Here is a 43,502-nt window from a genome sequence, read left to right on the forward strand (position 1 = left end):
TCCGGACGCGTCACCAGCACTATCGCTCGACACCAACCGTATTCCGTTGGTAACGAGCCCTACCCCTGGTAACCACCAACCAACGCTGGTAACGAGCCGCCTCCCCTGGTGACGGCGGCATCCCGATCGGCGCCTCCGACCCCGAGGCACCGGTAGGCTAACGACCATGGCGAGGCAGCGTTTCCCCAGATTCGTCTACGGAACCGGCTCCGAACCCGATCCGCGGTTCACCATGGCCAACGAACGCACCTTCCTGTCCTGGATCCGCACCTCGCTGGCGTTGCTCGCCGGCGGCGTCGCACTCGAGGTGCTCGGTCTCGGCCTGAACGACGCCCTACGCATGGCCGCTTCCCTGATTCTGATGCTCACCGCCGTCGCCGCGGCACCGTTGGCCTACTACGGCTGGGCACGCAACGAACGTGCGCTTCGCAACAACACCGCCCTGCCATCGTCCCCTCTCGGGATACCGATCACCGTAAGCGTGTCCGTCAGCGCCGTGCTCGTCGCCCTGGCGTTCCTGATGCGATGAGCGGCGCTCCGTTCGACCCGGGGCTGCAACCAGAGCGCACGAGGCTCGCGTGGCAACGCACCGCACTCTCGATCTCCATCGGCGCCCTGGCCTTCTCCCGGATCGAAGCCGACGCCCTCGGCCCATGGAGTTGGGTTTGCGCCGTGGTCGGGGCGGTAGCCGGAATCGTGATCGGGTACTGGTCCCGGGCCCGCTACAACTACACACACCGCACGCTGAAGGCCGGTTCGGCGAAACTCGCGGACGGGCTGCTCCCGCTCGTGGTAGCGCTCGTGGTGTTCGGTGCTGGGATCGTCGCCGTCATGGCCGCACTTGCTGGCAACGCCGCCACCTGAACAGCAGCGAACCACCGCAACGCGAAGGAGCGACCCACCCTCACGGGTGGGCCGCTCCTCACAACACGACCTGTCTTACTCTGTGCCGGCCGCCTGCTCAAGGACCGCGTCGTCGACCTTTGCCACCCCGGTGAACCGGAAGGGCAACTCCGAGCCCGGCTCAGCGACGTCGACCTGGACGATCTGCCCGGCAGACAATTCCCCGAACAGGATCTTCTCGGCCAGGATGTCCTCGACGTCGCGCTGAAGGGCGCGGCGCAGAGGCCGGGCTCCCAACACCGGATCGAACCCACGCTTGGCGATGAGCGTCTTGGCTGCGGGCGTGAGCTCGATGCCCATGTCCTTGTCCTTCAGCCGCTGTTCGATCTGCGCGACCATGAGGTCGACGATCTTCTCGATGTCCTCAGGCGTGAGCTGATGGAACACGACGACCTCGTCCACGCGGTTCAGGAACTCGGGACGGAAGTGCTGCTTCAGCTCGTCCGAGACCTTCGCCTTCATCTTCTCGTAGCTCGACTCCGAATCCCCGGCCTTGGCAAAGCCCAGGTTCACGGACTTCGAAATGTCACGGGTACCGAGGTTTGTGGTCATCACGATGACCGTGTTCTTGAAGTCGACGACCCGCCCTTGGGCGTCGGTCAGGCGACCTTCGTCCAGGATCTGGAGCAGCGAGTTGAAGATGTCAGGGTGCGCCTTCTCGATCTCATCAAACAGGACCACCGAGAACGGCTTGCGGCGCACCTTTTCGGTGAGCTGGCCACCCTCCTCATAACCGACGTATCCCGGAGGCGATCCGAACATCCGGGACGCGGTGTGCTTCTCGGAGTATTCGCTCATGTCGAGCGTGATCAAGGCGCTCTCGTCACCGAACAGGAACTCGGTGAGCGCCTTGGTCAGCTCGGTCTTCCCGACCCCCGATGGGCCCGCAAAGATGAACGACCCACTTGGCCGCTTCGGATCCTTCAGTCCTGCACGGGTACGGCGGATCGAGCGGGACAACGCCTTGACGGCATCTGCCTGCCCGATGTAGCGCTTGCCGAGTTCCTGCTCCATGCGGAGCAACCGCTGCGACTCTTCCTCGGTGAGTTTGAACACCGGAATGCCCGTTGAACCGGAGAGCACAACCGCGATCTCCTCTTCACCCACCACGGCCGGAATATCGGAGTCGCCCTGCTTCCAGGCCTCTTCCCTCTCGGCCCGCTGCGCGCGAAGCTTCTGCTCCTCGTCACGCAGCCGCGCCGCTCGCTCGAAGTCCTGGGCATCGATCGCCGCGTCCTTCTCCAGCTTGTTCGCGGCGATCGCCTCGTCGAACTCGCGTAGATCGGGCGGAGCGGTCATCCGTTGGATCCTGAGCCGCGCGCCCGCTTCGTCGATCAGGTCGATAGCCTTGTCGGGCAGGAAACGATCCTGGATGTAGCGGTCGGCCATGGTCGCCGCAGCCACCAGCGCCTCGTCGGTGATGGTGATGCGGTGGTGAGCCTCGTAGCGGTCTCGGAGCCCCTTCAGGATGTCGACGGTGAGCGCGACGGACGGCTCGGCCACCTGAATCGGCTGGAAGCGTCGCTCAAGGGCGGCGTCCTTCTCGATGTGCTTGCGGTACTCGTCGAGCGTCGTCGCGCCGATGGTCTGAAGCTCACCGCGCGCCAGCATTGGCTTGAGGATGCTGGCGGCGTCGATGGCGCCTTCGGCGGCACCCGCACCCACCAGGGTATGGATCTCGTCGATGAACAACATGATGTCGCCGCGCGTCTTGATCTCCTTGAGGACCTTCTTCAGGCGCTCCTCGAAGTCGCCACGGTAACGCGAGCCGGCCACGAGCGCCCCGAGATCCAGTGTGTAGATCTGCTTGTCGCGCAGGGTCTCCGGCACATCACCACGGACGATGGCCTGCGAGAGGCCCTCGACGACTGCGGTCTTTCCCACACCAGGCTCCCCGATCAGCACGGGGTTGTTCTTGGTGCGGCGGCTGAGCACGGTCATCACGCGCTCAATCTCCTTGGTGCGACCGATGACGGGATCCAGCTGGTTGTCGCGCGCCGCCTGCGTCAGGTTGCGCCCGAACTGGTCGAGGATCTGCGAACTCCCCTTCTCGGGGCCTGCTTCGGGTGCGCCGGACATGGTGGCCTCGCGGCCCTGGTAGCCAGTGATCAGTTGAAGCACGGTGCTGCGAACCCGGCCGAGGTCGGCGCCGAGCTTGATCAGCACCTGAGCCGCCACACCTTCGCCCTCGCGAATGAGACCGAGCAGGATGTGCTCGGTACCGATGTAGTTGTGGTTCATCTGCAGCGCCTCGCGCAACGAAAGTTCGAGGACCTTCTTCGCCCGGGGCGTGAACGGGATGTGTCCCGTCGGAACCTGCTGCCCCTGGCCGATGATCTCCTCGACCTGTTGACGCACGGCCTCCAACTCGATACCGAGTGACTCCAGTGCCTTGGCTGCGACGCCCTCACCCTCGTGGATGAGGCCAAGCAGGATGTGCTCGGTGCCGATGAAGTTGTGGTTGAGCAGCTTCGCCTCGTCCTGAGCCAGGACGATCACGCGCCGCGCGCGGTCGGTGAACCGTTCGAACATAAAAGCTTCCCTCCTGCTGCCTGACGTGTGGACGCGTCCGGCAGATGCATCTCCAAGCTTACTAACGCTCGACGGAGATCCAACGATCCGGGGTTCACCCCCCGCGAACGTGAGTCGTCTCAGTGAGCGGCTTCGTAGGCTGCCAGCACGTCTGCCGGGATGCGGCCCCGGTCGGAAACCTCGTACCCGTTGTCCCTTGCCCAGATGCGGATCTCTGCGGTCCCGCTCCGTCGCCCCTTGGGCGCCGAACCGCGACCCCTCTGCGGCTTTACCTTCTCGCCGTTCTCAATATAGGGCCTGAGCACCTCCTCCAGCCTGGCCGCGTTGTCGTCACTCAGATCGATTGTGTACGCCGTGCCGGAGAGCGCGAACTCAACGGTCTGGGTGGCATCGGACCCGTCTAGGTCATCCTTCAGAAATACTCTGATCTCACGTGCCATGATTTCCTCCTCTTGTCTCATATATGGTTACTCAATGAACCCTACAAGCCAGGTTGGTTCAGACACAAGGGAAGAACACATATGCACAACTTCCGACGGTTTTCGATAGGCGAACTTCCAAGCAGCGGGAGCCAATCGATCTCGTTGGGCCATCGCCATCCGACGAGTACCGGAATCGTCACAGTCGATGTCGCATTCGACGACGACGGCGTGATACGGAACGCCGATGTCACGAACGGCTACGGGCATCGTGGGGCGGAGAAGCTGTTCGAGGTGCGCGACTACAGGTCGATGATCATGCTCGCCGATCGCCACGACTGGCAAGCGGCCGCGAGCGGAGAATTGAGCCTTACCCTTACCGCAGAAAGCGCCATGCGCCTCACCCCCACCCCCCGGGCCTCGATGCTTCGCACGATCCTTGCCGAACTGGCCCGAGTACACAGTCATCTCGCGTTCCTGAGCTATCTCGCAGACGGTGAGGTCACACCGCGACTATGGCACGTGGTCGACGACATCCGGAATCGGGTGCTGGCATGGGCAGGCAACCGCGTCCATCCGATGCTGAACCGCATCGGAGGGCTGGCCAGCGATGTGCCGGACGGCTGGCTGGGGTCCCTCGAAGACCCCCTTGACGATGCTGCGAGGGTGTCGGCGGACCTGCGGGCCTGCCTGGCGCGTGAGACCCGCTTCCGCGGGCTGGCGGTCCTCGATCGGGAGAGGTGCCTCGGGTACGGGCTCTCCGGACCGGTAGGCAGGGCTGCCGGCCTGGACCTGGACCGCAGGGCCACCGGATACCTGGCCTACGCAGAGCTCTTCCGCCCCGCCGAGGTGCGCTTGGCAGGCGATGCACAGGCACGCTTCGAGGTTCTGATCGACGAGGTGGGCACATCCATCGACATGATCCGGATGGCCTGCTCACTGGTCCCCGCTGGCGAGGTCTCAACGCGCCTCTCGCGTCGACTCAAGGTCCCCGAGGGGGAGCACACCGTCGACATCGAGGCGCCCTGGGGGATCGCCTCATGCCTGATGGTCTCCCGCGGAGGGTCGACCCCTTGGAGGGTCGCGCTACGCACGCCTTCCCTGTCCAACCTCTCGGCCCTCGGGGTCGCGCTCACGGGCACAACGGAAGAACGCATCCCCGATGTGGTAGCCAGCCTCGGCTACACCATCGGGGATGCGGACAAGTAGATGCGTGTGGGGCCTCAGGCCTGCAGCCTGAGATCCGCGACCTCGTCAAGGTTCAGCTTCGAGAGGTTGACAAGGGTGGGATGCTCATCGTCACCCCAGATATCGTCGATGCTCGGCGAGACGGCAGTGCGTGGGAGCGGCACGATGTTCGCGGTGTCTTCGGACTCAAGCGCGCCGATCCGGGCCTCCAATGCCTCGACGCGCGCCTGCCGCTCGGCGACTTCAGCGCGCAGCCAAGCGGCGTTGCCGCGCATCGAACTCAGCTCGGACTTGGCTGAGGCCAGCTGACCCCGCAGCTTGGCGATCACGGCCTGCAGGTTCTCGGCCCGGGCGTTGAAACGGCTGATCATGGCGACCGACTCGTCATGGAATCGTTCCGCCTGCTCCGAGCGCAGGTCAATCTCGTGCTTGAGCTCACCGGCGTGCCGGACGCGCTCAGCGCCCAACTCCCGCCAGGCGACATACACTGCGGCGAAGGCCATGACGATGGCCACGACCACCCCCGCGCGTACCAGCCACACTCCCCCGATCATCGACGCCAGGGACACCACGGTGCCGACCGCAAGGATTGTGAGAGCGAGAGTGCGTTCCGAAGACTTTTGAGCAGCGCGACGACCAGGCATGCGGTCAGTATAGGCCGTGCCAGACCGTCAAACCCGAAGCGACCCGGCGTGTCGCCCGCCCGGGCAATGTCGCGGTAGTAGTCAGACAGGCTCGGCCGAGGCCGGATGGTCTTCGTCGTCCTTGTCCTTGATCACGCACGCCCGTTCGAGCAGGATCCCCGCCCCCGAAAGCAGAAGCGCCGCCACGATGGTGACGCCGCCCTGTACGACCCTCTGGGACGGCAGCGGCGCGTCGAAGAGCTGAAGGTACCGCATCACATAGACGGTGTGAGCGCCTGCCAGCACCGCACCCGTCATCACCATCGCCTTGCCCACCCCCAGGGCGGCGAACGATTCCTGCGGGGACGCCCGATGCTGTTCGCGTCGACGCGGAAGTACCCGACCGTAGATGGCGACCAGCACGGCCAGCACCACCAGCGTGATGGGCACCGACCATGGGACGACAGGTGGATAGCTGCCCACCGCCTCAACCACCAGGAGCATCAGCCAGCACACCACCGCACCAGCCAGGACAGAGATGACCGCCTGCCGTGCCGTCGTCAGGCCGAGCTTTCGACCCCCGCTCAAAACCCTGTGCTTGCGTCGATCACGATGTCGTCCCTTCGGAGGACACCCGAGACGTCGACATCATCGATCAACTCGGCGATCGGGCCGTGCCCGGCAATCTCACCGTTGGGGTCGATATCCAACCAGGGCACGAGGACGAAGGCGCGCTCGTGGGCGCGCGGATGTGGCAGTTCGATATCGTCTTCGGAGATGCGCTTCCCGACCATGATTACATCGATATCGAGCGTGCGTGGACCGTGGCGCAGTTCGCGGGTCCGGCCGAAGTTCTCCTCGATGGCCGCGGCCCGGTCGAGAATGGTGAGCGGTTCCAAGGTGCTCTCCGCCACAACAACCAGGTTGAGGAAGTCATCCTGCTCAAGCACACCGACCGGCTTCGTCTGATACACGGGGGAGACATCCACAATCATGAGGTCGGGCGTCTCTGCCAGGTATTCGACCGCCTCCTGCAGGATGGCTGCGGAATCGCCCATGTTTGATCCGAGACTCAACACCACTTTGGAGATTGGGCGCAGGTTCCCCAAGGTGTCGACATCGATATCGAATGGACCATTAGACATGTCTACTCCTGCTGATCGTTACGGAAACGTCTGAGAAATCCTGGGTGAGGGGCGCCTGAGGTTTGTGCACCGTGACGCTCACGTGCTCGACCCTCCCGTGCGCCATGCAACGAGCCGCGATGTCGCCTGCGACCGTCTCGATCAGATCGCGCGGCTCACCGGTGATGACAGCCTCAACCTCGCGGGCGATATCGGCATAGCTGACCGTCCGGCTCAGATCATCACTGGCGGTGTCGAGTTCCAAAGACAGCTCGACATCGACCACAAAGGGTTGACCATTACGGCGCTCATGCTCGAAGACGCCGTGGTGGCCGGTCGCGCGGAGACCGGTGAGGTTGATGCGGTCGATGGGTACTCTCCTTGTCGAGGGGCTCGCTCCGACTCTAGCGCACACCGCGGACCGACCCGCCGGGCGGGGTGGCGCCCGAGAGCAGTTTCAGGGCGACGGCGATCGCGTCGGCCTGGCCCTCCACGTCGTGCGTCCTGACCCCCCACACTCCATGCAGCGCGGACCAGAACGACAATGCCGCCGTGGCGCCGTCCCTTCCGTGCGGTTCGCGCCCGCCCAACAGATGCCCGAGGAACGCCTTTCGTGAAGCACCCACCAGCACCCGATGGCCGAGTTCCTGGAACCGGTCGAGGTTACGCAGCACCTGCCAGTTGTGCGCGGCCGTCTTGGAGAAGCCGATTCCCGGATCGAGGATGATCCGGAACGGGTCGACCCCTGCGGCGACCGCTGCGTCCCTCTGGGAGATCAGTTCTGAGACCACCTCTTCGACGACGTCTTCATACGCCGCGAGTGCCTGCATGTCGGCCGCGTGCCCTCGCCAGTGCATCAGTACATAGTCGACATCGCTTCCGGCCACCACCGAGAACATCTCCGGGTCCGCCAGCCCGCCGGACACGTCGTTGATGATCCTGGCTCCCGCACCTACCGCGGCCCCCGCCACCGCGGCCCGCGTGGTGTCGACCGAGACCGTCACCCCTTCGCCGCTCAGCGCCGCCACAACCGGAATCACCCGCCTGGCCTCTTCCTCCGCCGTGACGCGGGTAGCTCCCGGCCGGGTCGACTCGCCGCCGACGTCGATGATCGTCGCCCCTTGTGCGAGCATCTCCCTGGCGTGTGCCAAGGCCCGCGAGCCGCTGAGGAAGCGCCCCCCGTCGGAGAAGGAGTCGGGGGTCACGTTGAGGATGCCCATCACCTGGGTCACGCGTCACCTCCCGAGGATGAGGCTCATGGCCTCCGCCCGCGTCGCCGGGTCACGCAGCAACCCGCGAACCGCCGAGGTGACAGTTCGGCTGCCCGGCTTACGCACGCCCCGCATGGTCATGCACGTGTGCTCGGCCTCGATCACGACGATCACCCCGCGAGCCTGCAGCTGGCCGACGACGGCTTCGGCGATCTGGGTGGTCAGCCGCTCCTGGACCTGGAGCCGACGTCCATACATCTCGACGAGCCGGGCCAGCTTGGAAAGCCCTGTCACCCGGCCGACGGCCGACGGGATGTAGCCGACATGGGCCACCCCGGTGAACGGGAGCATGTGATGCTCACACATGCTGACCAGTTCGATGTCCTTGACCAGAACCAGTTCCTCATGGTCGATGTCGAAGGTGGTGCCGAGGATCTCCTCCACATCGGCGTCGTAGCCGGCACCGAGTTCGAGCCACGCCTTGGCCACCCGCGAAGGTGTGTCACGCAGGCCCTCGCGGTCCGGATCCTCACCGATGGCGGCGAGCAGTTCACGCACGGCCGCGCTCGCACGCGCCAGATCGACAGCCATCAGCGGTTCTGCGGCGTCGACGGCGGATTCCACGGCTGCGGCGGGGCCCACGGCGAGCGGTCCGGCTCGACCGGCCCGGCCTCGACCGACCCCGAAGCGTCATGTGCTGGGAGCGCCTGCGGTGTCTGATCGGCCGACTGCGGGATCTGAACCGGCGGCAGGTCGGACGGAATCCTGAGATCGGAACCGGTCCAGGCCGGGCGCTTCTCCCTGCGACGGAGCGCCTTGAACACCTCAGCAACCTCCTGCTTGTTGAGGGTCTCCCGCTTGAAAAGCTGCCGCACGAGTTCGTCGAGCACGTCCCGGTTCTCCATCAGGACGTCGAAGGCCTCCTGATGGGCCGTGTGGATCAGGTCCGCGACCTCCTCATCGATGACGGCGGCCATCGACTCCGAGTACTCCTGGGTCGAGTCGGTGCCCCGCATGCCCATGAACGGCTCGGAGTCGCCCCCGCCGAGCTTCACTGCACCGACGCGCTCACTCATGCCGTACTGCGTCACCATCGCCCTTGCCACCTTGGTCGCCTTCTCGATGTCGTTGGCAGCGCCGGTCGTCGGGTCGTGGAACACCATCTCCTCGGCTGCACGCCCACCCATCATGTAGGCCATCTGGTCGAGCAGTTCGCCGCGGGTCTGCGAATACTTGTCCGCGTCCGGCATCACCATCGTGTACCCCAGGGCTCGGCCACGCGGCAGAATGGTGACCTTCTGCACCGGATCGTTGCCCGGCATCGCGGCGGCCACCAGCGCGTGGCCACCTTCGTGGTACGCGGTGATCAGGCGCTCATGGTCGTTCATCAGTCGGGTGCGCTTCTGCGGCCCGGCGATGACGCGGTCGATCGCCTCGTCTAGTTGCGGCTGGCGGATCATCTCCTCATTCATGCGGGCCGCCAGCAACGCCGCCTCGTTCAGGACGTTGGCCAGGTCGGCTCCCGAGAAGCCAGGCGTGCGTCGGGCGATCGCCACCAGGTCGACATCGCTGGAGAGCGGCTTGCCCTTGGCGTGCACCTTGAGGATGTGCGCGCGACCCTCGGCGTCCGGCGCCTCCACACCGATCTGCCTGTCGAAGCGGCCAGGGCGCAGCAAGGCAGGGTCGAGCACGTCGAGACGGTTGGTGGCCGCGATCAGGATCACCCCGCCGCGCACGTCGAAACCGTCCATCTCGACAAGCAGTTGGTTCAAGGTCTGTTCACGCTCGTCGTGACCGCCGCCCATGCCCGCACCTCGATGCCTACCGACGGCGTCGATCTCGTCGATGAAGATGATGGCCGGAGCGTTCTCCTTCGCCTGCTGGAACAGGTCCCGGACGCGGGAGGCGCCGACACCGACGAACATCTCCACAAAGTCCGATCCGGAGATCGAGAAGAACGGCACCCCGGCCTCGCCTGCTACTGCACGTGCCAGCAGGGTCTTGCCTGTTCCGGGGGGGCCGTAGAGCAGGACGCCCTTGGGAATCTTGGCTCCGAGCTTCTGGAACTTGGCTGGCTCGGCGAGGAACTCCTTGATCTCCTCCAACTCCTCGACGGCTTCGTCGGCGCCGGCGACGTCCTTGAAGGTGGTCTTCGGGGTGTCCTTTGAGACGAGCTTGGCCTTCGACTTCCCGAAGGAGAGCGGACCGTTCGCGCCACCTCCCGACATCGACCGCATGATCCAGAAGAAGAGCACGATTAGCAGCAGGAAGGGCAGCCCGGTGTAGAGCAACGTCGTCCAGATGCTCGCGGTGGGATTGGTTGAGGTCCATTCCTCGAGCGTGCCTGCGCTCTTGCGCTGCTGGACGAGCTGAGTCAGTTCGTCGATCTGGTTTCCGGCCCATGCGGACTGGGTTTTCTTCCCGTCCGCGTCGACGATCTGGATCTGCTGCTCGCCGTCGATGAGCGTGACTTCCTTTAGTTTCGCCTCGCCTTGGAGCAACTCGATCGTCTCGGACGTGGGAACGGTCTGAAAGCCGGCCATGGAGCTGAGCAGCTGCATGCCGAGAATCAGGAACGCCACGCTGAGGACGACCCAGGTCAGGGGGCTCTTGAAGAACTTCTGCAAAACAGTCCGATCTCGATTCTTGCTGCATGTTCAGCGCACCGAAACCTTACCAGCGTGGGCAACAGGCTCACCTCAGCTCCCAGACCCGTGGGGCGGCAGTACACGCCCTGCGGCACATCGATTGCCCGGGGTCGCCGACTCAGCTGCTGTAGACGTGTCGGGCGAGGGTGGCCACATCACGCAGGTTCCGGTACCGGCCGGCGAAGTCGAGACCGTAGCCGACCACGAATTCGTTGGGGATCTCGAACCCGACGTACTTGACGGGGACCTCCATCTGGGCCGCGTCGGGTTTGCGGAACATCGTCATGATCTCGAGGCTGGCGGGCCCACGGGACGCCAGGTTGCTCATCAGGTACGACAGGGTCAGGCCGGTGTCGATGATGTCTTCCACGACGATGACGTCGCGCCCCTCGAGATCCGCATTCAGGTCTTTCAGGATCCGTACCACCCCACTCGACTGGGTGCCCGCACCGTAGGAGGAGACCGCCATCCAGTCCATCTCCACATGGCTGCGCATCGCACGCTGCAGGTCGCTCATGACCATCACCGCGCCATTGAGGACCCCGACGAGCAGGATGTCGCGCCCTGCGTAGTCTTCGTCTATCTGGTGTGCGACTTCGTCGATGCGTGCCTGAATCTGGTCTGCGGTGAACAGCACCCGCTCGAGGTCCTGCGATACGTCATTAGCATCCACGGGATTGAGCTTAGCCTGTACCGACGCCGGACGCCGAGGTGTCTGGCCCGACGACCGGACCGAAGACGAGGCGCCCGTCGACCCGGGCCACCGCACCCCCCGGCACAGAGACGTGGCCCTGCCCGTGCCAGGCGCAGACGAGCCGGTCGACGGCGAACACGTGGCCCTGCCCGGGTGAGGTGCCATGGTCGACGAGCCAGCGATGCAGCACCCGCCACCGGATCGCGTTGGGCAAAGCGCCCAGTTCGGCGCAACTCGGCTCCTCCCCCGCCAGATGTGTCTCGGCCAACGCATCCAATGCGTCAGCGTCGGCCCGCGCCAGGATCGCGCTGCGCGCCAAGGCGGGGGCGACGTCGCGTCCGAGGGATCGTTTCAGCTCATCCAAGAGTTGTCTGGCCCTGACCCGCGCGAAGGCACTCTGGTCGTTCATCGGGTCCTGCCACCAGGTGATCCCCCAGGCGCGACAGGCGGCCTCGGTGTGCGCGCGTCGGAGCCCCAGTAGCGGCCGGATGAACTGACCACGAACACTCGCCATCCCCGCCAAGGACCTTGTGCCAGAGCCCCGCAGCAGTCCGAGTAACACCGTCTCCGCCTGGTCGTCCAAGGTGTGGCCTAGCAGCACGGGGAGCCCGGGCGCCGACAATGCTTCGAGCCGCGCCGTCCGGGCCGCGGCCTCGACGCCCTCGCCAGAGGGTCGGACCTCCACCCGCACGATCTCTGCATCGATCCCATGCCCCGCCAGACGGCCCGCGGCCTCTCCGGCCACGACGGCCGACCCCGGCTGGAGCCCGTGGTCGACGATGACCACCCTGGCGTGTGCACCGGTGCGCCCGGTCGCCCACTGGGCCCCGAGCGCAAGCGCCGTCGAGTCGGCTCCCCCGGAACAGCCGATCACGAGATCGCCCGACGGAAGCGCCGAGGCGACCGCCTGCGCCACAAGCAGTGAGTCCGCGGCCAGCGCCCGCTTAGCCATGGACCCGTTCGACCCATGCGCGGGGGTCGGCGATCTCAGTGGGGGTTGGCAGGTTCGTCGGCTCAGCAAAGGCGGCCGACAGCGCCCTTCGGCCCCGGTAGGACGACACCTTCCGACAGAACGTCAACCCGTCGCGGTATTGAGCGTCCTTGTCGAAGGCCCGCGAGAGCCTCCCGAGCCCGGAGGGACCGGGGGCCCGGGTGAACGCCCGGCGCAGCAGGTCGACCGAAGGGATGTGTGGCCGCCCCACGGTGTCGGCGGTGTGGTCTGCGTGGCCTTCGAGGAAGGTCATGGCGGCGGTGAGCTCGGCCAGCGCGTCGCCGGCCTGTCCAGACGCGAACAGTGAGGAGATGTCACCGGTACGAGCCCATCCGGCGAAACCCTGGACGCTCGAGCCTTCGTCGTTGAGGATGAGTTCCACGCGACGGCTCAGCCATCCGTCTAGCCAGGGCGCCGCCCGGAACTGCAACGCATGGGTCTGCTCGTGAAGAGCGACCCAGAGCCGGAAGTCATCTGCCACGAAGCCGTGATGGCGTTCCTGTGCGAGGATGCTGGGCGCGACCAGATAGAGGGTGTCGGAGCCGGTGTAGGCGTCGTACTGGCCGAGGAGTCGCCTGGCCGCCACGCGGAGGCCGACGCCGACCAGGAGCCCGTTCCCCGTGGCCCGGATGCGCCTGATCGGCCCATCCGGCGCCGGTTCGAGATTGAGGCGGCTGGTGACGGCGCCGACCATGGTGCTGACTGCTCGCCCCCACCCGGCCCAGTCGACGACCCTGACGTCGGCGGCGCCTACCGAGTCGATTCCGAGGTGAGCGGCCACGAGTCGGCCCGCGCGCCGGGCAGTGCCGCGCAGGTCCGCGACCAGCCGCCGCAGCTCGGGCTGCCCGATCTGCGGCAGATCCGACGTTCCGACCGTTGAGACGCGCAGCGCCAACGGCCAGTCGATGTCAGGGGCCTCCATCAGCATCCGCATGCGGTGACGACACCGGTGGCCTGGTCGGTCCAGACCTTCGCGGCCCAGCCGTCCGGGGGGCCGTTGATGATGAAGGCGAACGTCACGAGTCGCCCGTCAGAGGTGAGGGTCGTTCCGGCCAGCGTGGAGACCATGGACAAGGTGCCGGTCTTCGCGCGGGCGACCCCGCGCGCCGGGCGGGACAGGTCGTCGGTGAACCGGTCGGCCAGGGTGCCGGTGACTCCGGCGGTCGGTAGCCCGTCGAGGAGGACCGAGAGCTGCGGCTCGGTGTCCAGCAGCCGCATCGCCTCGGCGAGCATGTTCGCGGTGATCCGGTTGCTCCGCGACAATCCAGAGGCGTCGTGGAGGACGGTTCCTTCGTCCCACAGATCAAGCGCCCGGAGTTGCTGCTCGATGGCCGTCACGCTCCCTGCGAAGGTGGTCGGCTCCCCTAGATGCTTTGCGAGTTGGAGCCCGAGGATCTCGGTGAACGAGTTGTTGGACCGGTTCATGGCCGTCTCCACCAGCACGTGCAGGGGAAGCGATTCGACCCTGGCGACCTCGGGTCCGTCACCGGTTGCGGCGACCGGTTCACCCACGACCGTTATCCCCTGCTCGGCGAGCTGAGCCGCAAAGATCTTGGCAGCGTCCAACGCGGGCGTCCGGCTGCGGCCGCCGGCAGCCAGTTTGCCTTCGTCAACCCACAACGCCGAGAGCTGCGTCACCTGGTCGCGGTAGTTGGAGGGCCAGGTCTCGTTCCAGCCCGGTTCCGCGAAGTAGCTGGAGTCGAAGCCAAGGGTGACGCTGCTCTGCCCCTCCGCTTTCAACGCCTCGGCGGTCGCCGTCGCCAGTTGCCGGGTCGTCGGTGGCTGCGGGTAGGCGCCCTCTGCCGCCGGGACGGACAGCAGCAACGGGTCCCCGCCACCGACAAGGACCACCTGCCCAGCCGTAGGTTGGACGACGCGGGTCGCGAACGTCTCCGACCCGGAGAAGGCGTTCAGCACGGCCACCGCCGTCAGTGTCTTGGTGTTGGACGCGGGGATCAAGGGGGTGTTCGGCGACTGCGAGGCGACGACCTCACCGGTGCTCGCGTCGATGACCTCGTACGAGATGGCGCCGAGGCCGGTGAGCTTGGAGGTATCGAGCGACTTCAACTTCGCTTCGAGCACGTCCCTGCTGGGCAATGCGCCCTGCGCGGGCAGTTCCACCTCCGAGATCAGGCCCGTGCCTGCTGCCTCTACGCCGGTTGGGGTGGGGTCGGGCAGGTCGAACAGGGTCGACGGCGCGGTCGTCGGCGCCCCTTCCCGAGTCAGGCCGAGCGCCTCCGCGACGTCGCGATGGGCGATGGCAAGCAGAGACCCACCGCTCAGGAGGACAGCGGCCAGCACACCGGCGACAATCCACTCAACGGTTCTGCGAGTCTTCACAAGTCCCTCCAACGCGGTATCCTGCAATCGTCATTCCCCGCCAGCGACCGGTGGGCGACCACCACAATCATAGGAGTGCCGCAGTGAGCGAAGAGGCGCCAGTTGGCCTGACCCCGATCGACCCAGGCCGCCGCATCCTGTTCGACGTGACGGTCGAGATCCCCAAGGGCACCAAGAACAAGTACGAGATGGACCACAACACGGGGCGGATCCGCCTTGACCGCACCCTGTTCACCTCGACGCAGTACCCCTACGACTACGGGTTCGTCGAAGGCACCCTCGGCCAGGACGGCGACCCGCTCGACGCGATGGTGATCGGCAACGATCCGACCTTCCCGGGCTGCCTGATCGAGTGCTACGCCGTGGCCATGTTCCGCATGACGGACGAGATGGGCGGCGACGACAAGGTGCTGTGTGTCGCGACGGCCGACACCCGCCGACACCACATCACGGACCTTGCGAGCGTCCCCGAGTACATGCTGCTCGAGATCGAGCACTTCTTCTCCGTCTACAAGGACCTCGAGCCGGGCAAATCTGTGGAAGGCGCCACTTGGACCGGACGCGCAGACGCCGAGGATGAGGTTGCGGACTCGTTCGAGCGGGCCAAGGGCACCCCCTACGAGCACCACCACGTGAATCTGGCCTGACCCTTCCGAAGCACGACAAGCGGCGCCCCACCGATCTCCCCGGTGGGGCGCCGCTCTTGTCAGTCCTCGACGCGGCGCAGCTTCATCCCTCCCAGGTGCCCAAGGCCCACGAAGATGGCGCCGACGAAGGTCTCGATGAACGCGATCAGGATGTCGGCTGGTACGACGCCCTGCCAAAGGGACACCCAGGAGGTGAAGGCGCCGAGCGCACCGAAGAAGAGGAACAGCCTCGCTGTGGAGGCGTACGGCCCCATCAGCCCAGAGGCGACCCCGATCAGGAAACAGCCGATGGCGTTGACCGCGCCCAGCGCGACGACCTCGTCCCCGATCCGGTGGAGCAGGCCGAACCTCAACGCGGCACCCAGCACCCCGCCAACCACAACCGCAGACAGCCTCATCCAGAATTTCATCGCCCCTAGGAAACCACTCGGCGCCGGGAACCCCAAGTTCCGCTCAGAGTGGGGCAGCCGACGCCGTCACGATGTGGGAAACTTGCCAGATGCCCCGCTACCTCATGTTGCGCACGCCGTCCGCCAACCGCGTCTATGCGGGCGAGGCCGGGCCGCTGTCGGCAGCCGAACTGCAGATCACAGTTCCGATGGCACAGGGCGTCGAGGATGTCGAGATCGGCGGCGTCGGATATCTCGCCTTCGAATCGGCGGACAGCGGCGGTACCCTGCTTGAGTTCGTCGCCCGTCAATCGGCCTGCTTCGCACTGTTCGAGGAAGAAGGGGAACTGCTGCGTCCCGTCCGGTTGCCGCAGGCCTATGTGCTGGACGATGATCTGGTCACCATCCCGAAGTACCAGGGAAAGACCAACGAGCAGTTCACACAGCTACTGCTCGGTGTGACTCTCGCAGCGGTCACCCGCGAGCCGACGGGCCCCCGTCAGGTGCTCGATCCGCTCGCCGGTCGCGGCACCACCCTCTCGACGGCGCTGATGCTGGGCCACGACGCCTACGGTGTGGAGGGCGACGACAAGTCCTTCGAGCAGCTCGCTTCCTTCTACAAGACTTACCTCCGGCGCAAACGCCTCAAGCACACAGCCGACGTGCGGCCGGTGCGGCGCGACGGCAGGTCGGTAGGCAAGCGGTTCGACGCCGAGATCCACACCCTCGGCCCCACGCTCCACGTGACCGCCTTCACGGGAGACACGCGCCAGTCCGCCGACCTGTTCGGTAGGAAGAAGTTCGATGCGATCGTCACCGACGCCCCCTACGGGGTGGCCCACGGCGCCGTGACGGACGTGCGGGGCACTTCCGGCAGGCGTGACCGTTCCCCGGCCGGCCTGTTGCGTGAGGCGATCCCGGTGTGGGCGGGCCAGTTGATGCACGGCGGTGCGCTCGGCCTCTCCTGGAACACCCTCGGTCTTGCCCGCGAGAATCTGGCGTCGATGCTCACCGACTCGGGGTTGACGGTGTGCACCGACGGCCCCTGGGAGCGGTTCGCCCACCGCGTCGACTCGTCGATCCACCGCGACCTGATGGTCGCCGTGCGGCCCTGACCAACCGTCGTCGGGACCTGGCAGCCGGACGGGGACTCGAAGTAGGCTCAGCCCATGCGACGACTAGTCCTAATGCGCCACGCCAAGGCCCAGCACAGCAGCCCGGGAAGCGACCACGACCGACGGCTAGCGCCGAGAGGGATCCAGGATGCCCAGGAGGCCGGGATCGCCCTTCGGAGGCTCGGGATCGACGCTGCCCTGGTGTCGAGCGCGGCACGAACCAGGGAGACGTTTGAGGCGCTCGGGCTCGGCTTGCAGCCGATCATTCTGGACGACCTCTATTTCGGTGGCACCGACACCGCGGAAAAGTTGATCGCCGCCACGGATGAAGCCGTGACATCGCTCCTGGTGGTGGGGCACGCCCCCACCATCCCCGACCTCGCCGCAGAGCTGTTGCTGTCCGGGAACCCGCGGGAGGCCGACCGGGTCGGCTCATGGTTCCCGACGTCGGCCTACTCGAGGTTTACGATCGTCGGCCCCTGGGCAACGTTGTTCGGCACCGGGGGTGCCTCATACGAAGGCACGATGCGTCCGGCAACAAATCCGTAACACCACGGGCCGGGTTTGTTACCTGGGTCGCTCATTCGCTAACGCCATCGTTACCGGACGAGGCGATCGCCGAAATCTGGCGACTGTTGGATCAAACCCATGGAAATCCTCGAAATTGACACGGGCGACACCGCTTGGGTCCTGGTCAGCGCAGCGCTGGTCCTTTTGATGACCCCCGGTCTCGCGTTCTTCTACGGCGGCATGGTCCGCGCAAAGAGCGTCCTGAACATGCTGATGATGTCGGTCACCACCATGGGCATCATCGGTGTCCTATGGGTCGTCGTCGGCTACTCGATGGCCTTCGGTAACTCGATCGGCGGGATAATCGGCAACCCACTCGAGTTCGCGTTCCTGAACGGAATGATGGATCCCGAAAAGGCGACGTTCACCGTCCCGGCGTTGGTGTTCGCCGGATTCCAGGCCGCCTTCGCGATCATCGCGGTTGCGCTGATCTCCGGTGCCGTGGCCGACCGGATGAAGTTCTCGGCCTGGGCGGTCTTCGCGGCGGTGTGGGCCCTCCTGGTCTACTTCCCGGCGGCCCACTGGGTGTTCTCTTTCGACGGCGGCACCGCAGAGAAGGGCGGCTTCATCGCCAACACCATCCAGGCGATCGACTTCGCAGGCGGCACCGCCATCCACATCAACGCAGGGGCGGCGGCGCTTGCCCTCTGCATCGTGCTCGGTCCCCGCCTCGGTTTCGGCAAGGTTCCGATGCGGCCCCACAACCTGACGCTGGTCATGCTCGGCGCCGCCCTGCTGTGGTTCGGCTGGTTCGGCTTCAACGCCGGTTCGGCACTGGGCGCCAACGGCACCGCCGGTGTCGCCTGGATCAACACGCTCGCCGGTGCCGCGGCCGCGATGCTCGGCTGGCTCGTGGTCGAGCTGCTACGAGACGGCCACGCCACCAGCCTCGGTGCGGCATCGGGCATAGTCGCGGGCCTGGTCGGCATCACCCCGGCCGCCGCTTCGGTCAGCCCCCTCGGTGCATTGATCGTCGGTGTCTCGGCCGGTGTGCTGTGCGCCTTCGCGATCGGGCTGAAGAACCGGCTCGGCTACGACGACTCACTCGACGTCGTCGGCGTCCACTTGGTCGGCGGCCTCGTCGGCACCCTGATCATCGGCTTCATCGCCGACCCGTCTTCCCCCGCCGGAATAGCCGGGCTGTTCTACGGCGGCGGCGTCGACCAACTGTGGCGCCAGGTAGCCGGTGCTGTCGTCGTGATGGTGTACTCGTTCGTCGTCACCTTCATCATCGCGAAGATCCTGGACAAGACAATGGGGTTGCGCGTGGCGGATGCCGCTGAGACGCAGGGCATCGACACCGCCGAGCATGCCGAGACGGGCTACGACCTCAGCCACGTCGGCTACACCACCTACGGCGTCCGCCAGACGCTGATCGTTCCCGCCCGAGAGGATGTCGACGCATGAGGCTCGTAACCGCAATCGTTCAACCCACGATGATGACCCAGGTCCAGATCGCGCTCGCGCAGTACGGCATCGCGGGCATGACCGTCACCGAGTGTTCAGGCTACGCCAGGCAGAGGGGGCACAAGGAGGTCTATCGGGGCGCCGAGTTCACCATCGACTTCATCGCGAAGGCGAGGATCGAAGTCCTGGTCGAAGATGAGGACGCCGAGGGCGTCATCGCGGTGATCACCGAGGCTGCCCGCACCGGCGCCGTGGGAGACGGCAAGGTCTGGTCGATGCCGGTCGATGAGATCGTCAGGATCCGCACCGGGGAAAAGGGAGCGGCTGCAATCTGAGCCAGTCGATCGGGGCGTCGGGTGGGTGTCTCCACTCGACGCCTCGGTCGGCTGTCCAGCCCGGCGCGGCACCGGTTCAGTCGCCTCGCGCACCGGTTGAGCCGCCCGGCGGGCCGCTAACATGGCGACATGAACAGCCTCACGAACGGCACCGGCTCGTGGGCCGAGCCCGCCATCCTGGACGATGTCCCGCCGACCAGTACGGCTGTCGTCCGTCACGAGCGGGTGACCCTGAACGATCTCGGTGGCCTGTTCGACACGGCCTACCCGCGCGTAGCCGCTGCCGCCTCCGCCGTCGGCAACCCACCTGTCGGCCCGGCAGTCTCGCTATACGAGGGGGATCCGGCAGCCACGTTCTCGATCGAGATCGGCTTCCCAGTCGCCTCACCATTCACGGACAACGAGGGAGTGGTCGGCTCGACCCTCCCCGGTGGCCGCGTCGCCGTGCTGACGCACCTGGGCCCCTACGAGACGCTACCCTCGGCGTGGAACCGGCTGATGCAGTTTCTTGACGAGCGGGGCTTGCGCCCGGGCAGCCACTACGGAGAGGTCTACGTGACCGAGCCCACGCCGACGGCAGACCCCGCGACGATTAGAACCGACATCTTCGTGTGGCTCGAGTGACTAGTCGGTGACGAACGGGAACGTGGCGAACCGCCGCTCCAGGCGCCGGAGGTGACCCTCCGAGATCGAATCGAACGGCTCGACTTCCAGCCTACGGTCACCCGGCCTGCCGCCCCGGCTCCATGTGCCCAATACCCGTCCACCGATGACCACAGATCGCTTGAACACACCGTTGTTGCCCGGCACCAGCTTCGCCAGATGCGCGGACGGGGCCGCGAAACTCCGGTCGGCGTAACCCAGGATGTACTCATCAAATCCGGGCAACAGCAGCGGCTGAGCCGTCGCCCGCCCCAACGCCGCCACCTCGTCGAGCAGGCCCGGGCGCCAGTAACTGGCGTCGTCTGCCCCGTCTGATTCGAGCCCGTCGACGATCAACGGCAAGGCCTTGCGGATCTCCCCCAGCGTCAATTTGGTCCACCAGGCGAAGTCCCTGAGCGTGGCCGGACCGTGACTGGTGAGGTAGCGCAACAGCAGTTCGGCGACCGCCGGGATCCGTTCGCCTCCGAACCGATCCTCCAGGGTCGGGCTCGAACGCAGCCACTGCTCCCGCAGCGCCACGTCCTGCTCAGAGCCGTTCCAAGGCCCGTAGACGATCAGCCCCTCGGCGATCAGGCTGAAGAGCAGGTGGTATCCCCGACCACCCTGCGGAGCGAGTCCGCGCGCGTCCCAGCGCCCGAACAGTTCCGCTTTCGCCTTCGGACCCTCTTCGAGGAGAGACTGGGCCAGATCACCGGCATGAGAGAGTTGCGCGGCGTCGAGACCCAGGTGGTGACGCCTGGCTGCCGCTGCGCGAATCGCAGGGGCGACGCAGAGCTGTGTGATCCAGGTCACATCCGCCGCGGTCATCAGGAACACGGTGCCGCGCATCGGGTAGCCACGCACCAACCGCCCGCAGTCCAACTCCTCGAGCACGTCGGCGACCCTGCCAGACGAGCGCAGCGCCGCGGAGGCCAACACGCCCGGCAGATCCTGGCCCTGCATGGCGCCCGCAGCCCCGACGGCATCGGTAGGCGTGGGGAAACCTGCGCCTACCAATGCCTGCGCAACCAGGCGTGCACGCGTGAGGGCTACCATCCCGGCACCCTACCCCGGGTTCGACGAGATTCAGGCCAGTGCGCGCGCCACGGCCGCTGCGACCTCGCGGCCGGAGCGCACCGCCCCCTCCAGGTAGCCGTTGAAGCGGGTCGAGTACTCGGCCCCGGCCCAGTGAAGGACTCCCTCAGCCTCTGCGAGGATCGGCCCGTTGGTGGTCCAGACCCCGGGAGCGAAATGGGCCCCGTGGCACCCCCCGGTGAACTTCTCGTTCGACCAGTCACGTTCGATGTAGGCGACCGGTTTGGCAGCGGTCTCTCCGAAGGTCCGCACGACCGAATCGATGAATGAGCGTTCCCGGAGGGTGACGGAGCGGCGCGACAGCGATGCGGCGTCGGCGCCCTCGAAGAATCCCATGAGGTGGCCCCGGTTCGAGTTGTCTGCGGTGGTGTCGAAGGTGACGCGAACGGCCCCCTCGTCCGCGCTCGACTGGCCGGAGAAGCCCTTGTCACGCCAGAACGGCCGGTCGTAGATGAGGAAGGCCTTAATCACGTTGCCCGGCGCTACCTTCTCTGCGGCCTCCTTGCGCCACAGCGGCAACGGCGGCTCGTGTTCGAGTCTCATGGCCAGCCTTGGCGGCAGGGTCGAGATCAACTGGCGGGCCCGGATCGTCTCGCCGTCTGCGAGTGTGACCGTGGCCGACTTCTCGTCGTAGCCGACCTTGACGACCTCCGCGCCGAGGCGCACGGCGTCGCCAAGTCGGGCTGCCAGTGCATCCGTGACGGTGGCCATGCCACCCGCGACGCGCTTCTGGTGGAGGTCCCCGTTGCTTGCGAGCATCGACTCCAGGTCCGGCCCAGAGTTGACCTGGTGGAGACCTTCCAAGAGGGTGACGCCCTTCGGCATCGGGCCGAAAGCGGCGGCGTACACCTCCGCGAACCTGCGTTGCGCACCGTGCGTGCGGAGGTTCGTTGCTACCCAGCGGCGAAGGTCCTGACCCAGCCAGACGCCGTTCGACTTGCGCCAGGCGGGGTCGTCACGGAGCCGTTCGGCCAATCGCCTCAACCTGAGCAGCCCCTGCCCGAGATCAGAGACCTCGAAGGGGGTGAGGGCGGGGCCCTCGTCGGTGGTGGGGACCTCCAGGGCCTCCCCACGGAGCCGGACGACCAGGTTCCCCTTGGTCGGCAGCCCGATCATCTCAAGACCCAGGGAGTCGACGATTTCAGTCAGGGAGTCATACCCCGGCCCGATCCACTGGCCTCCCAGCTCAACGTAACCGCCGTCGCTCAGAACCCGGTTCTCGATGCGCCCCCCGACCCGGTCGCGACCTTCGAGCACGGTGACCTTCAGCCCCCGGTCGACGAGGTACTGAGCGGCAACGAGCCCAGCCAACCCGGCCCCGATGATGGCGCAGTCCAACACGAGTTCCTCCTTAAGCAGTGAATCCATGTTCCCCAGCAATGTGACGCCCACACTACAAGGGGTGCCCCCTCCGGCCTCCGACGGCCTGGCTTAACGCCGGCCCCCAGACAAGTAGAAAGCGGGGCGGATCCCAGGTATCAGGATCCGCCCCGCTGGCCGAGCCGCCCACGGGAATCGAACCCGTGACCTACGCTTTACGAGAGCGTCGCTCTACCGACTGAGCTAGGGCGGCAGCAGGACGGAACTATACCGAACACATCGGCACTTTGACGAACCGGCCGGGGAACCCGGCAACATCGCGAGGCCTCACGGCAACTCCGCACCGTCCGATCCGCACCCCACCGCATCAGCTACAGGTTTTTCCGTCCTCCGGCACCTCGCCCTGCAGCAGGAACCCGTCGACGGCGTCGGCGATGCACTCGTTGTCGCCTGAGACGGCGCCGTGCCCGGCCCCTTCCAGGGTCAGGAGAGTCCCCGACTCGAGTTGTGCCGCCATTGAAACGGCCTGCTCGTAAGGGGTGGCCGAATCGCCTGTGGTGCCGACCACGAGAATCGGCGGCGCCCCTTCAGCGGTGAGCTTGAGTTGCGGGGCGGAGCCGCTGGTCCAAAGCTGGCAGTTGTAGCTGGTGCCCATCTGCGGGGCCAGCACCGGGGCCAGCTCAAAGGTGTCTCTCCAGTCCTGAAGGACCGGGGCCACCCCGTCGTCGACCGCGTCGGAGCATGCCATCGCGGGGAACGCGAAGGCGATGGTCTCGTAGCCGTTCTCGTAGCGGCCGTTCATGGAGTCGGCGGCTGCCAGGAGGCCCGACCCCCGCCCCTGCATGGCCTCATCGAGAACGTAGGAGAGGGTTCTGTAGGCCTGTTCATCTGAGTAGAGGAACAGCGCCAGGCCGGTCGCCGCGAGGGTCTGGGTTAGCGTGCGGTCCCCCAGCTCGATGGGGCTCTCGTCCAGGCCGTCGAGGAAGGTTGTGACGTCGTCGTCGATCTGGGCGCGGGAGTCGCCGAGTTCACATAGGTCGGACCCTTCGCACCACCCGACGAAGTTGTTCCACGCGAGTTCGAAGCCCTTGACCTGCGGGATCTCGTCCTCACCGGTGATATCGACGGCGGCGTCGAGCACCAGCCGCCCCACCGAGTTCGGGAACAGTTGCGCATAGGTGGCACCGACATAGGTGCCGTAGGAGACGCCGACGTAGTTGAGCTTGTCGGCGCCGAGCAGGTGACGGATCAGGTCGAGGTCGCGCACGACGTCGATCGTGGTGATGTGATCAAGGAGTTGCCCGGAGCCGTCCCGGCACTGCTGCGCGAACTCCCGCGCCCCCTGTTGAAGGGCTTCGTCCTCGGCCTCGTCGTCGGGGCTGCCGTCCAGCTCCATCAGCGCGTCGGTCTGCTGCATGCTCCCGCACACCACATGGGTGGACTGGCCGGTACCGCGTGGATCCCACCCGACCACGTCGTAGTTTGCCCATCGGCCGGCCATCGCCTCGGCGAAATCCTGACCTCCGAAACCGGGGCCACCCGGGTTGACGAACAGCGGGCCGTTGGAGGAATCGCCGCTGGGGATGCGACGCACGGCGATCTCGATGGCCTCGCCTGAAGGTTCTTCCCAATCGAGGGGCACGGTGACCATGGCGCACTGCGAGACCTCGGAGTCGTCGCACAGTTTCCAGTCGACCACCTGGTTGGCGTATGCCTGATGGTCGCCGAGCGATTCCAGGAACTCCACCCGAATTGTGCCGGCTGCCTGGTAGTCCAGCTGTCGGTCGGCATTGCGACCGCTCACTAGGGGAAACGTCTCGTACTGGGCGATCGGCTTCTCGGGAATGCCTGGGATGCGCTCGCCGTCCGCGAGCGGCTCGGGGGTCTGGGGGCCGACGGTGGTCGGCGAGGCCGCCACGTCACGACTCTGCCCCTGGAACAAGTTACCCATGAAAAGGACCAGCACCAAGGCTAGTGCGACCGTCGCGAGGATGGCCTGGGTGACCCGAACCGACCTACTCATGCGTCTCCTTGGCTTCTCGTGCCCTGCGCCTCGAACATACCGACTCCAGCGGACAACTCAAGACCTGCCCGGAGGTCGTCCTCACCTGCACCTCCTCCGCTGGCACGCGATGGCCGATCACTCGGCAGTCCTCACCATCCACGACGGCATACTCGCCCACCGCGGGAGCCCGTTTGAGGAAGTCCTCATATAGCGGGTGCTCGTATCGGAGGCAGCACATCAGCTTGCCGCAGGCCCCGGCGATCTGCAGGGGGTTCGACGGCATCGACTGCAGCTTCGCCAGGCGCATGGAGACGGGCTCGAAGTTGGTCAGGAAGGTCGCACAGCACAGCTCTCTTCCGCACGACCCGATGCCGCCGAGCAGCCGGGCCGCGTCCCTTGCGCCGACCTGGCGCAGGTCGATCCGCGAGTTGAGGGCCCGCGCGAGATCGCTGAGGAGGGCCCTGAAGTCGACGCGGTGGGGCGCCGTGAAGTAGATGGCAACCACATGACCGAACTCCGCGGACCGGTCAAGGGAATCGACTCCCACGATCTTCATCGGGAGCTCATGCTGGCGGACGAGGTCGCGCGCCACCTGCCCGGCCCGGAATCGAAGTTCCCTGTTCTGGGCGTCGCGCTCCAGGTCCGCCGGCGTCGCGGGCCCCGCGCACAGCGGCAAGCCATCGAACCCGTCGGTGGACTCCTCGGGCGCCCACACACACTGCGCGACCTCGTCGCCGTCGGCGGTCGGATAGAGGACCCAGTCGCCCACGTGGTACTCGCGCTCCCCTGGGTCTAGATAGTGCAGTTGGCCGTACCGCTCGAAAGTGACTGCCATCACCCGTGCCATGCCGCAAAGCCTAGTGGTCTGTCGCACCTGAAGGTGCGACGGGCCACTTGTGTCCCGAACGGGCCGCTGACGACGCAGTCGTCAGGACTGCTTGGCCAGATTGGCTTCCCAACGCGCCTTGGAGATGGAGGCGTCGATCCCCGCCTTGCCTCCACCGATGGAGAGGAACAGGATGCCGATCGCAGTCAGGATCAGGTCCTTGTCGCCGATGAAGCCCTCCGTACCCTCCACAAAGATGGGGAACGGTCCCCACCGCAGGAACACCAACGCGCAGACGCCTAGCGCTGCTAGCAGGAAACCGGCCGCCCTGACCCCGAGCCCGAGGATGAGCATGGCAGCCAGCACGGCAAGCGTGATCCCCAGCCCCCAGGCGATCTCACGTGGATCCGGGAGCACCGTGGCGCTGAGATAGTCGGCGGTTCCATCGATCGCCGAGAGCACCTGCACGGCGGCAACGACGAGGATCCCGGCTGTCACGAGGCGCAGGATCAGGAGCCCGAAGCTGCCGAACCCGCCGACCCCCGGCCTCGGCCGAGGCGGCTCGCGCCAAGCATTGGCGTCCGACGTGGCTACCATGCCCAACCGCTGGTCGCGGGCCTCCTTCTCCAATCGGAGTTGCTCAGCCAGCCGCGCCTCCTCGGCCACCTCGGCGGCCAGGGCACCTTCGGTGTCGATCACCTGGGTCTGGTCGGCGTCCTCACGGTAGAGGTCGGCCATCGCAGTCGTCGCGGCCATGTCGTCAGCCGGACTCGAGGTTGAAGCGACCGCTTCCCCTCCATCGCCGTCTTCCGCTGGGCGCCCGAAGGTCTCGACCTCGCGAGGTCGCGGGCGGGTGGCGGTCAGCTCGGACGACGCGACCTCATCCGAGGCGGGCTCGACGGCGTCAAGGAACGATTCGGTGGCCTCGTCCTCGGCTTCCGCTGCTTCGGGGAGTGCTGCCTCGACACCCTCGACCAATTGCCCCTCCCCGGGCTCAGGCACAGCGGCCTCGACCGGCTGCTCCTCACCTGGATCTGACACAACCTCGACGTCCTCGGAGGCGACGGGATCATACCCTGCGGCACCCGCCGAACCCCCCTCTGCCAGGCCATCAGGTGCGTCGGCTTCTGCAACGTCATCGTGGTCCGGAGTCGCCGGAACAGGTTTACGCTGCTCTGCCGAGTTGTCATCCCACTCGGCCGGCGGGACGGGGACACCGTAGTCGTCCTGAACCATGGCCCATTCATCGGCTTCACGGGGTGTGCCTTCTTGGACCCACTCGTTGTTGGACATTTTTGAAAATCCCCTATCGCTGGGCAGACCTGCGCCCAATTCTGGCACCGCCACCGGTCGGTTCCGGATGGGACACGCCGTCAGGGGCGGCCTGCGAGCGAGAGCGAAATGAGTAGAGCCTCCAGCGCTAGCAACGGCGCGACGTTGCCCTCCAGGGCGGTGCGCGCCTTCAGGATCGCGTCAAGCGCGTGAACCGTCTGCTCGGGGCTGGTCTTGCCCGCGAGGGGGCCGATCTCGTCTGCCAAGTCGGCGTTGACGAGTTCGATCCCAGGCGCCGTCTGGGTTGCCAACACGTCGCGGTAGTATCCGGTCAGTTCCGTCAGGACGCGATCGAGAGCATCGCGTTGGAGCCTCTTCGTGCGAGCCTTCTGCTGTTCCTCAAGCTCCCGGATCGCGGCCTGGGCATTGCGTGGCTTGGCTCCCCGCACCCCGACCCCCAACGCGGCCTGCAGTGCGGCCAACTCTCTGGCGTCGGCCTCCGCGGTGCTCTGCGTAGCTTCCAAGGCCGACGATTCAACCAGATTCTGCGCGGCATTGAGACAGGCGGTCACCGAGGTCAGCCTGCCGGGCAGCGCAAGGATCTCGCGGCGGCGGATCCTCGCATCTTCGTTCCTGGCGAGCATCCGGGCCCGACCGACGTGCCCCTGTGCCACGCGCGCGGCGTGCGCCGCAAGAGCGGGTTGAATGCCGTCACGTCTTTCCAGCAGAGCCGCCACGGCCTCGTTACCGGGCGTCACCAGGCTGATCACACGGCTGCGCGAGCGGATTGTGATGATGACGTCGTCAGGGCTCGGGGCGCACAGGAGCCAGACCGTGCGGGGGGCGGGTTCTTCGAGCCCCTTGAGGAGCGCGTCGGCCCCTCGTTCCGTGATCCTGTCCGCGTCCTCGATGACGACGATCTGGTAGCGGCCCTTCACGGGTGAGACGTTGGCCCTCCCGACCAGTTCCCGGACCTCGTCGACGCCGATGGAGAGTTGCTCGGTACGCAGCAGGGTGACATCGGGGTGCGCGCCCGACGCGGTGGTGCGGCAGTCCTCACAGTCGCCACAGCCGCCTCGCTTGCACTGCAACGCGGCCGCGAAGGCCTTGGCGGCGTTGGACCGCCCGGAACCGGGCGGCCCAACGAAGAGCCAGGCATGGGTCATGGCGTGACGCTTTCCCTCGAGAGCCCTGCGAAGGACCGCGACGGCGCGTTCCTGGCCGATCAGTTCGGAGAAGACGTCACCCATGGGGACATCCTGCCATCACGATGCGACAGGCTCATCCTCCTGGACCGCGACGACCGCCTGCGTCCGTGCCGCCAGGTGGCTCCGCACCGACCACGCGATCGCGGCCGCCATCCACCACACCACGCCCTGGCCGCCGAGCCCGATGAAGAACCCGATGCTGGCTGCGATGGCGACGAGGAACTCGCTGGCGTCGATGGTGCCGATCACCTTACGCGGCTCCATCCGGCCGCTCGCCAGGAGCGCGGGCGTGCCGACCGGCCCCCAACCTCCTCCGCCCGTCGCATCGACGAAACCTGCGAACAGCCCAAGAGGCGCCAGGAACCTGGTCGGCAGGTGACGGCCGAGGCTGCGGGTGGAGATCCCGAAGAAGGTGAACCGGATCAGGACGTAGGCGCCCAGGATCAGCAGCAGCACGGCCATCACCGGGGCCGCCGTCTCGGTGCTGAGGTTGGAGAGAAGCGTCGCGCCGAGGAACGCGCCGATCGCACCCGGGATTCCGATCCGGGAGACCACTTTCCAGTCGACATTTCCGAAGCGGTGGTGTGAGACGCCTGAGGCGAGGGTGGTGCCGATCTCGGCGAGATGGACCGTTGCCGACGCCATCGCCGGGTTCGAACCGATCATCAGAAGCAAGGTGGTGGAGGTGACCCCGTAGGCCATTCCGAGTGAGCCGTCGACGAGTTGGGCGGCAAGGCCTACGAGGGCCAGCAGTACAAAGTTGCGCATGAGTTGTCCTTCTGTCTGGATTGGTTGACTGAATCGGTCAACCCCTGACACAAGGCACTCGCGACACGCTGAAAGTCGACCGCGCGGCGCGCCGTCAACTGGAACCGGTGTCGTTCACTCATGGGACGCAAGTCAACCAGCCGTGGCGGTGTGCAACCACCCATCGCACCAAACTGGCGGCTGGATTTCGCCGTCCGCAGAACATCGACGCCGCGCGCGGGCCCCCACGCAACCTCCGCGTTACCAGCAAAAAGACGCGTTACCAGCGAAATCACCCGTCACCAGCGATATACGGCAGGTGTCGGGGGATAACGCTGGTAACTGGGCAGAATCGCTGGTATCCGCCGAACAACGCTGGTGACGGCGACCGTTACGGGAGCAGCGGTTCGACCCGGTCACGGATGGCTGCAGCGATCGACTCACGGCTGCCGCGCGCATTCAGTACGAGAAAGTGGGCTGGGTCGGACTGCGCCTGCTCAAGGAAGAAACTCCGCGCACGGTGGTGGAGGTCCAACCCGGCCTGCTCAAGCCGGTCCTTATCCTCGATGGCCGCCACGGCCGCGTCAGGGTCCGCGTCCAGCAGGACCGTGAGGTCGGGCCTCAGCCCACCGACGGCCCACCACCCGAGGAACGCGATGTCGTTCATCGCGAGCTCCCTCCCAGCTCCCTGGTAGGCGATCATGGACAAGACATACCGGTCAGAGACGACCACCTCGCCGCGGGCCAGCGCCGGGGCGATCAACTCGTGGACGTGTTGCGCCTTGTCAGCGGCGTACATCATGGCCTCGGCACGAGGTGACACGTCCCCGTAGGAGGGGTCGAGCACCAGCCGCCGCAGTTCCGCCCCGATCGGGGTGCCCCCAGGTTGCCTGGTGCTGAGATGCCGTACGCCTCGTCCGTCGAGCCAGTCCGAAAGCAGCGCGACCTGCGTGCTCTTGCCGACGGAGTCACCGCCTTCGAACACCACGAACAGGCCAGGCATCAGCCGCGCTCCCGCTTCTTCTCGGCTTTGGCCAGCCCCTTCCTTGCGGCCCGGACCCTGTCTGGCCATCGCTCGATGAAGGCCACGCGATTCTCCCGCACCCCGAAGCGGCGCCGCTCGATATCGACGCCCAACTGGTAAGCCTGGGCGCTGGACAGCCCGTCGAGGTCCGGATCGGCATCGAGGGCACCTTCGGTCGTGGCTCGGAGATCGACCAGCAGATCCCCGAGTTGGTCGGTCAGTTTGCTCATCACGCCTGGAAACAGCGGTGATGCGACTCCGGCCGCCACATCGAGCTGTTCGGCGGCGCGAAGCGCCGCGAACCACCTGTCATCCGGCGAGGTGACCTCAAGGGCCCGGCACCGGTCGGCGAGGATCAGGGTCGCCTGCTCCGCCCGCTCGAACAACACCTGGACCGCCGGGCGCCGGGACAGGTCCCCCAGCTGGGGCGCCCGTACGGTGCCGACAAGGGCGTCGAGGACGTCGAGGACGGGGGCCTCGACATCTGAGGACGTGGCAAAGGGCAGTTCAGCGAGGCGTTGTTCAAGGGAAGTCCGCCAGCGGGGTTCAAGCACGGGGGCGAGACCGCGCAGGTCCCTCGCGAAGCTCCAGAGCGACTCGTTCAGTTCCCTCAGTTCCTCCGGATCGCCGCCCCTGCGCCGCAGGTCGGCCAGGACGATGCGCTGAAGGTGGTGCGCGAAGACCTCGGTTGCGAACTCCTCAAGTGTGAAGTCCATCCTGAGCGGTTCGGGCAGCGGGAAGTTGGTCAGGCCGGTCGCCGGTGCCCCGAGGCGCTGTTGCAGGGTCGGGAAGCGGTCGACAACGGTGGCGTTGACGGCGAGCGCCGAGCTCAGCAGGAACTCTCGTTGCTGGCCGGTGAGCGTCCCGGTCGGTGTGATGGTGATCTCGCGGTAGCGCGCGGTGATGATGCCGCTGCGCCGGATGGTGACCTTCTCGTCCTTGACGTCTGCGGCGACCTCACCCGCAGCGTCACGGAGGGCCCATCCGTCTCTCTCTACGTGCAGGCCGGCGATCGGGCCGAGCACCCCGCGACGAATGAGTGGACGCAGCAGTTGCGCGAACGCGTCCGGGAAGTCTGCTTTGGCGCCCAGCGGCTCGGTACGCTCCTCTGGCAGCGCGGGCGACCAGCGGGGAGCCGAAAGGAACCACTCGCCCACCCCACCGGTGATCCGATGGGCCAGGATCACCCCGTCGCGCAGCAGCCTGCCGTCTGCCACGTCGAGGATCGTCGCCTCCACCGTCAGGCTCACCGCAGGCCTACGCATCACCCGCGGCAGGCCCACCGCGTCCGACGTCAGCTGCGGGGGTTCGCAACTGTATGGCATCTCAAGCCTGAGAACCCCGGACCGCTTCCGCTTCTTCTTCCCCATCAGCTCAGCTGCTCTTCTTCGCCGCCGTCGTTCTGGTGCCGGTCGCCTTCTTCGCAGCCGGCTTGCGCGTGGTCTTCCGTTTGGGAGCCGGGCCCTTCGCGCGCTTCTCCGCGATCAGCTCAAAGGCCCGCTCCGCGGTGATGTCCTCTGGTGAATCGTCCCGGCGAAGCGTCGCGTTGGTCTCGCCGTCGGTGACGTAGGGGCCGAAGCGTCCGGACTTTAGGACGACCGGCTTCTCCGAGACCGGATCGTTGCCGAACTCCTTCAAAGGAGCCGCCGCCGCGGCCCTCCCACGGGTCTTCGGTTGCGCGTAGATGGCCAGCGCCTCATCGAGGCTGATGTCGAAGATCTGGTCCTCGCTCGTCAGCGACCGGGAGTCGGTACCGCGCTTCAGGTAAGGCCCGTAGCGGCCGTTCTGCGCCGTGATCTCGTTGCCCTCGGGGTCCTTGCCGACGATGCGGGGCAGGCCCATCAGCTTGAGCGCAGTCGGCAGGTCGACGCTGTCGACCGACATCGACTTGAACAACGATCCCGTGCGGGCCTTGGCCGACTTCGGCGCATCCTCGGGCAGCACCTCCGTCACATACGGCCCGAAGCGGCCGTTCTTGGCGACGATCATGTTTCCGGACGCCTCGTCGACACCCAACTCACGCTCCTCGTCCAGCGGCCTGCTCAGCAGGTCGGCCACCAGTTCGGGAGTCAACTCATCTGGCGCGGTGTCTTCCGGCACATTCGCACGGCGACCGTCAGCGGCCTCAAGATAGGTGCCGTAGCGACCGACCCGGACGTCGACTCCGGTGTCACCGAGCGGGAACGTCGAGAGGGCCTTGGCGTCGATGTCGCCAAGTTCCGTCACCAGCGCCTCCAGCCCCTGATGGGCCTCGCCCTCTGGGCCGCGGTAGAAGTCCGTCAGCACCTTGAGCCGTTGGGCGCGACCGGCCGCGATCTCGTCGAGCTGATCCTCGAGTTGCGCGGTGAAGTCGTAGTCGACGAGTTCGCTGAAGTGCTCCTCGAGCAGGCGTGTGACGGCGAACGCCAACCACGTCGGCACGAGCGCCGAGCCCTTCTTGAAGACGTAGTCGCGGGCGGTGATGGTCCGGATGATCGAGGCGTAGGTCGACGGGCGGCCGATCTCCAACTCCTCCAACTTCGCGACCAGGGACGGCTCGGTGTAACGGGCAGGAGGCCGGGTCTCGTGACCGGCGGCAGCCGCCTTGGCGACGTCCAACTCCTGGCCCTCGGCCAGGATGGGCAGGCGCGACTGGGCGTCGTCGGTGGCGGAGTCGTCGTCGTTGCCCTGAACATAAGCCTTCAGGAACCCGGGGAAGGTGATGGTGCGGCCCGAGGCGACGAGCCCCGCCGACTCGACATCCCCCAACGCCTCCGCGGGCAGCGCGGCATTGATCCTGATGGTGACGGACTCGCCGCGGGCGTCGGCCATCTGCGACGCGAGGGTCCGTCGCCAGATCAGCTGATACAGCCGGAAGGCGTCGCCGACGAGGCCCGTCTCGTCTGGGTGCTGGAACTGGTCACCCGATGGCCTGATCGCCTCGTGTGCCTCCTGGGCGCTCTTGACCTTGGAGGTGTAGACGCGCGGCTTCTCGGGCAGGAAGCGCTCCCCGAACAGCTCGCGGACCTGGTTGCGGGCCGCGGTGATCGCCTGCCCCGACAGCGAGACCGAATCGGTTCGCATATAGGTGATGAAGCCCTTTTCGTAGAGTTCCTGCGCCACCGACATCGCGCGTTGCGCGGAGAATCCCAGCTTGCGGCCGGCTTCCTGCTGCATCGTTGTCGTACGGAAGGGCTCGTAGGGACGCCTGGTGTAAGGCTTCGACTCGACCGAGGCCACCGAAACCGCGGCCTGTGGCAACTGTGCCGCAAGGGCTGCCGCCGTGGCCTCGTCGAGCACCACGGCGTCGACCGCCGTCAACTGGCCGGAGGAATCGAAGTCCCGCCCCTGGGCGATCTTCGCTTCACCGAGCGTGACGAGCCGGGCGGGGAAGTTACGGGGATCGCAGTCTGCACCCGCGTCCAGGACGATGTCGAGATCCCAGTAGGAGGCGGGCACGAACGCGATTCGCTCACGCTCCCGGTCGACGACGAGCCTTGTCGCCACGGATTGGACCCGCCCGGCCGACAGCCTCGGCATGACCTTCTTCCACAGCACCGGCGACACCTCGTAGCCGTACAACCGGTCGAGGATGCGGCGGGTCTCCTGCGCGTCGACAAGGTCGACGTCGAGGTCACGCGGATGCTCGACGGCCTCGAGGATCGCAGGCTTGGTGATCTCGTGGAACACCATGCGCTTGACGGGCACGTTCGGCTTCAGTTCCTGCAGCAGGTGCCACGCGATGGCCTCACCTTCGCGGTCACCATCGGTGGCCAGCAGCAGTTCGTCGACACCGGCGAGTTTGGTCTTCAGGTCCCTGATGGTCGCCTTCTTCTCGGCGGAGACCACATAGATGGGTTGGAAATCGTCGTCGACGTTGACACCGGTGCGCGCCCACTTCTCACCCTTGTATTTCGCGGGCACCTCCGAGGCGGAGGTCGGCAGATCGCGCACGTGACCGCGGCTCGACTCGACGACGTAGTCACGCCCGAGGTAGCCCGCGATCTTGGTCGCCTTGGTCGGCGACTCGACGATCACGAGACGCTTGGATGCCATCAGTTCAGCCCTTCCACGATTGGAAACACTCCCGAACAATAGCCTGCGGAGTCAATGACTCCCACCCGGGCACCACCCAGAAGGGGCAGACCGGCCGTTCATTTGCGACGGTTTCCGATCAGATACGCAGCAGCTGGTCTGCCAGCGCATCTCTGAGAGCGGGCAGGACGCTTGCCGCAAGATCCGAGGCATCCAATTCGAGCACCTGCGCGACGGCGCCGATCACCTGGCCGACCGTGAGGTCGCCGTCGAGCGCTCCGAGGACGGCGGCCAGCGCGGTGTCGGCCTTCACGGCCCGCAGCAGTCCGACGCGCTGCCGGAACACGACGTGTTCGGGGTCCTCAGCCCCCGGCTGCCCGATGGTTTCCTGTTCGACGGCCACGAGGGCCGGGCGCGAGGCGAGCAGTTGCCCGATGGGCAGCAGCGACGCGTCGACCGCGGCCCGGTTTCGGGCGAAGACCTCCCCCACCGGTTGGGCGACCTGGTGCGGCCAACTCTCAAACCGCAGTACCGGCTCAGGGCGATCGGTGCGGGTGATCAGCACCCAGCCCATCCCGATCGCACGGATCCCCAACCGGTCGAAGTAGGCGAGCCACTCGTCGTAGGCGGGCCGCCACCGCCTGGTGCCTGCGAGCCCGGCATCGGTCAGCCACATCTCGATGTAGGCGAAGACGTCGAGCCGCTCACGCTCGATGAACCAGGCGTCGCAGCCTTGGGGCACCCAGCCCCGCAGCCGCTCCTCCCATGCGTCGTCGAGGATGGCCCAGTTGGTGAGCAGTTGGAGGCTGCCGCCCGGCGTCAGGTGGTCGCCACAGCCGCGGACGAGGGTCTCGACGAGCCGGTCGCCCTCGAAGTTCGCCTCGCGGTAGGTGAGGGTTTCGGCGTCCGCAGTGGGTGGGCTCATCACGAACGGAGGGTTGGAGACGATCAGGTCGAACCGTTCACCGGCCACCGGCTCGTAGAGGGAGCCCGCCCTGAGTTCGATGTCGACCCGGTTCAGTTCGGCGGTGAACCGGGCGAGGTCGAGGGCGCGGGCGTTGACGTCGGTGGCGACGACCCGGTCGGCGTGGCGCCTCAGGTGCAGTGATTGCACGCCACAACCGGTGCCGAGGTCGAGCGCGCTGCCGACCGTCGTGCGCATCGTGATCTGCGCCAGCGTCGTCGATGCCGGCGAGACGCCCAGCACGTAGTCGGGGCGGGTCGGTGTCATGTTGAGGTCGAGCCCGGGGGTCAGGTCGCTGACAACCCAACCGGAGGCATCGTCATCGGGCGAACCGTAGGGCCGGATGTCGACGGCGGCACGGAGCCCCCCGTCGACGTGGCTCAGGAACCCGGCGGACGTCAGGGCCGCGACGTCGACGGCTTCGGCAAGTTGGTCCACCGGCACGCACTGCTGGAGGAGGAAGACCCTGATGAGGGCGGCCAGCGGATCGGCGGCTTCGCCCAGTGCGACGTCGGCGGGCACCGTCATGTTCCGGCCGAGCCCGGCCTGGCCAAGGTCGCCGATCCGGTCGAGCACGGCGTCGACGGTGTAGTTGGCACGCAACAGGTCGGCGCGCAGGCGTGGGGCGTCCGTCACCGGGGAAGGACCTGAGCTGCGGGGCACGTCGGGATCTTCAGGCACGGGTCAATCCTACGGAACTGCCAGATCCGACGCGCGGGCGTCAGGTCGCGTCGCCTACACCTTCCGGAGACGGTGCAGGCGTCGCCGCACATCGGGGCGGGTCGACCGGCCGGGGACCCATTGGGCCACCCATGGCAGGCTATCCGGAATCGTCACGATGCCGTCCTCGATCTTCGGGTACCGGCCGTCGAGCACCGCCTTCGCCGTCCTCCTGTCGGAGATGTCGCTGTTTCTCCACAGCGCGGTGAAGAGCGCTTCTACCCGCACCCTCGCCTGTCGGCAGTAGGCGTCGGCCAATTCGATGCCCTCGACGCCCTCGCCTGCCTCGGCCTTCGCCCGCACACAGCAGGCGGACATCGCGAAAAGCTCCGCCCCGATGTCCACGGCCCGTCCAAGGAATGCTTGACGGCGCTCCAGTCGTCCCTGCCAACGGGCCATGCCTGCGAAGATCTGGCGTGCGAGGCGCCGGGAGGCCCGCTCGACCCAGCGCACGTGCGGGGCCAACCTGCCGAAATCGGCGTAGGCGCCCGGGACAAGACCCGACCCGACGGTGAGGGTGGGCAGCCACCTGGCGTAGAACCCACCGGCCCGGGCGGCGGCCTCCGCCTTCTTGGCCAGCGCGGCCTCCGGGTCGATGATGTCGCCCGCCACGTCGAGATGCACATCGACGGCCTCGCGTGCGATGAACAGATGCATGATCTCGGTCGATCCCTCGAAGATCCGCATGATGCGTACGTCGCGCAGCAGTTGCTCGGCCTCTGCCGGGCGTTCGCCGCGCGCCTCCTGCGAGTCTGCGGTCTCGTAGCCGCGACCACCGCGGATCTGGACCAGTTCATCGACGATCCGCCAGGCGTGCTCGGACCCGAAGAGCTTGGCGATCGCCGCTTCGATCCGGAAGTCGTTGCGCTGGTCGTCGGCGAGCATGCAGGCGAGGTCGAGCACCGACTCGATGGCGTAGGTGGTGGCCGCGATGTAGGCGATCTTGGTGGCGATCGCCTCATGGTCGCCGACCCTGCGCCCCCATTGGACCCGCTCGGCAGACCAGCCCCTTGCGACGTTGAGCGACCACTTCGAGGACGCCACGCACATCGCGGGAAGGGAGAGCCGACCGGTGTTGAGCGTAGCCAACGCGATCTTGAGCCCCCGACCCACTCCCAAGAGGACGTTTGCGGCAGGCACCCTCACGCCGTCGAACCTGATGACGGCGTTCTCGATGCCACGCAACCCCATGAACGCGTTGCGGTTCTCCACGGTGATCCCCGGCGAATCCGCCTCCACGACGAAGGCGGTGACCCCACCCCTCTCCGTGTCGGTGGCCGGCACCCTGGCCATCACCACGAACAGCGTCGCGATGGTGGCGTTGGTGCCCCAGAGCTTCACGCCGTCGAGGATGTAGTCGTCGCCGTCGGGGCTGGCCGAGGTGGCGATCCGGGCCGGATCCGAGCCGACGTCGGGCTCGGTCAGCAGGAATGCGGACACCTCATCACCCGCGACACGCGGCAGGAACCGTCGCTTCTGTTCCTCGGTGCCGAACATCTTCACCGGCTGCGGCACCCCGATCGACTGATGCGCGGAAAGCAGCGCGCCGATCGACGGGTTGGCGGAGGCCAGGAGGGTCAGCGCCTTGCAGTAGTAATAGTTGGAAAGCCCGAGCCCGCCATACTCGACCGGGATCTTCATCCCGAAGGCCCCGAGGTCGACCAGGTCGGTGAAGGTCTCGTCCGGGATTGCGGACTCCCGCTCGATGCGGCGCCCGTCGATCCGGTCGGCAACCGCCTTGGCACGGGCGAGGAATGCCTCGCCCCGCCCGCGTGCGTCGTCGTCCGGCGTAGGCCAGGGATCGATCAGGTCGAGGCGCAGTCGTCCGAGGAACAGTTCCTTACCGAAGCTGGGCTTTGCCCAGTCCTTCTCTCTGGCCTCTTCGGCCACCCGGCGTGCTTCCCGTACGCTTGCACCCCTCAACGGGGCAGGTTTCGTGGTCTGGGTCGCGCTCATCTGTGCCCTCCTGCACCGCGTCACTGACCCATTACATGATACCCCGCGTACCGGTATTCCCGAAGCGCTTCGGTATCCCGCCTGCTACTTCGTCGAGTCCGTGGCCCCTTGCCAGAGGTTGATCCCCGCCACCCCGCCGTGCCGGTCGATCTCGGCCAACTCTTCGGGCGTGAAAACCAGGTTCCCCAACGCTTCGAGGTTGTCATCGAGTTGCGCCACGGACGAGGTCCCCAGGACCACCGAGGTAACCGAGGCGGCCCCCTGGTCACGCAGCACCCAGGCGATCGCCATGTCGGCGAGGCTCTGGCCGCGCTGCTCAGCGATGTCATTGAGCGCCCGGAGATGCTCGATGTTGTCGTCGGAGAGCAACCCAGGGTCCAGCGATTTCCCTTGGGTGGCTCGTGACCCCTCGGGGATTCCGTCCAGGTAGCGGCCGGTGAGCATCCCCTGCGCCAAGGGCGAGAAGGCGATCACGCCCATGCCGTTGTCCGCGGCCGATTGCAGCAGCGCCGGTTCGTCGTCCTCGACCCATCGATTGAGGATCGAGTAGGACGGCTGGTGGATCACGAGCGGGGTGCCCAGCGACTTCGCGATCGTCTGGGCCTGCGCCGTGAGTTGGGCCGAGTATGACGAGATGCCGGCGTACAGGGCTTTGCCGGAGCGCACGGCCTGGTCGAGGGCGGCCATCGTCTCCTCAAGCGGTGTCTCCGGGTCAGGGCGGTGGTGGTAGAAGATGTCGACGTAGTCCAGGCCCATCCGCTTGAGTGAGTCGTCGAGCGAGCTCAGGAGATACTTTCGTGACCCACCGAAGCCGTAGGGCCCCGGCCACATGTCCCAACCCGCCTTGCTCGAGATCACCAGTTCGTTGCGGTAGGGCTGGAAGTCTTCTGCCAGGATCCGGCCGAAGTTGATCTCGGCGGCACCGTAGGGCGGGCCGTAGTTGTTCGCCAGGTCGAAGTGGGTCACGCCACGGTCGAACGCGCGGCGCATGATGTCGCGTTGCGTCTGGAATGGCTTGTCATCCCCGAAGTTGTGCCAGAAACCGAGGGAGATCGCGGGCAGTTTCAGCCCCGAGACCCCGAGTCGTCGGTACAGCATGGATTCATAGCGGTCTTCTGCGGCGACGTATGTCATGGACCCAACCCTATTGCCGTGCTCCGTCAACATCGGGCAAGCACGCGCTCTGCGCATCAGTCGAGCGTGAGGCTTTCCAGAAACGCCCGGAGGTCCCGCGCCATGTCGACCGGCGCACCCGTGTCGGACTCCAACGACTGGAGCCACTGGATCTGCAGGCCGTCCATGAGCGCGACGACGGCGCGTGCGGCCCAGGCGGGATCGACTCCCTGCCGCAACCGTCCGTCGTCGCGGAGCTTGTCGAACGCCTCCCGGGCCATGCGCACGCTCAGCTCGTAATGCCCTGCGAAGAACGCATGCGCCGGATGCCGGGGCGAGGTCGCCTCACCCGAGAGCGCCGCGTACAACTCGACGATCGCCCGGCGCTTCCCGTTCCGCTCGACGAGGCGCACCAGGGCCTCAAGGTAGCTGCGACCTTGGGCCTTGTCCTCCGCCATCGCCTCAAGGTCCACCGCGTCGCGGTGGGCGAGAACCGCCGCCAACAGAGCATCCTTGGTGGGGAAGTGGTGCAGCAGACCCGGGTGGGTGATCCCGGCGCGCGCGGCAATCTGCCTGAGCGAGGCCCCGTAGTAGCCCACCTCGCTGAACTCGACGATGGCAGCCTGGACGATCTCGTCGCGCCTCGCTCGCCCGGAGGCATAGCTGCCGCGCCTGTTCGAGACGGCTGCTGGCGTGTGAGGCATGGGAAGAGCCTACGCCAGTGCGTCATGGGGAGAGGTTCCAGCGGCGGAGGTCGCCAAACCCCTACCGCGTGGTAGCATTAGACTCCTTACAGCGACCTGAGGAGCAAAGATGCCCACACCCACCCCGTTGTTCTCCTTGACCGACGTCGACGCGACCCTCGCAGCGCTCACCCTCGAGGAGAAGGCATCCCTGCTGTCTGGGGAGAACTTCTGGACCACCAAGGCGGTCACCCGCGGCGCGGAGACGCTCGTGCCGAGCATCTGGATGACGGACGGCCCCCACGGGTTGCGCAAGCAGGACGGGGTCGGCGACCACCTCGGCCTCGGCGACTCCGTGCCTGCCACCTGTTTCCCGACGGCCGTCACCCTCGGCTCTACCTGGGACACCGAGCTGCTGCACGAGGTGGGGGCGGCGCTCGGCCGGGAGTCGCGGGCGCAGGGGGTCGGCGTCCTGCTCGGCCCCGGCGCCAACATCAAGCGCGACCCTCGCTGCGGGCGCAACTTCGAATACCTCTCCGAAGATCCCGTGCTGTCGGGTGACCTGGCAGCGGCGATCATCCGGGGCGTGCAGTCCGAGGGCGTCGGCACCTCGCTGAAGCACTTCGCCGCGAACAACCAGGAGACCGACCGCATGCGGATCAGCGCCGAGGTCGATGCCCGTACGCTGCGCGAGATCTACCTGGCCAGCTTCGAGCGCGCCATCGCGCAGGGCGACCCGTGGACGATCATGTGCGCCTACAACCGGGTCAATGGAGTCTACGCGTCACAGAATGAGTGGCTGTTGAGCACGGTCCTCCGGAAGGAATGGGGCTGGGACGGCCTCGTCGTCTCCGACTGGGGCGCGGTGCGCGACCGGGTCGCAGCAGTGGTCGCCGGGCTCGACCTCGAGATGCCCGCCGTCGAAGGGCGAACCGACGCCGAGATCGTGGCGGCCGTCAGAAACGGCGAGATCGACGAGTCGGTCGTCGACGCGGCCGTGCGCAACGTCCTCGTCCTCGTCGCCCGCACCGTCGAGGGGGCCGGAGCGGCCGGCACGACGCCCGTCGACCACCCAGCCCATCAGGCCCTCGCGCGACGCGCCGCCGCGGCCGGGGCCGTCCTGCTGCGAAACGTTCCCGTCACCGGCCCCGACGGTTCCGCCGCTCCCTTGCTGCCGCTGACCCTCGACAAGGATGTCGCCTTCATCGGCGAGTTCGCACGCACCCCCCGCTACCAGGGCGCCGGGTCCTCACAGGTCAACCCGACCCGGCTTCGCAGCGCACTGGAGGTCGCACAGGAACTGCTCGGCACCGCGGTCCCGTTCGCACCAGGGTTCGCGATCGAGGAGGGCCCGGCCACCACCGCCAGCGGCGCCGAACTGCTGGGCGAGGCCGTGACACTCGCCCAGTCGACCCGCACCGTGGTGCTGTATCTCGGGCTGCCTGCCGCGGTCGAGTCGGAGGGCTTCGACCGCACGTCCATCGACCTGCCGGCCGACCAGGTCACACTCCTCGAAGCCGTGGCCGCGGTGAATCCACGGGTCGTCGTGGTGCTTTCCAACGGGGCCGTGGTGACGACGAGCGGGTGGCAGAGTGCCGCGCCAGCCGTCGTCGAGACGTGGCTGAGCGGCCAGGAAGGCGCGGCCGGCGTCCTCGACGTGCTGACCGGCGCCGTCAACCCGTCGGGCAAGCTCGCCGAGACCATCCCCGTGAGACTGGAGGACGTGCCTTCCTTCGGTAGCTTCCCTGGCGGGCTCGGCAGCGTCCGCTACGCCGAGGGGCTGCTCGTCGGGTACCGCTGGTACGACACGCGACGCGCCCCGGTGGCCTACCCGTTCGGTTTCGGGCTCTCGTACACGACGTTCGAGATCGATCAGGTTGAGGCGACGGTGTCGAGCGGCACCGGCGGAGAGGCCGTCGAGGTGCGCGCCCGGGTCACCAACACGGGCCAGCGGGCAGGGGCAGAGGTTGTCCAGGTCTACGTGAGCGACTCTGACAGCGCAGTCGAACGACCCCAACAGGAGCTGAAGGCGCACGCGCGGGTCGAACTGGCGCCTGGCGAGTCCCGCGTCGTCTCATTCGAGCTCGGCCATCGGGACTTCGCGTTCTGGCACCCGATTCTGGAACGCTGGACGGTGGAAGGCGGCGAGTTCACGATCAATGTCGGCTCGTCATCCCGGGACATCGCCGCGCGGGTCCGGGTGTGCCTCGACGGCGACGACATCACACTGCCGGTGACCCTGGCCTCAACGGCCGCCGACCTCCGACGCCACCCGGTCGTCGGTGACGAGTTCACCCGGCTGCTCGGCACCGACCTCGGCCAGATGACCGCCATGGTCGACGACATGCCGCTCGAGTCGCTCATATCAATGCACCTGATCCCGATCACCCGCGAGGAAGGGTTCGAACTGGCCGAGCGCGCCAACGCCACCCGAGCCTGACGACCCAGACGGGCGGGGCGCCGTCGAAACAAGGCCCCGCCCTGTCCGGCAACATTTTGTCCAAGCCTGGCAGCGCAGCAAGGGCTCCACGCGACGACGAGTTAGGAAACGAAACGATGGACAAGCTGCTCTACGGCTCGGCCTACTACGCCGAGTACCTGCCATATGACCGTGTCGACACCGACATGGCGATGATGCATGCGGCCCACCACAACGTGGTGCGGATCGCCGAATCGACGTGGAGCACGCTGGAGCCGCAGCCGGGTGTGTTCGACTTCACGCAGGTCGACCGCGCGCTCGATGCGGCCGAGGCGGCAGGCATCTCGGTGATCGTCGGCACCCCGACCTATGCCGTCCCCGCCTGGCTCGTCGCGAGCCATCCCGACGTCCTGGCCGAGACCGCGTCCGGGCCGGGCCGCTACGGCGCCCGGCAGATCATGGACATCACCAACCCGGCCTACCTCTTCCATGCCGAACGCGTGATCCGGGAACTGCTCGGCCACACCGCCCGCCGGGGCGCCGTCATCGGGTTCCAGATCGACAACGAGACCAAGCACTACGGCGTCGCCTCCCTCGACGTACAGCGCGCATTCGTCAAACACCTGCGCACCCGCTTCGACGACGACCTTGTCGCCATGAACGCCGCGTTCGGGCTCGACTACTGGTCGAACCGGATCGACGCCTGGGAGGACTTCCCCGACGTGCGCGGCACGATCAACGGCTCGCTCGCCGGCGCCTTCGAGTCATTCCGACGAGGGCTGGTCGACGAGTTCCTTGGCTGGCAGGCCGGGATCGTGCGCGAATACGCGCGGGCGGACCAATTCATCACGCAGAACTTCGACTTCGACTGGGCCCCCGGTTGGTCGTATGGCCTGCAGCCGTCGGTGAACCACTTCACCGCCGCCCGCGCGGTCAGCCTTGCGGGCACCGACATCTACCACCCGACCCAGTCGAGCCTGACCGGCCGCGAGATCGCCTTCGGTGGCGACATGACGCGCTCCATCAAGGGCGGGGAGAACTATCTCGTGCTCGAAACCCAGGCGCAGGGCCAGATGGGTTGGCTGCCGTTCCCCGGCCAGCTTCGACTGCAGGCCTACAGCCACCTCGCCAGCGGGGCCCTCGGCGTCATGTACTGGCACTGGCATTCCATTCACAACTCGTTCGAAACCTATTGGAAGGGCCTGCTCAGCCACGACTTCGAACCGAACCCCACCTACCTGGAATCCGGTGTTGTCGGGGAGGAATGGGACAGGCATTGCGCCTCTTTGGTCGGGCTGCGCAAGACCAACCGGGTCGCGGTGATGGTGAGCAACGAGTCGCTGACCGCGTTGCAGTGGGCCACGATCGAGACCGGGTTCCCGAATGGAATCTTCGGGACTTCGATCAGCTACAACGACGTACTGCGCTGGGTCTACGACGCGCTGTTCGACCTGAACGTCGAGGTAGATTTCATCCCCGTCGACGCCACCGACCTGCATCGCTATTCCATGATCCTCACCCCCGCTCTCTACACCTCACCGGAGTCGATGCTCAACGGGCTCGCCGACTTCGTCCGGGACGGCGGGCACCTGGTCTCGACGTTCCGCCTGGGTGTGGCGGACGAGCACGTCAAGGTGTGGCACGACAAGGCGCCCCATGCGTTGACGACGACGTTCGGGATGACCTACAACCAGTTCACGAAGCCGGACGGCGCCCGACTGAAGCCGTGTGGGGCGCTCGGAAACGCCACCTCGATCGTGGACAGCGAGGCGCTGCACCTACTCGAACTGCTGCGGCCCGCCGAGGGCACCCAGGTGCTGGCGACCTACGACCACCCCGCCTGGGGCGATTACGCGGCGATCACCCGCAACGCCGTCGGGGAGGGCACCGCCACCTATCTCGGGACGATGACCTCCCCGGAAGCGCTGCGCGAAGTGCTCGAACTCACGTTGCGCGGGGCGGGCTTGTGGGGCTGGGCCCAAGACCTGTCGTCGTCCACACCGACGGTGCGGGTGCGTCGCGGCGTCAACGCCAGGGGCAATGAGGTCACGTACCTGCTCAACTACTCCGGCAGCCCGGTCTCGCTCCCCAGCCCGGTCGAAGGGGCCTCGGTGCTGAGTGGGGGCGAGTGGATCAGGACGGGCGGAGACCTGAGGATCGAGGCTTGGGACCTGGCCATCTTGGAGGGCTGATCCGCACCAATTGCCGGGCATCCGCCCCCTGCGACGGTTGAGCCGCCTCGCGCGTCGGTTGAGCCGCCTGGGTGTCGGTTGAGCCGCCTTGCGAGGAACGAGCAAGGCGTGACGAAACCACCCCGCGCCCGGTGCAGCAACCCGACCACAACATCTTGAGAGACTC

At 66.7% G+C, this 43,502-nt stretch carries 40 protein-coding genes and 1 tRNA gene; 11 read left to right on the forward strand and 30 right to left on the reverse strand.

Annotation, left to right across the window (positions count from 1 at the left end; genetic code table 11):
* Nucleotides 1–166 precede the first annotated feature (166 nt).
* Nucleotides 167–529 (forward strand): YidH family protein, encoded by a 363-nt coding sequence (locus tag BUC15_RS09320; RefSeq protein WP_073187444.1) that lies wholly within the window; start codon nucleotides 167–169, stop codon nucleotides 527–529.
* Nucleotides 526–864, forward strand: coding sequence for a DUF202 domain-containing protein (locus BUC15_RS09325; RefSeq protein WP_073187447.1), 339 nt, complete (start codon nucleotides 526–528; stop codon nucleotides 862–864). The genes BUC15_RS09320 and BUC15_RS09325 overlap by 4 nt, the downstream gene beginning before the upstream one ends.
* Nucleotides 865–939: 75 nt before the next feature.
* On the opposite strand, the gene BUC15_RS09330 is transcribed toward BUC15_RS09325, so the two are convergent.
* The gene (locus BUC15_RS09330; RefSeq protein ID WP_073187449.1) at nucleotides 940–3,435 is read right to left on the reverse strand and encodes an ATP-dependent Clp protease ATP-binding subunit; all 2,496 of its coding nucleotides are present in this window, start codon (nucleotides 3,433–3,435) and stop codon (nucleotides 940–942) included.
* 119 nt (nucleotides 3,436–3,554) lie between these two features.
* Nucleotides 3,555–3,875 carry a histone-like nucleoid-structuring protein Lsr2 gene (locus BUC15_RS09335; RefSeq protein WP_073187451.1) on the reverse strand — a complete coding sequence of 107 codons (321 nt, stop codon included), beginning with the start codon at nucleotides 3,873–3,875 and terminating at the stop codon, nucleotides 3,555–3,557.
* Between the two features lie 144 nt (nucleotides 3,876–4,019).
* Here BUC15_RS09335 and BUC15_RS09340 point away from each other — a divergent pair, with 144 nt between their 5' ends.
* A complete protein-coding gene (locus BUC15_RS09340; RefSeq protein WP_175558286.1) occupies nucleotides 4,020–5,063 on the forward strand; it encodes an NADH-quinone oxidoreductase subunit D-related protein in 1,044 nt (347 codons plus the stop codon).
* Between the two features lie 14 nt (nucleotides 5,064–5,077).
* Here BUC15_RS09340 and BUC15_RS09345 read toward each other — a convergent pair whose 3' ends face one another.
* The 11 genes from BUC15_RS09345 to dacB form a co-directional block, all read right to left on the reverse strand.
* Nucleotides 5,078–5,686, reverse strand: a complete 609-nt coding sequence (locus BUC15_RS09345) for a hypothetical protein (protein ID WP_139280184.1) — start codon at nucleotides 5,684–5,686, stop codon at nucleotides 5,078–5,080.
* Between the two features lie 81 nt (nucleotides 5,687–5,767).
* A complete protein-coding gene (locus tag BUC15_RS09350) occupies nucleotides 5,768–6,253 on the reverse strand; it encodes a DUF3180 domain-containing protein (RefSeq protein WP_073187457.1) in 486 nt (161 codons plus the stop codon).
* Nucleotides 6,250–6,810, reverse strand: coding sequence for a 2-amino-4-hydroxy-6-hydroxymethyldihydropteridine diphosphokinase (folK, locus tag BUC15_RS09355; RefSeq protein ID WP_073187459.1), 561 nt, complete (start codon nucleotides 6,808–6,810; stop codon nucleotides 6,250–6,252). Before folK ends, BUC15_RS09350 begins: the two co-directional genes overlap by 4 nt.
* Nucleotides 6,803–7,204, reverse strand: coding sequence for a dihydroneopterin aldolase (gene folB, locus BUC15_RS09360; protein WP_217652185.1), 402 nt, complete (start codon nucleotides 7,202–7,204; stop codon nucleotides 6,803–6,805). Before folB ends, folK begins: the two co-directional genes overlap by 8 nt.
* Entirely contained in the window at nucleotides 7,194–8,009 is an 816-nt protein-coding gene (gene folP / locus BUC15_RS09365; RefSeq protein ID WP_139280186.1) for a dihydropteroate synthase, read from the reverse strand. Before folP ends, folB begins: the two co-directional genes overlap by 11 nt.
* Before the next feature lie 15 nt (nucleotides 8,010–8,024).
* A complete protein-coding gene (folE, locus tag BUC15_RS09370) occupies nucleotides 8,025–8,591 on the reverse strand; it encodes a GTP cyclohydrolase I FolE (RefSeq protein WP_073187520.1) in 567 nt (188 codons plus the stop codon).
* A complete protein-coding gene (ftsH, locus tag BUC15_RS09375) occupies nucleotides 8,591–10,627 on the reverse strand; it encodes an ATP-dependent zinc metalloprotease FtsH (RefSeq protein ID WP_073187462.1) in 2,037 nt (678 codons plus the stop codon). Before ftsH ends, folE begins: the two co-directional genes overlap by 1 nt.
* Nucleotides 10,628–10,766: 139 nt before the next feature.
* Nucleotides 10,767–11,321, reverse strand: a complete 555-nt coding sequence (gene hpt / locus BUC15_RS09380) for a hypoxanthine phosphoribosyltransferase (protein ID WP_073187464.1) — start codon at nucleotides 11,319–11,321, stop codon at nucleotides 10,767–10,769.
* Nucleotides 11,322–11,331: 10 nt separating this feature from the next.
* A complete protein-coding gene (tilS, locus tag BUC15_RS09385; RefSeq protein ID WP_073187467.1) occupies nucleotides 11,332–12,294 on the reverse strand; it encodes a tRNA lysidine(34) synthetase TilS in 963 nt (320 codons plus the stop codon).
* Entirely contained in the window at nucleotides 12,287–13,267 is a 981-nt protein-coding gene (locus BUC15_RS09390; RefSeq protein ID WP_073187469.1) for a zinc-dependent metalloprotease, read from the reverse strand. Before BUC15_RS09390 ends, tilS begins: the two co-directional genes overlap by 8 nt.
* Nucleotides 13,255–14,673 carry a D-alanyl-D-alanine carboxypeptidase/D-alanyl-D-alanine endopeptidase gene (gene dacB / locus BUC15_RS09395; protein WP_175558287.1) on the reverse strand — a complete coding sequence of 473 codons (1,419 nt, stop codon included), beginning with the start codon at nucleotides 14,671–14,673 and terminating at the stop codon, nucleotides 13,255–13,257. The genes BUC15_RS09390 and dacB overlap by 13 nt, the downstream gene beginning before the upstream one ends.
* A 107-nt stretch (nucleotides 14,674–14,780) precedes the next feature.
* Here dacB and BUC15_RS19465 point away from each other — a divergent pair, with 107 nt between their 5' ends.
* Entirely contained in the window at nucleotides 14,781–15,320 is a 540-nt protein-coding gene (locus BUC15_RS19465; protein WP_073187523.1) for an inorganic diphosphatase, read from the forward strand.
* Nucleotides 15,321–15,379: 59 nt separating this feature from the next.
* On the opposite strand, the gene BUC15_RS09405 is transcribed toward BUC15_RS19465, so the two are convergent.
* Nucleotides 15,380–15,730: a FluC/FEX family fluoride channel gene (locus tag BUC15_RS09405; RefSeq protein ID WP_139280185.1), complete on the reverse strand. Its 351-nt coding sequence runs from the start codon at nucleotides 15,728–15,730 to the stop codon at nucleotides 15,380–15,382.
* A gap of 89 nt (nucleotides 15,731–15,819) precedes the next feature.
* Here BUC15_RS09405 and BUC15_RS09410 point away from each other — a divergent pair, with 89 nt between their 5' ends.
* The 5 genes from BUC15_RS09410 (at nucleotide 15,820) to BUC15_RS09430 (ending at nucleotide 19,760) form a co-directional block, all read left to right on the forward strand.
* Nucleotides 15,820–16,824: a TRM11 family SAM-dependent methyltransferase gene (locus BUC15_RS09410; RefSeq protein ID WP_073187473.1), complete on the forward strand. Its 1,005-nt coding sequence runs from the start codon at nucleotides 15,820–15,822 to the stop codon at nucleotides 16,822–16,824.
* A 54-nt stretch (nucleotides 16,825–16,878) separates the two neighbouring features.
* The gene (locus tag BUC15_RS09415) at nucleotides 16,879–17,373 is read left to right on the forward strand and encodes a SixA phosphatase family protein (RefSeq protein ID WP_073187477.1); all 495 of its coding nucleotides are present in this window, start codon (nucleotides 16,879–16,881) and stop codon (nucleotides 17,371–17,373) included.
* Between the two features lie 99 nt (nucleotides 17,374–17,472).
* Entirely contained in the window at nucleotides 17,473–18,801 is a 1,329-nt protein-coding gene (locus tag BUC15_RS09420) for an ammonium transporter (protein WP_073187479.1), read from the forward strand.
* Entirely contained in the window at nucleotides 18,798–19,136 is a 339-nt protein-coding gene (locus BUC15_RS09425) for a P-II family nitrogen regulator (protein WP_073187482.1), read from the forward strand. Before BUC15_RS09420 ends, BUC15_RS09425 begins: the two co-directional genes overlap by 4 nt.
* Nucleotides 19,137–19,265: 129 nt before the next feature.
* The gene (locus BUC15_RS09430; RefSeq protein WP_084189481.1) at nucleotides 19,266–19,760 is read left to right on the forward strand and encodes a GyrI-like domain-containing protein; all 495 of its coding nucleotides are present in this window, start codon (nucleotides 19,266–19,268) and stop codon (nucleotides 19,758–19,760) included.
* Here the strand turns inward: BUC15_RS09430 and BUC15_RS09435 are convergent, their stop codons facing one another.
* The 16 genes from BUC15_RS09435 to BUC15_RS09505 form a co-directional block, all read right to left on the reverse strand.
* Nucleotides 19,761–20,834: a winged helix DNA-binding domain-containing protein gene (locus tag BUC15_RS09435; protein WP_073187484.1), complete on the reverse strand. Its 1,074-nt coding sequence runs from the start codon at nucleotides 20,832–20,834 to the stop codon at nucleotides 19,761–19,763.
* Between the two features lie 30 nt (nucleotides 20,835–20,864).
* Entirely contained in the window at nucleotides 20,865–22,241 is a 1,377-nt protein-coding gene (locus BUC15_RS09440) for a flavin monoamine oxidase family protein (RefSeq protein ID WP_245787936.1), read from the reverse strand.
* Between the two features lie 132 nt (nucleotides 22,242–22,373).
* Nucleotides 22,374–22,446, reverse strand: a tRNA-Thr gene (locus BUC15_RS09445).
* A 114-nt stretch (nucleotides 22,447–22,560) separates the two neighbouring features.
* Nucleotides 22,561–24,216 (reverse strand): alpha/beta fold hydrolase, encoded by a 1,656-nt coding sequence (locus tag BUC15_RS09450; RefSeq protein WP_073187487.1) that lies wholly within the window; start codon nucleotides 24,214–24,216, stop codon nucleotides 22,561–22,563.
* On the reverse strand, nucleotides 24,209–25,045 hold the full coding sequence (locus BUC15_RS09455; protein WP_073187489.1) for a PSP1 domain-containing protein: 837 nt from the start codon (nucleotides 25,043–25,045) through the stop codon (nucleotides 24,209–24,211). Before BUC15_RS09455 ends, BUC15_RS09450 begins: the two co-directional genes overlap by 8 nt.
* An 81-nt stretch (nucleotides 25,046–25,126) precedes the next feature.
* Nucleotides 25,127–26,317 (reverse strand): DoxX family protein, encoded by a 1,191-nt coding sequence (locus BUC15_RS09460; protein ID WP_073187492.1) that lies wholly within the window; start codon nucleotides 26,315–26,317, stop codon nucleotides 25,127–25,129.
* Nucleotides 26,318–26,397: 80 nt separating this feature from the next.
* Entirely contained in the window at nucleotides 26,398–27,546 is a 1,149-nt protein-coding gene (locus BUC15_RS09465) for a DNA polymerase III subunit delta' (protein ID WP_073187494.1), read from the reverse strand.
* A 15-nt stretch (nucleotides 27,547–27,561) separates the two neighbouring features.
* Nucleotides 27,562–28,272: a sulfite exporter TauE/SafE family protein gene (locus tag BUC15_RS09470; protein WP_073187496.1), complete on the reverse strand. Its 711-nt coding sequence runs from the start codon at nucleotides 28,270–28,272 to the stop codon at nucleotides 27,562–27,564.
* A complete protein-coding gene (locus BUC15_RS21230; protein ID WP_425443348.1) occupies nucleotides 28,242–28,436 on the reverse strand; it encodes a putative leader peptide in 195 nt (64 codons plus the stop codon). Before BUC15_RS21230 ends, BUC15_RS09470 begins: the two co-directional genes overlap by 31 nt.
* Nucleotides 28,437–28,642: 206 nt before the next feature.
* Nucleotides 28,643–29,254 carry a dTMP kinase gene (gene tmk, locus BUC15_RS09475; RefSeq protein WP_073187498.1) on the reverse strand — a complete coding sequence of 204 codons (612 nt, stop codon included), beginning with the start codon at nucleotides 29,252–29,254 and terminating at the stop codon, nucleotides 28,643–28,645.
* Nucleotides 29,254–30,645 carry a hypothetical protein gene (locus BUC15_RS09480; RefSeq protein ID WP_073187500.1) on the reverse strand — a complete coding sequence of 464 codons (1,392 nt, stop codon included), beginning with the start codon at nucleotides 30,643–30,645 and terminating at the stop codon, nucleotides 29,254–29,256. Before BUC15_RS09480 ends, tmk begins: the two co-directional genes overlap by 1 nt.
* A 4-nt stretch (nucleotides 30,646–30,649) precedes the next feature.
* Nucleotides 30,650–33,313 carry a type I DNA topoisomerase gene (gene topA / locus BUC15_RS09485; RefSeq protein WP_139280188.1) on the reverse strand — a complete coding sequence of 888 codons (2,664 nt, stop codon included), beginning with the start codon at nucleotides 33,311–33,313 and terminating at the stop codon, nucleotides 30,650–30,652.
* Nucleotides 33,314–33,428: 115 nt separating this feature from the next.
* A complete protein-coding gene (locus tag BUC15_RS09490; protein WP_245787937.1) occupies nucleotides 33,429–34,934 on the reverse strand; it encodes a DUF7059 domain-containing protein in 1,506 nt (501 codons plus the stop codon).
* A gap of 54 nt (nucleotides 34,935–34,988) precedes the next feature.
* Nucleotides 34,989–36,929 (reverse strand): acyl-CoA dehydrogenase family protein, encoded by a 1,941-nt coding sequence (locus BUC15_RS09495; protein WP_073187504.1) that lies wholly within the window; start codon nucleotides 36,927–36,929, stop codon nucleotides 34,989–34,991.
* A gap of 84 nt (nucleotides 36,930–37,013) precedes the next feature.
* Entirely contained in the window at nucleotides 37,014–38,063 is a 1,050-nt protein-coding gene (gene mgrA, locus BUC15_RS09500) for an L-glyceraldehyde 3-phosphate reductase (protein WP_073187507.1), read from the reverse strand.
* Between the two features lie 56 nt (nucleotides 38,064–38,119).
* Nucleotides 38,120–38,746 carry a TetR/AcrR family transcriptional regulator gene (locus BUC15_RS09505; RefSeq protein ID WP_073187509.1) on the reverse strand — a complete coding sequence of 209 codons (627 nt, stop codon included), beginning with the start codon at nucleotides 38,744–38,746 and terminating at the stop codon, nucleotides 38,120–38,122.
* Nucleotides 38,747–38,855: 109 nt separating this feature from the next.
* Here BUC15_RS09505 and BUC15_RS09510 point away from each other — a divergent pair, with 109 nt between their 5' ends.
* Together BUC15_RS09510 and BUC15_RS09515 are read left to right on the forward strand one after the other, a co-directional pair.
* Nucleotides 38,856–41,165 carry a glycoside hydrolase family 3 C-terminal domain-containing protein gene (locus BUC15_RS09510; protein ID WP_073187512.1) on the forward strand — a complete coding sequence of 770 codons (2,310 nt, stop codon included), beginning with the start codon at nucleotides 38,856–38,858 and terminating at the stop codon, nucleotides 41,163–41,165.
* Nucleotides 41,166–41,281: 116 nt separating this feature from the next.
* Nucleotides 41,282–43,336: a beta-galactosidase gene (locus BUC15_RS09515; protein ID WP_073187514.1), complete on the forward strand. Its 2,055-nt coding sequence runs from the start codon at nucleotides 41,282–41,284 to the stop codon at nucleotides 43,334–43,336.
* Nucleotides 43,337–43,502: the final 166 nt, after the last annotated feature.

The sequence above is a fragment of the Tessaracoccus bendigoensis DSM 12906 genome (assembly GCF_900141915.1).
GTDB classification, from domain to species: domain Bacteria; phylum Actinomycetota; class Actinomycetes; order Propionibacteriales; family Propionibacteriaceae; genus Arachnia; species Arachnia bendigoensis.

What these genes read in the sequence shown, in the direction of transcription:
- BUC15_RS09320 (WP_073187444.1), top strand. Translation starts at nt 167, where the DNA reads ATGGCGAGGCAGCGTTTCCCCAGATTCGTCTACGGAACCGGCTCCGAA.
- BUC15_RS09325 (WP_073187447.1), top strand. Translation starts at nt 526, where the DNA reads ATGAGCGGCGCTCCGTTCGACCCGGGGCTGCAACCAGAGCGCACGAGG.
- BUC15_RS09330 (WP_073187449.1), bottom strand. Translation starts at nt 3,435, where the DNA reads ATGTTCGAACGGTTCACCGACCGCGCGCGGCGCGTGATCGTCCTGGCT.
- BUC15_RS09335 (WP_073187451.1), bottom strand. Translation starts at nt 3,875, where the DNA reads ATGGCACGTGAGATCAGAGTATTTCTGAAGGATGACCTAGACGGGTCC.
- BUC15_RS09345 (WP_139280184.1), bottom strand. Translation starts at nt 5,686, where the DNA reads ATGCCTGGTCGTCGCGCTGCTCAAAAGTCTTCGGAACGCACTCTCGCT.
- folK (WP_073187459.1), bottom strand. Translation starts at nt 6,810, where the DNA reads ATGTCTAATGGTCCATTCGATATCGATGTCGACACCTTGGGGAACCTG.
- folP (WP_139280186.1), bottom strand. Translation starts at nt 8,009, where the DNA reads ATGGGCATCCTCAACGTGACCCCCGACTCCTTCTCCGACGGGGGGCGC.
- folE (WP_073187520.1), bottom strand. Translation starts at nt 8,591, where the DNA reads ATGGCTGTCGATCTGGCGCGTGCGAGCGCGGCCGTGCGTGAACTGCTC.
- tilS (WP_073187467.1), bottom strand. Translation starts at nt 12,294, where the DNA reads ATGGCTAAGCGGGCGCTGGCCGCGGACTCACTGCTTGTGGCGCAGGCG.
- BUC15_RS09390 (WP_073187469.1), bottom strand. Translation starts at nt 13,267, where the DNA reads ATGCGGATGCTGATGGAGGCCCCTGACATCGACTGGCCGTTGGCGCTG.
- BUC15_RS09405 (WP_139280185.1), bottom strand. Translation starts at nt 15,730, where the DNA reads ATGAAATTCTGGATGAGGCTGTCTGCGGTTGTGGTTGGCGGGGTGCTG.
- BUC15_RS09410 (WP_073187473.1), top strand. Translation starts at nt 15,820, where the DNA reads ATGCCCCGCTACCTCATGTTGCGCACGCCGTCCGCCAACCGCGTCTAT.
- BUC15_RS09415 (WP_073187477.1), top strand. Translation starts at nt 16,879, where the DNA reads ATGCGACGACTAGTCCTAATGCGCCACGCCAAGGCCCAGCACAGCAGC.
- BUC15_RS09420 (WP_073187479.1), top strand. Translation starts at nt 17,473, where the DNA reads ATGGAAATCCTCGAAATTGACACGGGCGACACCGCTTGGGTCCTGGTC.
- BUC15_RS09425 (WP_073187482.1), top strand. Translation starts at nt 18,798, where the DNA reads ATGAGGCTCGTAACCGCAATCGTTCAACCCACGATGATGACCCAGGTC.
- BUC15_RS09430 (WP_084189481.1), top strand. Translation starts at nt 19,266, where the DNA reads ATGAACAGCCTCACGAACGGCACCGGCTCGTGGGCCGAGCCCGCCATC.
- BUC15_RS09435 (WP_073187484.1), bottom strand. Translation starts at nt 20,834, where the DNA reads ATGGTAGCCCTCACGCGTGCACGCCTGGTTGCGCAGGCATTGGTAGGC.
- BUC15_RS09440 (WP_245787936.1), bottom strand. Translation starts at nt 22,241, where the DNA reads ATGGATTCACTGCTTAAGGAGGAACTCGTGTTGGACTGCGCCATCATC.
- BUC15_RS09450 (WP_073187487.1), bottom strand. Translation starts at nt 24,216, where the DNA reads ATGAGTAGGTCGGTTCGGGTCACCCAGGCCATCCTCGCGACGGTCGCA.
- BUC15_RS09455 (WP_073187489.1), bottom strand. Translation starts at nt 25,045, where the DNA reads ATGGCACGGGTGATGGCAGTCACTTTCGAGCGGTACGGCCAACTGCAC.
- BUC15_RS09460 (WP_073187492.1), bottom strand. Translation starts at nt 26,317, where the DNA reads ATGTCCAACAACGAGTGGGTCCAAGAAGGCACACCCCGTGAAGCCGAT.
- BUC15_RS09465 (WP_073187494.1), bottom strand. Translation starts at nt 27,546, where the DNA reads ATGGGTGACGTCTTCTCCGAACTGATCGGCCAGGAACGCGCCGTCGCG.
- BUC15_RS09470 (WP_073187496.1), bottom strand. Translation starts at nt 28,272, where the DNA reads ATGCGCAACTTTGTACTGCTGGCCCTCGTAGGCCTTGCCGCCCAACTC.
- BUC15_RS21230 (WP_425443348.1), bottom strand. Translation starts at nt 28,436, where the DNA reads ATGGGTGGTTGCACACCGCCACGGCTGGTTGACTTGCGTCCCATGAGT.
- tmk (WP_073187498.1), bottom strand. Translation starts at nt 29,254, where the DNA reads ATGCCTGGCCTGTTCGTGGTGTTCGAAGGCGGTGACTCCGTCGGCAAG.
- BUC15_RS09480 (WP_073187500.1), bottom strand. Translation starts at nt 30,645, where the DNA reads ATGGGGAAGAAGAAGCGGAAGCGGTCCGGGGTTCTCAGGCTTGAGATG.
- BUC15_RS09495 (WP_073187504.1), bottom strand. Translation starts at nt 36,929, where the DNA reads ATGAGCGCGACCCAGACCACGAAACCTGCCCCGTTGAGGGGTGCAAGC.
- mgrA (WP_073187507.1), bottom strand. Translation starts at nt 38,063, where the DNA reads ATGACATACGTCGCCGCAGAAGACCGCTATGAATCCATGCTGTACCGA.
- BUC15_RS09505 (WP_073187509.1), bottom strand. Translation starts at nt 38,746, where the DNA reads ATGCCTCACACGCCAGCAGCCGTCTCGAACAGGCGCGGCAGCTATGCC.
- BUC15_RS09510 (WP_073187512.1), top strand. Translation starts at nt 38,856, where the DNA reads ATGCCCACACCCACCCCGTTGTTCTCCTTGACCGACGTCGACGCGACC.
- BUC15_RS09515 (WP_073187514.1), top strand. Translation starts at nt 41,282, where the DNA reads ATGGACAAGCTGCTCTACGGCTCGGCCTACTACGCCGAGTACCTGCCA.